Here is a 56,422-nt window from a genome sequence, read left to right as displayed (position 1 = left end):
AGCGCCAGCAGCACCTGCACCAGCGCCACACCGAGCAGCGCCGTACCGAGCTGCGACTTCAGCCGCAGCGCGTCCTCGCCGGACTGCCCGAACAGGCTGCGACCCGGGTCGGGCGTGTGGGCCCGCCCGAACCACAGCAGGCCCGCCACGACCACGAGCGGCGCGAGCACCGCCAGGGCGGTCAGGGCGGTCTGCCTGGACATCGTCGGGCGCGGCACCTCAGTTGTCCTGGGTGCCGTTGTCGATGGCGGCCTGGCCGCCTTGGTTGCTCTGGCTGCCCGTGCCGGGGTCGGTGCCGGGGTCAGTGTCGGTGCCGGTGTCGGTGCCGGTGATGTTGTCGGTGCTGGTGCTGGTGCTGGTGCTGGTGCTGGTGCTGGTGCCGGTGCCGGTGCCCGCGTCTGTGTACGTGCCGGTGCCGGTGCCCGGATTCGTTCCGGTACCCGTGTCCGCGTCTGTGTACGTGCCCGTGCTGGTGCCCGCGTCCGTGCCCGCGTCCGCGTCCGTGCCCGCGCCCGTGTCCGTGCTGGTGGCCGCGCCCGGGCCGGTGCCTGTGCTGGTGTCCGTGTACGTGCTCGTGGCCGCGCCCGTGTCGGTGCCCGAGCTCGTGGCCGCGCCCGTGTCGGTGCCCGTGCCCGAGTCGGTACCTGCGTCCGTGCCCGGATTCGTTCCGGAGGTGCCTGGCGGCTGCACCACCGCGGGCGCGGACGGCTCGACGGGCACGTAGGGGTCTGCGGGGTTGGCGGGCGCCACCGTGGCGGTGGCCCCGGCGGTGGGTTCGGCGGTCGCACCCGCGGTCGCCCCGGCGGTGGGATCGGCAGTCGCCGTGGCGCCCGCGCTCGCCGTGGCGCCCGCGCTCGCCGTCGCCGCCCCCGACGGCACGGTCCCGGCCCCGTGCAGCGTCGAGACGTCCACGCCAACCGGGTCACCCAGCGAGGTCACCGCGTAGAACTTGCCGCGCGGGTCCGCCACGGTGTGCCCGGTGGCCTCGCCCGGCCCGTGGTCGCCCGTGTACCGGTACAGCGGGTGGCCCTTGTACAGCACCTGCGCCGACCCGTCCGGGAGCGCCGCCGCGCCCAGCAGCCCGTCGTCCACGCCCGGATCGGCCATCGGGAAGCCCGGCGTGGTCACCGGCGGCCAGGACTTCGCGCACTCGTCCACGCAGGTGCCGTGCACCGAGGTGTCCGCGCCGTACAGGTACAGCGTGCGGCCCTGCGCGTCCACCAGGATCGGGCCGAGGCTGCCCACGCTCGCCAGCGCCACCCGGGTGCCCGCCGAGGTCGCGAACGTCGACCCCGACGGATTCTCCTCGGCGGCAGGCGTCGGTACCGGGGACCCGGATCCGGCCGGTGGGGCACTCGGGGCGAGATCCGCGCCGCAGCCCGCGGCCGCGAGCACGGACAGGGACAGCACCGCGGCGGCGGCGAGACAACGGGAACGGGGCATCACGACTCCTGGCGACGGAGCGGGGGCTGGTCTGCGGGGGCTGGTCACCATCCACCCCCGCCACCGGCCACCCGGCCACTCCAGAGCGGGCCCGGTCCGCACCAGGAGGTACCCCATTGCCCTGGACGGCCCACCCGCCGCGGCTGGCGGCCCGTCAGCCCCGACCGTCGAACGGCCGTCCTGCGCGCCCCACCCGGACGGGCGGACACTGGAGAGGTACGACCTCGCCCGAGGGGGCGCCCATGACCACCCAAAACAGCACCACACCCGCGATCCGGGTCCAAGGGCTCGGCAAGCGCTTCGGAGACCTCGTCGCACTCGACGACGTCGATTTCGAGGTGCCACCCGGCAGCGTGTTCGGACTGCTCGGGCCGAACGGGGCGGGCAAGACCACCGCCATCCGGATCCTCACCACCATCATCCGACCCACCAGCGGCCACGCCGAAGTGCTCGGCACCGACGTGGTCGCCCACCCGGGCACCGTGCGCCGACTGATCGGCCTGGCCGGCCAGTACGCCGCCGTCGACCCCAACCTGACGGCCCGTGAGAACCTCCGCCTGATCGGCAGGCTCACCCAGCTGCCGCGCCACCGAAGGTCCCCGCGCGCCGCCGACCTGCTGGCCCAATTCGATCTCACCCAGGCCGCCGACCGGCCCGTCCGCACCTTCTCCGGCGGCATGCGCCGCCGGCTCGACGTGGCCGCCGCGCTGGTCCCCGAACCACCCGTGCTGTTCCTCGACGAACCCACCACCGGACTCGACCCGCAGAGCCGCACCGCCCTGTGGGAGCTGATCCGGGAACTCGTCGCCGGAGGCACCACCGTCCTGCTCACCACCCAGTACCTGGAGGAGGCCGACCGGCTTGCCCAGCGCATCGCCGTCCTCGCCGAGGGCCGGGTGGTCGCCGACGACAGCCCGCACGCCCTCAAGACCCGCCTCGGCACCACCGTGCTGGAACTCGGCATGGGCGAGGACCCGCGCGCCGTCCGCGCCGCCGCCCTGCTCGCCGACCGCCTCGAACGCGCCCCCGAGCGCGAGGGCGCCCTGCTGCGCCTGCCCAGCCCGGACGGGTCGCTGCTGCTGACGGACGTCCTGCACGCGCTGGAGGCCGAACAGCTCACCCCGCACACCATCGCCGTCCGCGAATCCAGCCTCGACGACGTCTACCTCGCTCTCACCGGCCACCGCACCTCCGGAGGCACGTCATGACCGCTGCTGCCCCAGCCATCGACCTCGCCCCCACGCCCGGCCTGTCCGGACGCCTGCTGGCCCCCGTCCGGGACGGCCTGGCCGTCTGCGGACGCAACCTGATCGCGCTGAGACGGGTGCCCCGGCTGCTGATCTTCTCCACCGTGCAGCCGGTCGTGTTCGTGCTGATGTTCCGCTACGTGTTCGGCGGGGTGGTCGGCGCGGCCCTGCACGGGGTGAGCTACGTCGACTACCTGATGCCGGGCGTGTTCGTGCAGGTGGTCGTCTTCGGCGCGGTCAACACCGCGATCGGCCTGGCCACCGACCTGCAGACCGGCCTGATGGAGCGGTTCAGGTCGCTGCCGATGGCCCGCTCCGCGGTGCTCTCCGGGCGGACGGCCGCCGACCTGGTCCGGAACGTGTTCGTGGTGGCGCTGATCAGCGGCGTCGGCTTCCTGGTCGGCTTCCGGGTGCACAGCAACGCCTGGGGATTCCTGGCCGGGGCGCTGCTGGTGGTGGCGTTCGGCTTCGCGATGTCCTGGGTGTTCGCCGTGGTCGGCCTGGCCGTCGGCGACCCGGAGACCGCGACCGCTGCCGCGTTCCCGGTGCTGGCACCACTGGTGTTCGCGTCCTCCGCGTTCGTGCCGACCGTGACCATGCCCGGGTGGCTCCAGGTGTTCGCCAACCACCAGCCCGTGACCATCACCGCCAATGCGGTCCGCGCACTGATGCTCGGCACGCCGGTCGGCTCGCAGGTCTGGCAGGCGCTCGCGTGGGACGTCGGCATCGTCGCGGCGTTCGCGCCGCTCGGGGTCTGGCTCTACCGCAGGGCGGTGTGAACCCGGCTAGGACGGCGCGTCCTCGGGCCGCTCGGGCTTCTGCGGAGGCTCGGGCGGTTCGGGCCGTTCGGGCTGTTGCGCCTGTTCGGGCTGCTCGGGCGGTTCGGGCTGTTGCGCCTGTTCGGGCTGCTCGGGCTGTGCGGGCTGTGCGGGCTGTTCGGGTTGGGACCACACGGTGTGGTCGCCGCCGCGCCAGGCGACCAGCTCGGGGTCGTCCAGGTCGGGTTCGTCCACGCCCGCGCGGCGGATGAACTCCGCCACGTCCTCGGCCGAGGTGGCCCGCCCCACCGTCCGCCCGTAGATCTCCACCCGCCGGTACGGTCGCGCCCCGCGGGTCGGTGGGCGGACCACGACCGGCGGGTGGAATATGTCTCCGGACTGGCTCATACCCCCAGTGTCGCGCGCCCTGGACGGACCGGCATCGGCGCAGGTCGGCGGGCTTGTGCGGAGCGTGGTCGGACGGTCGCGGTGCGCGCCCGGGGCGGCGGTTCAGACCGTGATCAGCCGGCGCAGGACGGGCACCCCGTCCGGCACCAGCGGCAGGCGGTGGCCGGCCAGCAGTTCGGCGGGCGGGACGAAGCCGCACCAGTCGATCTCGGCGTCGTCCGGGCCCGGCACCGGCGGGCGGTCGGTCAGCACCCGGCGCACCACCAGGAAGCCACCGCCGGCCAGCAACTGCCCTTCCGGTGGCCTCCGTTGCATCAGCAGGTCGTAGTGCCCGGGGTAGTGCGGCGCCTCGGCCGTGCGCCGGTACAGCAGCACCCGCCCGGCCGGATCCACGTGCACCGTGGCGACGAGGCGCCGCAGCAATGGCGGCTGCGGGACGGGCAGTTCGGCGGTGCGGGCATCCGTCGGTGCGGGATTTGAGGGCACGGTCGTCCCGTCTGTCGGTGGACCGGGGCCGGGCCGGCCGCCGGGCCGGAGGCGACGGCCGCGCCTGACGCATCATCACCACCCGGATGCGGCACGATTGTTGCACATTGTGCGCGCGTGGTGACGTATCGTGGCGCTCGCGTGTGCCATCCGCGTCCCGTCACCGAATCGAGGGCCCATGCACCCCGCCACCGTCCCCGGCGGCCTCCCGCTGCTGGGCCACCTGCCGGCCATGATCAGTCGCCCGCTCGCCTTCCTCGACTCCCTGCCCGGGTACGGCGAAGTGGTCCGCGTCCGGGTCGGTCCGCGCGAGCTGTACATGGTCGGCGCACCGGAGTTGATCCGGCAAGTGCTCACCGACCGGGCCGACTTCGACCGCACCGGGCCGCTCTACGCGAAGATCCGCACCTTCCTCGGCAACGGCCTCGCCTCCTGCCCGCACTCCGACCACCAGCGGCTCCGCCGCATCGTTCAACCGGCCTTCCAGCGCGCCCTGTTGCCGCGCTACGCCGAGGTGATGACCGCCGAAGTGGCTGCTCTCACCGCCCGTTGGCAGGCCGGGCGGACCATCGACGTCACCCGCGAGGCATTCACCCTCACCACCGCCGTCGCCGTCCGCACCCTGTTCTCGGCCGGCCTGGCCACTGATGCCGCCGAACAGCTGCGCCACGCCCTGGACGTACTTCTGCGCGGCCTCTACCTGCGCGTCGTACTGCCCGCCGCCGACCTGCTGCCCACCCCCGCCCGCCGCGAGTACCGCCGGGCGCTGCGCACCTGGCACGCCGGAGTGGCCGCCATCATCGCCGACTACCGGGCCCGCGGCACCGACCACGGCGACGTGCTGTCGCTGCTGCTGGCCGCCCGCGACGAGGACGGCCGGCCGCTGGCGGAACGCGAACTCGCCGACCAGGTCGCCACCTTGGTGCTGGCCGGGGCCGAGACCACCTCCTCCGCGCTGGCCTGGTCGCTCCGCCTGATCGCCGAACACCCCGAGGTGGAACGGAAGCTGCACGCCGAGCTGGACGCCGGACCGGCCGGCACCCCCGCCGGCTGGCCGCACCTCGCCCAACTCCCGTACACCGCCCAGGTGGTGAGCGAGGCACTGCGGCTCTACCCGCCCGCCTGGGCGATCAGCCGCACCACCACCCGCCCGCTCGAACTCGGCGGCGTCCGACTGCCCGCCGGTGCGCTGGTGATCTGCTGCCTCTACCTGCTCCAGCGCCGCCCCGAACTGTTCCCCGACCCCACCCGCTTCGACCCCGACCGGTTCGCCCCCGGCGCCGTCCACCGGGACGCCTACCTGCCGTTCGGCCTCGGCGCCACCCGCTGCCCCGGCGACCGCTTCGGCACCGTCGAAGCCACCCTCGCGCTGGCCACCATCGCCGGCCGCTGGCAACTGCGCCCGGCCGTCGCCGGACCGGTGCGGCCACTGCCCCGGCTGGTGCTCTCGCCCGGGCCGCAGCCGATGCGGCTGACGGAGCGGCTCAGCGGGCCAGCGAGTTGACGGCGGCGCGGAACAACGGCGATGCTGCGGCGGACAGTTGGACGATCCGGGGGCCGGTCAGCGGGTGGTGCCGGGCGGCCAGCAGGGCGGTGGTGAGCAGTCGGTAGGGCCGGGTGGCGCGGTGCCAGGCGCGTTCGTACCCGGCCGGGCGGTCGGTGGTCAGGCAGTGGACGGCGGCCTCGGCGGAGGCCAGGGCGATTGCGATGCCCTCGCCGGTGAGGGCGTCCAGGTACCCGGCGGCGTCCCCGACCAGCAGCACCCGCCCGTGCACCCGCGCCGCCGCGTGCTGGCGCAGCGGCCCCGCGCCCCGGACCGGGCCCGCCTCCGCTCCGGCCAGGCGCTTCAACAGAGCGGGGAAAGCGGCGAGTTGGTGGTCGAACGGCAGGCGCTGCGAGCCCAGAATCGCCACCCCGACCGCCCGGTCGGACACCGGAGTGACGTACGCTTCCGCGTGCCGCGACCAGTACACCTCCACCAGGTCGCTCCACGGCCGCACCGCGAAGTGGCGCCGCTGCCCGTACCGCGCCGGCCGGCGGGGATCGGCCGGCCGGTGCAGGCCGAGCGCGCGGCGGACGGGGGAGTGCAGGCCGTCGGCGGCGACCACGTGCCCGGCGGTCAAGTCGCCCACCGTCACGGCCTGTTCGGTGACTTGCAGATTCTCCGCGCGGCCGGTGGCGCGTCGGACGCCCAGCCGGTCCGCGCGGTCCGCGAGGGCGGCGTGCAGCACGGTGCGGCGTACGCCCAGGCCGTGGCCGGTGCGGAAGCGGGCCTCGGCGGTGCGCGGGCCGTCGGCCTCCAGGTAGCGGATGCCGTGGAACGGATGCCCCTCGACGGTGACGCCGAGCCGGGCCAACGCCCGTACGGCGCCCGGCATCAGGCCCTCGCCGCAGGCCTTGTCGACCGGCGTCGGACGCGGCTCCAGCACGGTGGTGGACAGCCCGGCGCGGGCGGCGTGGATCGCGGTGGCCAGCCCGGCCGGGCCGCCGCCGATCACCAGCAGGTCGATCACGCGGCGGCCCGGCAGAGCGTCAGCGCGGCGTCCTCGCAGCGCAAACGGGTGGCCAGCAGGAGGGAGTTGAGCACGGTGAACGTCAGCGCCGTCAGCCACGCCGTGTGCACCAGCGGCAGTGCGAAGCCTTCCACCACCACCGCCAGGTAGTTGGGGTGCCGCAGCCACCGGTACGGCCCGCCGGCGACCAGTTGCAGGCCCGGCACCACGATCACCCGGGTGTTCCAGCGCGGCCCGAGCGTCGCGATGCACCACCAGCGCAGCCCTTGTGCGCCGAGTGCCAGCGCCAGCATCGGCCACCCCAGCACCGGCAGGAACGGCCGCCCCGCCCAACGGACTTCCAGCAGACAGCCCACCAGTAGCCCCGTGTGCAGGGCCACCATCGGCGGATAGTGCCGCCGCCCGTACTCCACCCCGCCCCGGGCCAGGCTCCAGGCGGCGTTCCGGCGGGCGACCAGCAGCTCCGCCAGCCGCTCCACGGCGACCAACGCGACCAGCACGGTGTAGGCGATCATCATCAACTACCAGCGCAGCAGGACGAGTTCGGAGGAGAAGCCAGGGCCGAGCGCCAGCATCAACCCGAACGAGCCCGGTGGCGGCGGGCCTTGGTCGATCACGTCGCGCAGAATGTGCAGCACCGACGCCGAGGACAGGTTGCCGCAGCGCGCCAGTGACTCCCGGCTCGGCGCCAACGCGGCATCCGGCAGGCAGAGTTCCTCACCCAGCACGTCCAGCACCCGGGGCCCGCCCGGATGGCACACCCAACTGCCCACGTCCCCCGGCTTCAAGTCGTGCGCGGCCAGGAATGACGCCACCTCCTCGCCGACGTGCAGCCGCACCAGCTCCGGCAGGTCGGGCCCCAGCAGGATCCCGAACCCGGAGTCGCCGACCTGCCAGCCGAGCAGCCGCTCCGTCCCCGGGTACAGCCGGCTCCGGGTCGCCACCACCGTCGGCCCACCGCCTGCCGCCGGGTGCTCCTCGCCGACCGCGAGCAGCGCACCCGCGCCGTCCCCGAACAGCGCGGTGGCCAGCAGGTTCGGCGGCGAGACGTCCGTCCGTTGCAGCGTCAGCGAGCACAACTCGGTGGCCAGCAACAGCGCCACCCCGTTCGGACGCCCCGCCAGCACCTCGTCCACCACGGCCAACCCGCCCGCCCCGCCGGCGCACCCCAGGCCGAACAGCGGTACCCGCCGCACGTCCTGGCGCAGACCGAGCCGGGACGCGATCCGCGCCTCCAGCGAGGGAACGGCGATTCCGGTGACGGTGGTGGAGACCACCACGTCGACCTGCTCCGCGTCCATCCCGGCCGATCTCAGTGCCAACTCGGCTGATCTGTGGGCGAGTTCGGATGCAGCCTCCAACCAGGCATCATTGGCCTGCCCGAACCCGTCGAACTCGCCGTACCGCTCCAACGGGAACATCAGGTGCCGGAACTCCACCCCCGCCCCCGCGAAGAACCGCTCCGCCAGCGCCAGTTCGTCCCCCGCCCCACCCCGCAGCGCCGCCAGCCCAGCGCCCAACTCGCCCTGCCGGTACCGATGGGGCGGAAGGACCCCGCCCACTCCCGCGATCCGCGTCACCGACCCAGGATAGGGACCGAACCCACCCGAACCGGGCAAATCCCGCACGCCGGGCGCGTCCTGCAGGTGGTCGGAGACCTCGGTTGTCAGAGGCGGAGCGTGCTCCAGCCGCGGGTGATCTCGTCGCGGACGTCCGTGGTGCCGTCCGCTTGCGGGGACGCCAGCAGCGCGAGCAGCGCGGTGCCGTCGGCCGGGCGGGCGGCCGGGTCGGGGGTGAGAGCACGCGCGACCACCGCGGCGAGCGCCGGGTCCAGGGCGCGGACAGCGGCGAGGGCGGCCTGGTCCGGGCCGGTGTCGATGATGCGGCGGATCACCCCGCCGGTACTGGTCGCCGCGAACGGGCTGGCCCCATGGGCGGCGCACACCACGCAGCACGCCCACGCCCAGATGTCGGCGGCCGTGCCCACCCGCTCCTCGCCGAACTGCTCCGGAGCCATGTACGTGAGCGTGCCCGGCCCCGCGCCCGTCATGGTCAGCCGGGTGCCGTCCACCAGTGCCGCGATACCGAAGTCGAGCAGCCGGGGCCCCGCCGAGGTCAGCATGATGTTCGCCGGCTTGAGGTCGCGGTGCACCAGGCCGAGCCGGTGAACGCCCGACAGCGCCACCGCCAACGCCAGGCCGAGCGCGCGCAGCGCCTCCGGCGAACGCACCGGACCGTTCTCCCGCAGGTGGGAGTCGAGCGGCCGCCCGTCCAGCAACTCCATCGCGAGGAACGGACGCCCCGCGTCCACCCCCGTGTCCAGCACCCGCGCCGTGTACGCCCCCGGCACCATCGCCAGCACCTCGGACTCGCGCTGGAACCGGCGCAACAGGTCCGGATCGTCCAGCAGTTCGAGGTTGATCGTCTTCAACGCGACCTGAGTGGCCGCGCCCTCGCGCCGCGCCAGGTACACCGTCCCCATGCCGCCCGCCCCGATCCGGCCGAGCAACTGGTACCCGCCGATGCTGCGCGGCTCGTGGCCGCTCAACGGCTGGTGCGGCACCTGGGCGGGCGCCGGGGCCTGCACCGGGGGAACGGCGGGCGGAGGCGGGGCGGCAAGGGCGGTCGCCGGGGCGGTGAACGCGGTGGCGGGCGGGACAAAGGGTTGGGCGTAGGGCTGGGCGTAGGGCTGGCCGGGCTGCTGGGGCTGCTGGGGCTGCTGGGCGTAAGGCTGGGCATAGGGCTGGCCGTACGCCTGACCGATCGGTGCGGCGGGCGACGGTGCGGGGTGGCGGCGGGCGGTGATCAGCGCCACCGTCTGGAACACCAGCGCACCGATCACCACGCCCAGCGGCAGCACCAGCACCGCCAGCACCGCCAGCACCCAGAGCGCGATCCGCTCCCGCCGGCGAAGCCGCCCGTCCACGGCCACCCCGGGCGGCATGCCGACCGTCAGCAGCGCTCGCCCGACCCGGTGGGTGAGCAGCAGCAACGTACCCACCAGCAGCGCCGAGACGCCCCACAGCCAGAACCGCACGCTGACGCTGTGCACATGGAGCGTCATCGCGAGCGGGTGCTCGTCGGCGAACGCCGCCGGGCTGTGCAGCACCAGGAAGCCGTAGTTCGGGACGAGGATCATCCCGATCTCGAGCGCGGCCGCGACTGCCACGCACACCACCAGCTCGCCCACCACCGCCCCGACACCGGGCGACACGGCCCCGGCCACGGTGGCCACGGCCCGCGCCCGGAGCGTGCGCTGGGAGCGCCGCAGCAGCGGCAGGGACAGCATGCGCGTGACCAGCGCCAGCAACAGCACGAGCGGCAGGTCAACGGCGAGATCGGAGTCCAGCACCGTCGGATTCCCCCTGATCGGCCGGTGAACGGGCACCGGGAGTATATGTGCGACGCACTGCTCCCGACACGACAACTCTTCTACTCCACAGCATTCTTGACACTCCTCCGCATCTCGTCGCGGTGCGCGGTCGGCGCGGTGATCCCACGCCGCCGCTTCCCGGACGGTTAGCGTGGCGGGCATGAGCAGCGGCGCGACGGTGGTGTCCCGGGGGCTGGTCGGGGGCCTGGTGCGGGCCTGCCATCCGGTACCGGCCGCGGCCGTGACCGGACTTGCCGGGGCGATGGCCGTCGGTGCCGGACGCGGGCTGGCCGGGACGCTGCTCACCGGCGGCGCGGTCGCCGCCGGGCAACTGTCGATCGGTTGGAGCAACGACCTGATCGACCGGCAGCGGGACGGGGCCGCCGGGCGCACCGACAAGCCGCTCGCCGCCTCTGAACTGCCCGTGCATCAGGCCGTGACGGCCACCGGCTGGGCCGTCGCCTGCTGCGTGCTGCTGTCGGCGGCGTGCGGGGTCGCGGCGGCGACGGTGCACCTGCTGGCGGTGGCCGCCGGCTGGGCGTACAACCTCCGGCTGAAGGCCACCTGGTGGTCCTGGCTGCCGTACGCGGTCGCGTTCGCCCTCCTCCCCGCCTTCGTCACTCTCGCCCTCCCCGGCCGCCCCTGGCCCGCCGCACCCGTCCTCGGCGCGGGCGCACTGCTCGGCATCGCCGCCCACTTCACCAACGTCCTACCGGACTTGGCCGCCGACCGCGCCGCCGGCATCCGAGGCCTCCCCCAACGCGCCGGCGCCCGCACCTCGGCCCTCACCGCCGTCCTCGCCGCAACCGCCGCCGCCCTCCTCCTCGCCCCCGGCTGGCCCGTCCTCGCCATCACCACCCCACCCGCCCTCGCCACCCTGCTCGCCCCCCGCGGCCGCCTCCCCTTCCTGTCGGTCATCGCGGCGACGGCGGTGGCGGTGGCCCTCCTGCTGCTCAACGGGGGTCTGCGCGGCGGTTTTTAGTGTCACGCAGCAGGGCTCAGGTCGTGCGGACGGCCTGAGCCCCTACGGGATCAGGGGGTGACTCCGGCGTGCTGAATGACGGTGGAGGTCGGAGATGGGCTGCTGGTACCGGCACTGTCGCCGCCGCCGGAGGTGATGCCGATCAGGAACAGCAGCGCCAACAGCAGCCCGCCACCCCCTGCAGCCGCCTTCCCGCCGCCGGACCCGCCGCTGTAACTGGTGTAGCTGGAGCTGCGGGTGACGCTGTTCGGGCTGTTGATCACCCGATCGTGGGGCCCGACGTAGGTCCCGTCCTTTCGGTAGTAGCCGCGAACCCGGACGGTCTTGGTCATCGACACTCCAGAGAGGGTTGTGGACATGCTCCCCGCACGCGGCGATTCCACCACCCGGCACTGACAATTCCGCACCCTGCCACGTGAGTTAACCGATAGTCTGCGGAAGTCAGAGCGTTCCTCCTGCCGCTCGGCTCAGATCGGACGGTCAGGCTCGTCGAGCCAGGCATACCAACCGGCCGGGCTGACGGCGAGTCCGAACCGTTCGACGCCGGGCTCGCCCGCCCGCTGCCACCAGCCGAGGGCCCGTTCGAAGGCGTCCCACAGACGGCGGTCGCCGTACTGGCGGATGTAGTGGACGTCCTCGCCGTCGCGGAAGGTCGCGGCCGCCCACGCCGGGACGGTGAAGGAGTACAGCCACAGGGTGTGGGCACCGTTGTCGTGGACCTGGACGGTATGGGTCACGTCCCGCAGGCGAAGGCCGGCGACGAACGGGAACGGGTCGAACTCGCCGTGCGCAGGAAGCACTTGATTGGTGATGCGCTCGGCGACGGCGCCGCCGGCGGGCGGGGGTGCGGGCCAAGTCAGGCGCTGGGAATGCATCTTCATGAAATCGACGGGCTGGAGAAACGGGCCGGTGGCGGTGCCGTCCGCGCGCATGGCGAGGCGGAACAGCAAGCGCGGGACGGCGTCGAAGGCCGCTGCCCAGTCGGCGGAGACGGGGAAGGACCGCCCCGCTTACGTCACTTGCGTCCTCCCCCGTCTCCGGGCGGCGTCCATGGCGTGTCGGGGCGGCGGTCGCCCCCGTCGTCTGTGCCGACGCCCATGTCGGCCTCCTCGCCGTCGTTGCCGATCCCCGTCCGCATCAGGTGAGGAGCGGGTGAGCTGTCAGGCGTGTGCCCGCTCGATCGCCTCGAAGATGTCCGCATCGGTTTCCTGCTGCCACAGCGGCAGCTCATTCCAGTCGGCGATGTATCCCGGCTTCGGGTTCTCGATGTGCTTGTGGATCTGGGCGATCCAGCACAGTGCCACGAACCGCCCCTTCTGCTCCCGGGTGAGTTTCGCGGCATTTCCTCCACTCACGAGAAGGAATTCGCGGACCTGGCCGAACACTGCGGCGGCGCACTTGCGTTCCCAGTCCGGCGTCTCGGCCCACGGGGCAACGTATCCGGGTTTCGGATCACCCGGGTAATGCTTCGAGACGCCAGCAATCCACGCCTCGCGAAAAATCTGGCCGTCAGTTGACGTATACGACACGTATTGCTCCTCGGTCAGACGGCGCTGTCGAGCGCCGAGATCTGCTGATGCAATTCCAGGGCCCGACCATCGGGCATGAGCGGCACAAGGCGATCCTTGACGGCTTCCAGCTTTCTTCCGACATAGCCGGAGCCGGTCTGTTCGGCCAGCTCCAGAGCAGCACGGACGTAGTGGCTCGCCTGATCAAGGTCGCTGCGCTCGGCCTCGAGGGCGGCCAATTCCGCGAGCACTGCTCCCCGGCGGCGTGGTGATAGCTGCTGGGAGAGCGCCGAGGTCAGTGCTTGTTCTGCTAAGTCCGGGCGTCCGAGGGTGAGATAGCAGGTCCCTCGCTCCTCCGAGAGACGTGATCCGTCGAAACGAAGCCAGCCACCGTTGTGTGGTCGGCCCGACAGGTCATGTACCTTCTCGGCTGTGTCGAGGGCCCGGCCGACGGCCTCGAAGTCGCCGAGCCCGGCATACGCCTGGGCCTGGACCGCCGCCACCCAATGGCGAGTCGACAACTGACCGTCTCCCCGATCGGCCACCCGGGAAGCCGCCGACAATATCGGGGCGGCAACGGTGAACCGCCGCTCGTACAGCTCCACAAAGGCATGCCGGGTCAATGCGCAGGCCCACATGTCGAAAGCTTCCGCCTCTTTGCAGGCGCTGGCGGCCAGCGTATAGCAGTGGGCCGCATCGGCGTATCTGTTGGCATCGAAGAAGATCTCCCCGGCCAGCTGGTAGAGATCACCAACCAGAAGGCACAGCCGTTTGTGCAAGTAATCGGTTCGACTCTCTTCCAGGCCTTTGGCCAACAACCCCAACTGGTGTCGTACCATCGGATAGACGGCCTTCTTGGAATCGGTAAGGGAAAATACTCGCCAGAGATTCGAATTAAGCTCGGGCCCGGTCTCCGCCAAACCTTCGGCCACTCCACACCGATGTGGCGAGTTGCCGATTCCGGGCAGGGTGACGAGTGCGCCTGTTGTGGCAAGCAGACTCAGGACATCACGGCGTTTCATGTCGTCTGTGTCCCCGGCAGGAGGGCCGGCGGCGGAAGCTGCCGGAAGGGTCGGGAGGGCCGCTTCTGGAGTCAGCAGGTCGGCAAGCTCCTCGGGACTGACCTTCAGCGCCAGGGCCAGCTTGGGGAGCACCCACCCGTGCGGGTCGGTGCCGGCCTCCCAGCGGGCAACGGTGGAGGTCGCCACCCCCAGCAGTTCGGCCAGACGTTCCTGGCTGTGGCCCAGCGCCTTGCGGCGGGCGGCAAGGCGCTTCCTTCTCGCCGTCACATGCTTCTCCCCACTCGCGTTGAGAGGCCCAGCTCATGACCGACAACGCACCGATTATGCCTGACGAATGCTCAGATTCTGCTCTGGTTCCGGGCAATGTGTTGACCGTTCACTGGGTGCAGCGACATCAACAGCCCGGCAGTGGGGCCAGCGTGGCCGGAAGGCCGACCAGGAGTGCGCGGGGTAACGGCACTCACCACATCCGGCCGCACTCCCGCACCCCGGGGCGTCCATGAACTTCCCGGCCCTGTGGGGAAGGACCTACCGGGCCGGGACGCCACTGAACCACTGCCCGTCCGTCACGGGCGGTCAGAACCAACCCGATTGGAGCGCTACGTGATCTCCGACATCACCGAATCCGACACTGTCCTGGACGAGTTGGGCAAGTTCTTCGTGGTCGCCGGCCAGTTCTTGGACGCCGGTCTCCCCGCGCCGCAGATGTTCTCCAAGGCCGTGGATCTGGCGTGGCACCGGCTCGTCGAGGACCCCCGCGAGCACGACGCCTTCACGGCCAAGTACGCCGGCCGCAGGCTCTTGCACACGGAGAGCAGCGGTGCGGGCTTCATCGACTGGGTGGACGCCTACGAGCGGGCGTACGGTCCGCTGCCGGACCTCTGGTTCACCGATGCCGAAGGCGAGTTGGACGTCGAAGCCCTCGGTCGGTACCGCGCCACCGGTACGGTCTGGGCGGAGTGGGACTGCTCGCCCGCGCCCGGCGACGGCGACGAGCTGACCCCGGCGTCGTCGTAGCTGTGATCGCCGCACCGCCCGACGGAGCGTCCCGGCCGACCGCCGGGGCGCTCCGCCTCGTCGAACCCCGGACCGAGCACCCCGTCAGAGCGGACGTGAACGGATACCTCGCCGAGTTGTACGAGCACTGCCCGTTCCTGCGTCCGTCCGTCCGGCGCGGTATGACTGGGTGGACCGTCTACGAGATCACCCCGGGCGCTCACCAGTACGCTGTGGAGGCCGAGTTGTTCCACGCCGGGGTCCAGGCCGCCGAGTGGGTCCGCCCGCTGATGCGGCGGCCGTACGGGACGCTCGTCTGCGAGAACATCGTGCTGCTCGGGCACTGCGACGGCGCGGACCACCGGGAGTTGATGGCCTGGCCGCACTGGGCGCTCAAGCACCTGTACGCCCCCATCGGAATCATGTTCGGCAAGTTCCTCCAGGGCGCGGCCGAGACCGGCCGGTACGGGCAGCGCATCCCGCCGCCGCCGTTCTCGTTCCTCCCGGTGCGGGTGGGTGTGCGGCCGTTGGACCCGAGGTTTCTCACGAAGACGCCCGACCTCGCCACGGCCCTGGCCGTTTCGGTGGACGACGGCCGGGACGTCTTCGAACACATCCCCTGCGAGTGGAAGGCAGTTCGAGAATGGGCGAGTTCCCTGCCGCGGCCCACGGAGCACTGAAGGCGGCCGAGGCCCTGTGCGGGCCCGTCACGCTGACGGCGGTCAGCGATCGGCGCGGCTCGGCGGTGTGGAAGGCCACCGGCCCGGACGGTGCGGCGAGCATCAAGTTCGGCACCGGCGAGGTCGCCGAGGTCATCGTCCGCGAAGCTTCCGTAATCGACCAACTCCCCGGCTGCACCGTGGCCGTGGGCCGGATCGATGGCGGCGGGATCTGGTTCGTCACCCGCTGGGAGCACGGGCCGAGCACCTGGCAGCAGTACAAGGCCGTCCGCGCGGGACGGCCCGACGGCAGGCCGGTCGCACTGACGTCCGCCGTCGAACTGGCCAGGGCCGTCGCCGGTTTGCACGCCATGGGCTGGATCCACGGCGACCTCCAGCCCGCGCACGCCATCCACACCGCGAACGGGGTGCGGATGATCGACTTCGCGTGGTCCCGCCAACTTGGCGAAACGCCCTGGATTGCGTTCCGGGGAGCGATGGTGCACCTCACCGCACCCGAGCTGGCCGCCGGGATCACGGCAGGGCGGCAGCCCGTCCTCACCACGTTCCCATCCGATGTGTACGCCCTCGCCGCCACCCTGTGGACCTGCGCCACCGGAGACTGGCCGCTGGACTACGAGGCCGCCGGCATCGACCGCAAGGCCGCCGGTCCGGCCGCCCTGCTCAAAGCCATCGGCGAGCGGGCCGTACCGCTCGTCAGCACCGAGGTCTGGCCCGAACTCCAGCACGTGCTGAGGCCCGTGCTGCTCGGCGACGCCACGGCCCGCCCGACGGCCACCGAACTTGCCGACCAGCTCGGCACGTTGAACGAACCAGCGCGCCGTTGATCGCCCTCCGGGAGCTGGTGCCCGGCGACGCCCATGCCCTGCCCGACATCTACACCGCCGAAGCAGTCCGCCACCTCGGCCGACCACCGATGAACCTTCCGGAAGCGCTCGACCGTGTCCAGCGGGCTCGCACTCAACCGGCAGAACCGCCACGGGACTTCGTGCGGGGCATCACCGCGGACGGCGAACTCGTCGGCATCGCCAAACTCCACCAGCGCACCGCCGCCGACGCCGCCGTCAGCTACCTCCTGCGGCCCGACACCTGGAACCGGGGATACGCCACCGCCGCCGTGCACCACCTGCTCAACCTGGCGCGCCTCCTCGGGATACCCCACGTCTCCGCCCGACACCACCCGGCCAACCCGGCCTCCGGTCGTGTCCTCCGCAAAGCGGGATTCGTCCCGACCGGCGAGCATGCCGGGTTCCTGACGTACTCGGCCCAGTTGTCACGGGAAGGCGTACGTCCCGATGCGAGGAATTCCGATCGACAGGTGCCCCAGAAGGGCGCTGTGATGGCCCCGACCGCCCGCCGCAAGGAGCGGGCCCGGATCGGGAGTTGAACGTGGTGGGCGTGGAGTTCCGGCCGGTGATCGACGGCGCGTTGGCCAGGCGGCTGGTTGATGCGCAGTTTCCGCAGTGGGCGAGGCTGCCGCTCCGACCGGTGGAGCCGGGCGGGTCGGATCACGTGATCTTCAGGTTGGGTGGCGGGTTGACAGTTTCACCCGAACGTGGCGATCGCAGCCGTGATCAGTTGACGGGTTCCTGCGCGGCCCAGGGTGGTCGTGACCGGACGTCACAACCACCCTGCGGCCCGGATCAGGAACGGATCAGTTGTGGCGGCCCTTGCGGCGGCTGAGGGCGCCGGTGAGGCCGCCGATCAGCAGCAGGGCGCCGCCGGTCGCGGCGGTGCTGAGGACGGTGGTGCCGGTGCTGGCGAGGACGCCAGAGGTCTGCGACGACGTGGTGGCCGACGGGGTCTGGGTGTCGGGCGAGGCCGGCGGGGTGGAGGAGGTCGACGGGTCGGGGGTGCCGGGGGTCTCGCTGCCGCCGGTGGGTGTCGGTGTCGGCGACGGGGTGGGCGACGGGGTGGTGGCGTCCTTGACCGTGAGGTCGGTGGTGCAGGCCGTCTCGTTGTCGCAGTCGCCGCGCGGGTCGTCCGGTGCGATGGCGGAGGTGGACAGCTTGCGGTCGCCCTTGCCGTTGACGGTCACGGAGTAGGTGATCGTCGCGCTGCCTTCGACCGGGAGGTCGCCGGTCCAGAGCAGCCTGCCGTCCTTGACCTCGGCGGTGCCGAGGTCGGCGGTGACGTCGCCGTTGTAGTCGGCGTCGTCCAGCACCTGCGACAGGTCGTCGAGGATCCGGGCGGTCTTGACCGCGCCGTCGCCGTGCTGGGCGACCTTCACGGTGTAGGTCACCTTGTCGCCGGGGTGCACGATCGAGCCGGACTTCGGGTCGGAGTTCTCCGTGAAGGTGTACGTCCCGACCGGGGCCGGGTCGTAGGTGTACTGGCCGGTGCTGGTGCCGGCGGGGGTGGTGACCACGACGGCGACGGGTCCGGGGAACTCGGCGGCGGGGACGGTGGCGGTGATCCGGCTGTCGCTGTCGACGGTGAAGTCGGTGGCCGGGGTGGAGCCGAAGGAGACCCCGGTCGCCCCGGTGAAGTGGCTGCCGGTGATGGAGACGGTGGTGCCGCCGGCCAGCGGGCCGTGACCGGGCTCGAGGCCGTTCACCACGGGGGCCGGGGCCGCGACCTGCGTGTCGAGGGTGGCGCTTCCCAACGGACGGTTGCGGGTGTCGGTGGCGGAGGTGGTAGTGGTGACGGTTCCGCCAGCGGTCGACTTGACAGTGAGGGTGATCGACACCGGGGTGCCCATGCCGGCGAGGTTCCGGCACGAGACGGACGATCCCGACTCGACTTTGCACGACCAGTCCAAGACCGAGGTGAGTGCGCTCGTCACGCTGGCGGCGGCACCGGACAGCTTGACGTTGACCATCGGTGCGCCGGTGCGCTGGTCGGTGTTGGGGAGGTTGATGGTGAGGGTGTAGGGAGTGTTCGTCGGCACGGGCGCGGCCGGGCCGTTGATCTGCACGACGGAGTCGGCGTGCGCGGGTGCGGCCAGGGTCAGCAGGCCGAAGGTGGTGGTCGCCGTGGCGAGCAGCGCCGCGGTGCGCCGGGCCGGCGTCGCGGCGAGTATGGAACGGGACATGAACACCCTTCATGAGGGGTCGGGCCGCGCCATGACGGGCGATGCCGGTCCGGCGAGGCCGAGCGGGGGCGCGTGAGCGCGGCCGCCCGCTGAACGGCAGTTGATCGGTGGGCGCTCGCCGCACTCGGCCGCCGATGGTGACACCAGGGCGTCGGCGATGTGGGCGCAGTGCCGACGGAGATCCTTCCACACCTTTCACAATCGGACTGCGCATTCATCAAATTGCGATCCGACAATCTGATGAGTCGTCAAGTACTGGAACTCTCGGCGAGGTTCGAGCGGTCTCGATGGACAGGGCGGCAGGGGTGCGATGTGATGGCTTCGACTGCCCGCCGCACGGAGCGGGTCGGGCTTGGGGGTTGCTGTTGGTGGCCCGGGTGCTGATCGATGCCGCGTTGGCCAGGCGGCTGGTTGACGTGCAGTTTCCGCAGTGGGCGGGGCTGCCGCTCACGCCCCTGGAGGCCGCCGGATCGGATCACGCGATCTTCAGGCTGGGCGGCGAGTTGGCCGTACGCCTGCCCCGGCACGCGGATGCTGTGGGGCAGGCGCAGAAGGAACTGGAGTGGCTGCCGCGGCTCGCGCCACGGTTGCCGTTGGCGGTGCCCGTGCCGGTGGCCGTCGGCCGGCCCGGGTTCGGGTACCCGTGGCCGTGGGGGGTGAGCCGGTGGCTGGACGGGGAGGTGGCCACCGTCGAGGTGCTGGGGGAGTCGGCGGGGGCGGCCGTCCAACTGGCCGGGTTTCTCAGGGCACTTCAGGGGTGCGCGGTCGGGGGAGGTGAGCGCACCGGCGAGGAACTGGCCGAGCGGGACGAGGACACCCGGGCCGCCATCGCCGCGCTTGGCGGTGTGTTCGACGGCGCGGCGATGACGGAACTGTGGGACGCGGCACTGGCCGCGCCGGGGTGGGGGCGGCCGCCGGTCTGGTGCCACGGCGACTTCCACACCGGCAACCTGCTGACGAGCGGCGGGCGGCTCAGAGCTGTCATCGACTTCGGCGGCCTCGGCCTCGGTGACCCGGCCTGCGACCTGACCATCGCCTTCACCTTGATGTCGCCCGCGAGCCGGGCCGCCTTTCGCGACGCGCTCGGCGTGGACGAGGCGACCTGGACCAGGGGTCGCGGCTGGGCGCTGACCACCGGCCTGAACGCCTACACCCACTACGCCGCCGCCAACCCGCGCGTCGCGGCCCAGACCACCCGTCAGATCACCGAGGCACTGCGCGGCTGACCGGAGAAGCACCTCAGGTGGCCGCGCCGCACAGCGCGCAGTCGACCAGGTCGTCGAGGCGCTGCGCGGCCGGCCGGAAGCGACGTCAGGCGGAGAGCCCGCCGTCCACGGAGATCACCGCGCCGGTGACGTAGCGCGCGTGGGGGCTCGCCAGGTGGGCGACGGTGGCGGTGATCTCGATGCTTGTCCGAGCGCGAGGCCGTCGCTGGCGGCATTCGGACTGCGCGTCCCGGGTCGTCAGGCGTACGCGCGGGCCTCCGCCAGGATCGCTTCGGCGCCCTGGTCGAGCAGCAGCCCGGCCACCGCGATGCCGAGCTTCTCAGGCCCGGCCGGGGTGCCGGACAGTCGGGCCTCCACCTGCCGGGTGCCGTCCACCGAGGTGACTTGGCCGTGCAGGGTGAGGATGCCGTCCACGGTTCGGGCGAACGCGCCGACCGGGACGGAGCAGCCGCCGTGCAGTTCGGCGAGCATCGCGCGTTCCGCCCGCACCTCGGCGTCGGTGTCCAAGTCACCTGTACCGTCCAGGAGTTCGCGGGCCAGGGCGTTGTCGGCGCGGACCTGGATGCCGAGCGCACCCTGCCCGGGGCTGGGCGGGAACAGTTCGACGGGGAGGAGTTCGGCGATCTCCTCGGCCCGGCCGAGGCGGCGCAGGCCGGCGGCGGCCAGCACCACCGCGTCCAGGGTCTTCAGCCGGGCGAGTCTGGTCGGCACGTTGCCGCGGATCCGCTCGGGCTGCAAGTCCGGTCGGACGTGCAGGAGTTGGGCGATCCGGCGGGCGGCGGAGGTGCCCACTCGGGCGCTCGGCGGTAGTGCGGTCAGCCGGGATCCGCACAGTGCGTCGCGGACGTCCGCGCGGGGCGGCGGTGGGAGCAGGATCAGGCCGTCCGGGTTTTCGGTGGGCAGGTCCTTGAGCGAGTGCACGATCACGTCCACCTCGCCGTTCACCAGCGCCGAGACCTGGTTGGTGGAGAACGCCGAGCCGCCGCCGCGCTCCGACACCTCCCGCAGCGCGGCCTTCCGGTCCAGGTCGCCGTCCTCCAGGATGATCCGGTGGCGGATCACCAGCTCGGGGAAGCGCTCCCGGACCGGGGCGAGGAACTCCCGGACCTGGGCCCGCGCCAGCTGGCTGGCCCGTGACCCCACCACCAGTTCGACCATCGTCAACTCCCGCTAATCTCCGTCACCCTGACGGCATGCTAGACCCTGGCGAGCGTTCCGTTTTCCGACGGAATGTCGGGAACCGTGTTAGTGGGGCGTTCCAGCCGGAGCAGGGCGGGGACGGCAGCCAGCGAGGCGGCCAGCAGAAACAGCCAGGGCCAGGCCGGGCCGTGGACGAACAGCAAGGTCAGCAGGCCCGGAGCGAGCGCCTGACCGATGCTCCAGGAGAGCTGGTTGACCGCCAGGTACCGGCCGCGGCGCGCCGGATGGGCGAGCGCCACGCTCAACTCCTCGCGGCCCGGCGTGGCGACCGTCTCGGCCAGGTTGTACACCACCATCGCGGCGACCAGCCCGGCGCCGACCGCCCACCCGGGCGCGCCGGGCAGCAGCGCGAAGACGGCGAAGGCGAACGCGTTCAGCACCGCGCCGGCGGCCACCGCCCGGGTCGGCCGGACGCCCTCCATCAGCCGCGACACCGGGCTCTGGGTGGCCACCACCTGCAGGCCGTTGAGCACCAGCAGCGCACCGGCCACCGAGGCATCCAGGTGCAGCGCCTCCGTGACGTGCAGGGCGATCAGCACACTGAGCGCCATCGAGGCCAGCACGAAGGACAGGTTCGCCGTCACCATCAGCAGGTACCGCCGGTCCGCCAGGACGGCCCGGTAACCGCCCTGCGCGGACGGCGGCTCCGGGGCGGCGGGCGGTTCCGGCATGGCGGGCGACGACGGCGTGCCGGGCGACGACGGGGTGCCGGGCGGTTCCGGCGTGGCGGGCGGTTCCGGCATGGCGGGCGACGACGGCGTGCCGGGCGACGACGGGGTGCCGGGCGCCGATGGGGTGCCGGGCGTCGACGGGGTGCCGGGCACCGGCTGGCCGCCGGGCACCGCCGGGACGTCCGGCCGCCACGCCGCCAGCAGCGCGCCCGCCGCCAGGTACGAGGCCGCGTTCAGCACCACCAGCAGCCGCAGCCCGCCCGCCCCGCCGTCGCCCACCAGCAGCGCGCCCAGCGCACCGCCGTATCGACGACGCCTGGCTCATCGGCAAACCCCACGCCCGCACCCGCACCAGCCCCTGACAGCACTTCGCCCCGCCGCACAAGCAACGAGGCGAAGCAGTTAGGCCCGAATTGACCTACAGCGTCGAGTCCTCGGCCGGGCCCGCGCCCAGCTGCTCGCCGAACTCGACGCCCCCGCCACCACCACCGAACTCGCCGCCCGCACCGGCCTGTCCGCCCCACCGTCTCGCACCACCTGCACGCCCTGCACGACGCCGGCCTCGCCGCCCGCCACCGCACCGGCCGCACCGTGCTCTACCTGCGCACGGCGGCGGCCGAACTGCTCTGCGGCGAACGCTAGTTGGATCAGAGCCCGAACACGCCGTACGAGAACCCGTCCGCGTGCAGCACCGAGTGCGTCAGCGACACTCCCCGCCCGAACAGCAACCGGCCCGGCAGCTCCCGCTCCACCGGCAGGTGCGCGGGCGTGCGGCGCGGATTGACCACCACCAGGTAGCGGCCGTCGCGCAGGTACGCCAACGGGTAGCCGGTGTGCAGCAGTTCGACCGACCCGTCCGGCCCGAGGCCGGGGTGCGCGCGGCGCAGCGCGATCAACTGCCGTACCTGGTGCAGCAGCGAGGCCTGGTCGGCGCGCTGGGACGCCACGTCCGGACGGCCCGGCGCCGGGTCCAGCGGCAGGTAGAAGCGCTCGGCGGGCGCCGTGGAGAACCCGGCGTCCGGCGTCGCGTCCCACTGCATGGGGGTGCGGCAGCCGGCCCGGTTGTAGTGCGGGCCGAGCGCGCTGCCCTCGGTGTCCGGCAGGCCCGGCACGAAGCGCATGCCGATCTCGTCGCCGTAGTAGATCGCCGGGACGGTCGGCCAGGTCAGCTGGAAGGTGAACGCCGCCGCCAACTGCTCGCGGGTGCGCGGGCCGCAGGCCAGTCGCGAGTAGTCGTGGTTCGCGGTCGGCAGCGAGGCGAAGCCCCGGCCGTCCATGGCCTGCGCGGTGCGCTCCCACTCGGCGACGAACGGCTGCATCGAGCCCTGGCCCTCGGCGTCGAAGTAGCAGTCCTGCCGCGGCCAGTGCTCGTGCACGGTGCCCGCGCCGTTGTCCCACAGCGAACGCAGCGCGGCTCCGTCGTCCGGGCCGCCGAACTGGAGGAAGAAGTCGCCGTGGAAGCCCATCGGCACCGAACGCGCCGGGTCGCCCCACTCGGCGAGGATCACCTGGTCGGGGTGGTGGGCGTCCATCCAGGCCCGGGTCTCCCGCCACAGCCTGCCGGTCTCGACGAACCCGGGGTCGTCCTTCACCAGCGAGGACGCCATGTCCACCCGGAAGCCCGACACGCCCAGGCCGAACCAGTGCGTCATGATCTCCCGCAGCGCAGCCCGGTTCGCCCGCGGGCCCTCCGCGTCCACCGGCTGCCGCCAAGGCTCCGTCGAATCCCGTTGCGCGTAGCCGAAGTTGAGGGCGGGCTGGAAGTCGAAGAAGTTCGGCTTGTACCAGCCCGGACGGCTCCCGGGCGAGGCCACGAACCCGGGCGCGGGCCGGTCCGCCCAGATGTACCGGTGGTCGTCCGGGTCGCCGGCCGACCGCGCGAACCACGGGTGCTGGTCCGAGGTGTGGCCCGCCACCAGGTCCAGCAGTACCCGGATCCCCGCTCGGCGGGCCGCGTCCGTGAACTTCGCCAGATCCTCCGGCGCGCCGTACCGCGGCGCGGTGGTCAGGAAGTCCGCGACGTCGTACCCGGCGTCCCCGAACGGTGAGGCGAAGCACGGGTTCAGCCACACCGCGTCCACGCCGAGCCACTGCAGGTACTCCAGCCGCTCCGTCAGCCCCGCGAAGTCCCCGATCCCGTCGCCGTTCCCGTCCGCGAAACTCTGCGGATAGATCTGGTACAGCACCGCACCGCGCACCCAGTCCGTCCCCACACCCGTCCCCTTCCGTCCCGACCGCCACAGTGCTGCCGTTCTCCTCTGCCATGCCCGGCGTGGGGCCGGGAAAACGGTGGACGGCGGTGCCCGGCCTTCGTGTGTCGGGTCGGCGGGCCGTTCCGGAAATTCCCCCGCGGGCGGGAACGCGGCCCTACCTGGTGGGAATGCGGGCTCCCTAGGTTTCTCGGCGCGACAACCGGCCCTGGAGAACACCGAGTTCACGTAGGGGAGAGCATGGCTGACCTGGAAGTGGGCGTACTGGCGATCGGCGCCGGCCCGGCGAATCTGGCCCTCGCGGCCGCGATCGAGGAGAGCGGTTCGGCCGAACTGGCCGAAGGCACCCTGCTGTTGGAGCAGGCCCCGGACATCAAGTGGCAGCGCGACCTGCTGATGCCGTGGGCCCGCAGCCAGGTTTCCTTCCTCAAGGACCTGGTGACGCTGCGCGACCCGCGCAGCCGGTTCTCGTTCCTCAACTTCCTGCACCAGCACGACCGGTTGGACCAGTTCATCAACCTGGGCACCTTCCACCCGCACCGCTGGGAGTTCTCCGACTACCTCCAGTGGGTGGCCCGTTCGCTGGAGAAGGTACGGATCCGCTACGACGCCAGGGCCACCGCCACCGAGCCGCGCTACGACGCGGACGGAAAGCTGATCGGCTGGCAGGTCACCCTCGCCGACGGCGACACCATCCGCTGCCGCGACCTGGTGGTCGGCGCCGGCCGCGACATGCACATCCCGCCGGTCTTCGCCGACCTGCCCGCCGAACGGGTCATCCACAGCGCCCGGTTCCGCAGCCGGATCAACGCCGTCGACAAGGACGCTCCGCTGCGCGCCGTGGTGATCGGCGGGGCGCAGTCCGCCGCCGAGATGTTCATGGCGCTGTACGAGAACCTGCCGAACTCCACCGTCACCATGCTGGTCCGCTCGATCGGCCTGCAGAACTACCAGACCAGCAAGTTCGTCAACGAGCTGTTCTACCCGTCCTTCGTGGACGAGTTCTACGACGCCCCGGCCGAGATGCGCGCCCAGGTGCTCGACGAGATGCGGCTGACCAACTACGCGGGCCTCGCCCCGCCGTTCCTGGACGAGCTGTACATGATGCTGTACCGGGAGAAGATGATCGGGACCGGCCGCGCCGAGGTCCGGTCGATGACCGAGGTGGTCGCCGCCCGCGAGGAGGACGGCGAGGTGGTGCTCGACCTGCGCGACCGGCGCACCGGGAAGGTCGCCGAGCACCGCTGCGACCTGGTGCTGCTCGGTACCGGCTACGACGGCCGGATGCCCGCCCTGGTGCGGGAGTTGACCGAGAAGGCCGGGCTGCCCGAGGTGTCCGTCAGCCGCGACTACCGGGTCGACCTGGGCGCCGGCACCGAGGCCGCGCTGTACCTCCAGGGCGTCAACGAGGCCACCCACGGCATCGCCGACTCACTGATCAGCGTGCTCGCCCACCGGGCCCGCGACATCACCGGCGACCTGCTGGCCCGCCACGGCCTCGACTCCGCCGCGGCGGCGCGCTGATGGCCGCGCTGCTGGTGATCGCCCCCGGCCCCACCGCCAACGGGGACCTGCACCTGGGCCACCTCGCCGGGCCGTTCCTCTCCGCCGACGTGTGCGCCCGCTACGCCCGCGCCACCGGCCGGGACGCCCTGTTCGGCACCGGCGTGCACTTCACCCAGAACTACATCGTCACCACCGCCCGCCGCCTCGGCGAACAGCCCGAGGAGCTGCGGCTGCGCGCCGCCGAGCAGGTCGAGGCCACCCTCGCCGCCGCCGGCATCGTCCCCGACGGCTTCGTCCGGTTCGACGAGCGGTACCTGAAGACCGTCCGCACCTTCTTCGAACGGCTGCACGGCGAAGGCCACTTGAGGCTCCGCAAGGTGAGGTTCCCGTACCTGCCGGAGACCGGCGAGTACCTCACCGACGCGTACGTGCGCGGCGGCTGCCCGGTCTGCCTGGCCGAGGGCTGCGCCGGGCTGTGCGAGAACTGCGGCCACTGGATCGCCTCCGGCGAACTGCTCGACCCGCGCTCCACCCGGCACCCCGAACTCCCGGTCGAACTACGGGAGAAGGACGTCCTGGTGCTGCCGCTGGAGGAGCACCGGGCCGCCCTGGCCTCCTACTTCGCCCGGCTCGCCCCCACCATGCGGCCCCGACTCGCCCAACTCGTCGAGGAGTTGATGGCCCGCCGGCTGCCCGACTACCCGATCACCCTGCCGATCGACTGGGGCATCCCCGCCCCGTTCCCGGAGACCCCCGACCAGGTCCTGTACTCCGACACCGAGACGGTCGCCTGGAGCCTGCACGCCATCGCGCTGGCCGCCGAGGCCCGCGGCGAAGTCCCCGGCGACGAGGAACGGCACTGGGCCGCCGAGGCCGGACCCGAAGTGGTGTACTTCTTCGGCTCCGACGCCAGCTTCGCGTTCGCGCTGGCCGGCACCGCCATGCTGCTGGCACTCGGCGGACTCGCCCTGCCCGCGCACTTCGTCACCAACGAGTTCTACGAACTCGACAGCGACAAGTTCTCCACCAGCCGCGGCCACGTGGTCACCGGACGGCAGCTGACCGCCGAAGTGCCGCGCGACCTGGCCCGCTACTACCTGGCCGCCACCGGACCCGACTTCCAGCGCACCAACTTCACCCGAGCCGCCATGGACCGGGTCTGCGGACAGCGCCTGGTCGAACCGTGGAACCGGGTCGCCGCCAAGGCCGAGGCGTACCTCGACCGCGGCCCGCTGCCCGTCAGCGCCCGCTCCAGGCACGCCGCCGCGCTGATCGCCGAACGCTTCGCCGCCGCGCTGCGCCCGCGCCGCTTCAGCCTCAGCGCCGCCGCCTTCACCCTCACCGAACAGCTCGGACGGCTCGACCGCTGGGAGGTCACCGACCAGGACGCCGGCGACTTCTGGCACGAACTCGACCTGTTCCTGCGCTGCGCCGCCCCGCTGCTGGTCGACCTCGCCGCCGAAGGGCTGCCGGACAGCGCCATCCCCGCCGAGCCGACCGCCACCACCGTCCTGCCCCGCCCGCTGCCCAGGCTGGCGACCCGCGTCCGGCCCCGGCCGCACGGCGGCGGACGGTGAGCACCGACAGCGCCGCCGCGCACGTGGTGGTGGTCGGCGCGGGCGTCACCGGCCTGCTCGCCGCCGTCGCGTGCGCCCGGGCCGGGCACCGGGTCACCGTGCTGGAGCGTGGCCCGCTGCCCAACCCGGACGCCACCTCGCACGACCAGCACCGAGCCATCCGCACCCTGCTGCCCGGCGACCCCGACGGCACCGCCCGCCGGCTCGCCGCGCACCGCCACTGGGAAGACCTGGAGGCGCTGTTCGGCACCCCGCTGTACCGCCGGGTCGGCACGCTCACCGCCCACCCCGAAGGCCGCCTCGACGAGCTGCTCGCCGAGGCCGACAAGGCCGGCGTCCCCGTCGACCTGCCGGCCGAGCACGAACTCCCGCCGCTCGGACTGCCGCCCGGCACCGTGGCACTGCGCGAGCGCACCGGCGGCGTGCTGCTCGCCGACCGGGTGCTGCACGCCGCCGCCCGCTGGCTGGCCGCCCGGCCGGGGGTGGTGCTGCGCCCGCACACCACCGTCCGCTCGGTGTTCACCGGCTCCGGACGGATCGTGCTGGACAGCGGCGAAGTGGTCCGCGGCGACCTGGCGCTGCTGGCCGGCGGGCCGTGGACCCGGAAGCTGACGGCCACCCGGGTCGTGCTGCACCGGCAGACCATGGTCTACCTCGGCCGGCCCGCCGGCGGCGACCGCTGGGACGACGCGCCCGCCGCGGGCGGCCTCGGCCGCGAGGGCCGCGGCTGGGTGCTGCCGCCCGGCGCCGGAACCCTGCTCAAACTCAGCTCCGACTCGGTGTGCCGCCCCGTCGCGGACACCGACAGCGCCGGCGAGGACCAGCGGCCCTACCTGGACCGGCTCGCCGAGGAGGGCATCCTGCCCGACCTGGACCGCTACCGGGTGGCCGGCGTCCGGGTCTGCCACTACACCGCGGACGCCGCCACCGGCGGCCCGCAGCTCACCCGGGTCTCCCCGGGCCTGTGGACCCGCACCGCCTGCGGCGGCAGCGGGTTCTCCACCGCTCCGCTGGTCGCGGAACGCATCGCCACGGCAGTGAAGGAGGCGGCATGACCGACGACAAGCCACCGATCGGCGTCCTCGACACGCTCAGGGCCACCCCGACCACCGTCCGGTACCTGCTCGGTGGCGTCCTGGTCAACCAGCTCGGCGCGTTCGTCCAGACCTTCCTGGTGCTCTACCTGACACACAAGGGAATGTCCGGTGGCACCGCGGGCTTCGCGCTCGGCGCGTACAGCCTGGGCACGGTGTTCGGGACCGTCCTCGGCGGGGAGATCACCCAGCGGCTCGGGGCCCGCACCACCATCGTCGCGGCGATGGCCGTCTCCGCGCCGCTGGTCGCCGTGCTGCCGCTGCTGGCCCGGCCCGGACTGGTCCCGGCGCTGCTGGTGGCGATCGCGCTGGCCGGCCTGTCCGCCCAGGCGTACCGGCCCGCCGCCTCGGTGCTGCTCAGCGACCTGATGCCGGAGCGCTACCACGTGATGGCGTTCTCCATGATGCGCATCGCGCTGAACACCGGAGCGGCGCTCGCCCCGCTGATCGCCGCCGGGGTGATCCTGCTCGACTGGGACCTGCTGTTCTGGGTGGACGGCTTCACCACCCTGCTCTACGCGGCGCTCGCCTACCGGCTGCTGTCCCGGCACGCGGTGCCGGAGGCCGCCCCGCAGGAGACCGCCGAGCGGCGCTCCACCGGCCGGGCGGCGTACGCGGCGATGCTGCGGGACCGGGCGTACCTGGCGTACCTGGCCGCAGTGGTGCTGGGGACGGTCGCCTACGTGCAGTCCTCCATCTCGCTGCCGCTGGAGATCGTCCACGACGGCTACCCGACCTGGCTCTACAGCGCGGTGCTCACCGCCTCCTCGCTGGTGCTGATCACCTGCGAGTTGAAGATCACCGCCTACATCACCCGGATCCCGACCCACCTGGCGGTCGGCGTCGGCCACCTGGTCAACTCGATCGGGCTCGCCGCGTACGGCCTGGCCGTGCACTCCGGGGCGTTCGTGCTGTTCGGCGCGGTGCTCGCGGTCAGCGGCCTGATGATCGCCGGGCCCAGCATGTTCGCCCACCCGGCGACCTTCCCGGACGCCTCGAAGGCCCGCTACCTGGCCACCATGCAGGCCGCGGCCGGGCTCGCCTCGGCGGTCGGACCGCTGTTCGGCGTGTGGGCCTGGACGCACCTGCACGCCGGGTTCTGGGTGCTGATGGCCCTGGTCAACGGCCTGGCCGGAGTGCTCGCGGTGACCGGCATCAAGCAACGGGCCCAGCATCGGGCCGCCGAGCGGACCACCGACCCGGACCCCGTGGGAGAGACCGTATGAACAGCGGAGAGACCGTATGAACAGCAAGGCGGCCGGCCCGCGCCCGGTGCTGATCGTCGGCTACGTCGCCTTCGCGGTGCCCGCCATCGCCGCCTTCCAGGCCGCCGACTCGGTGGTCTACGTCGAGGAACCGGACGTCGCCCGCAAGCGCAACCTCGCCGAGGCCGTCCAACACATCGGCTACGCCCGCGAATTGATCGAATGGGAGTACCACCTGCCGGGCCGGGCGGACGCCTTCTTCGCCGCCCACCGCGATCTCGACCCGGTTGCGGTGATCCCCGCCGTGGAGTACGCGGTGCCGTTCGCGGCCCGCCTGGCCGAGCGCTACGGACTACCGGGCGCGAGCCTCGGAGCCGCGCAACTGCTTCGCGACAAGCACCAGTTGCGCACCGTCGCGGCCGCCGCCGGGATCGCCAACCCGGCCTCCGAGCCGGTCGCCGACGCCGCCGAACTGGCCGACTTCATGGCCCGGCACCCCGGACCGGCGGTGCTCAAGCCCGCGGGCCGGCAGGCCTCGGTCGGCACCCGGGTGCTCCGCACGCCCGACGAGGCCGAGGAGGCCTGGGCGTTCGGGCAGGCGCAGGACGAGGGCGCCTTCGTCCCGGACCGGCCGATCGCGTCCGTGATGCTCGCCGAAGAGTACGTCGACGGACCGGAGTTCAGCGTCGAGATGCTGGTGTCCGACGGCCGCCCGGTGTTCGCCAACACCACCGGCAAGGTGCTCTACCCCGGCCCCTGCCCGATCGAGGCCGGGCACACCGTCCCCGCCGAACTCGACGACCGGCAGCGGAAGTCACTGGTCGCCGAGACCGAACGGCTGGCCGCCGCGATCGGCTTCGGCGACGGGGTGCTGCACTGCGAGTGGATCGTGGCGGACGGCGTGCCGGTGCTGGTGGAGTGCGCCGGGCGGCTGCCCGGCGACTCGATCCCCGACCTGATCGAGGCCGCCTACCCCGTCGAGCTCACCCGCGCCTACTTCGCCCTGATGAGCGGCGCGCCCCTCGGCCCGCTGCCCGACCGGGCCGAACGGGCCACCGCCGCCCGCTTCCTGGCCCCCGACCGGCCCGGCACCGTCACCGCCGTGCACGGCCTGGACGCGGCCGCCGCCGCCGGAGGCGTGCAACTCGCGGTGGTCGGCATCGCCCCCGGCCACCGAGCCGCCGGACTGCGCAGCTCCTGGGACCGGGTCGGCATCGTCACCACCCTCGCCGACACCCCCGCCGAGGCCCGCCGGCTCGCCGACGCGGCCGCCGCCCTGGTCCGGTTCGAGATAGACCCCAACGCAAGGACGGAGGACCGCACATGACGGACAGTCACGACAAAGAGCCGGTGCCCGCCACCGGCACGCTGCTGGTGATCGGCAGCGGACTGAAGGAGTACCGCGAGTACCTGGTCGGCCCGATGAGCCGCCGCGCCCGCGCCGCCGGGCTGGAACTGCTGCTGGTCAACAACCTGCGGCCCACCTGGCAGCGCGACCACTTCGACGAGATCGTGGTCGCCGACGTCTTCGACACCGCCACCATGAACGCCACCGTCCGGGAGATCGCCGCCCGCAAGCACATCGTCGGCCTGCTCTGCTGGGACGAGCCGCTGGTGCTGGACGCCGGCCTGCTGGCCGCCGAACTCGGCGTCCCGGGCCTGTCCGAGCGCGGCGTGCGCGGCGTGCGCGACAAGGAGCGCACCCGCGCCGTGCTCACCGCCGCCGGCCTGCGCCAGCCCGGCTTCGCGCTCACCGCCGACCTCGCCGAGGCCCGCGCCGCCGCCGGACGGATCGGCTACCCGGTCGTCCTCAAGCCGCGCGCGATGGGCGCCAGCATCGGCGTGGTGTTCGCCGCCGGCGAAGGCGAGCTGGACGGGGCGTTCGCGACCGCGCTGTCCGCCAGCGAGGTCGACCCCGGGCCGTACCGGGCCGGCGTGATCGTCGAGGAGTACGCGGGCGGCCCGGAGATCAGCGTCGACGGCGCCGTGCACAAGGGCGAGTACCTGCCGCTGTTCCTGGCCCGCAAGTACAGCAGCGACGAGCCGTACTTCGAGGAGGTCGGCCACATCGTCGACGCCGCCGACCCGCTGCTCGCCGACCCGCAGCTGCTGGCCGTGCTCGCCGACGCGCACCGGGCGCTCGGCGTCGAGGACGGCATCACCCACACCGAGCTGCGACTCACCCCGCGCGGCCCGCTGATCGTCGAGGTGAACGGCCGGCTCGGCGGCGACCTGATCCCGCTGCTCGGCCGGATCGCCACCGGACTGGAGCCCGGCGAGGTGCTGTTCGACGTCGCCGTCGGCCGCCGACCGGAGATCGCCCCGACCCGGGCCGCGGTCGCCGGGATCCGCTTCGGCTGCCCCGAACAGGACTGCCGGCTCGACGAGTTGACCCTCCCGCAACCCGGCGACGCGCCCGGCCTGCTGCACGCCGCCCCGATGGCCCCGCCCGGCACCGTGCTGCGGCTGCCCCCCGGCGGCTACCTGGCCCGGCACTCCTTCGTCATCTGCGAGGCCGACAGCGTCACCGGGTGCGAACAGCGCCTGGACGCCGCCGCCGCGCTGGTCGGCACGGTCACCTCCGACGTCGAACCCGCCGACCCGCAGGCCCCGTTCGCGATGCCCGCCGGACTGCTGGACGTGGACCGGTGAGCGCCGCGCGCTGGGACGCCCCGCCCCAGGACGCCGCCGAGGTGCTGCGCCGGGCCAAGGAGATCGCCCCCGTGCTGCGGGAGAAGTCCCCGCAGATCGAGGCCAACCGCACGCTGCCCGCCGAGGTGGTCGAACTGCTGCGCGGCACCGGCGTGTTCCGGATGTGCTTCGCCCGCGAGTGGGGCGGCCCCGAACTCACCTCGGCCGAACAGCTGGCGGTCGTCGAGGCCCTGGCGTACGGCGACGCCTCCGCCGCCTGGTGCGGCGTGATCGGCGCCAACAGCGGGCTGCTCGCCAACTTCCTCCACCAGTCGGTGGTCAAGGACGTGTACCCGAGCCTGGACCTGATCACCGCCGGGGTGCTCGCCCCCGCCGGCCGGGCCGAGCGGGTGCCGGGCGGCTTCCGGCTCAGCGGCCGCTGGTCGTTCGGCTCCGGCATCAGGCACAGCGACTGGGTGACCTCCGGGGCCTTCCTGTTCCAGGACGGCGAGCCCTGGGCCGAGCCCGGCAGCCCGCACGCCCACGACTCCCGGCAGTTCCTGGTGCCCCGATCCGAGGTCGAGGTGGTCGACAACTGGGACACCACCGGCCTGTGCGGGACGGGCAGTTGCGACTACACGATGACCGACGTGTTCGTCCCCGACGAGCACACCTTCACCTTCTGGGAGGTCCGCGGCACCCCCAGTCCGCTCGCCCAGCCGGACTCCTTCATGCGCGCCCTGTGCGGCGTCCCGCTCGGCGTGGCCCGGGCCGCCCTCGACCACGCCCGCGAGGTCGCCACCGACCGCTACGACCGGATGGCCGGCCGCAGTTGGGCGGAGAGCTGGCGGGTGCAGACCGAACTCGCCCGCTGCGAAGCGGAGTTCAACGCCGCCCGGGAGGGCGTGTACGGGGCGGTGCGCCGCCAGTGGGAGGTGCTCGCGGCCGGCGGCACCCTGGACGACCTCACCCCGACCGAGCGCGCCGCCTCCCCGCTCGCCTGGCTGCACGCCTTCCGGGCCTCCCGGGCCGTCGTCACCCGGCTCTACGACCTGCTCCAGACCTGGTCGATCAACCGCTCCTCGCCGATGGACCGCTGGCTGCGCGACACCGCCGTGATGTGCCAGAACCTCACCGCCCAGGACGCCGTACTGGAGTCGGTCGGCGCCTACCTGCTCGGCCGGCCCCCGATGTTCCGGATCAGCCTCGGGCTGGACCGCTGACCCCCTGCTGGAAGGAGAAGTGACGCGATGACATCGGAGATCCTGCGCCGCGCCAGGGAGCTGGCGCCGACGCTGCGGGAGAAGTCCCCGGAGATCGAGGCCAACCGCACGCTGCCCGCCGAGGTGGTCGAACTGCTGCGCACCACCGGCGTGTTCGGCATGTGCTTCGGCCCCGAGTGGGGCGGCCCCGGACTCACCTCGATGGAACAGACCGAGGTGGTGGAGGCCCTGGCGTACGGCGACGCCTCCGCCGCCTGGTGCGCCGTGATCGGCGCCAACACCGGCATCTACGCCAACTTCCTGGACCAGCGGGTCGCCAAGGAGGTCTTCCCGCGCCTGGACCTGGTGGTGGCCGGCCTGCTCCAGCCCGCCGGCCGGGCCGAGCGCGTCCCCGGCGGCTTCCGGCTCAGCGGCCGCTGGTCGTTCGGCTCCGGCATCAAGCACGCCGACTGGGTGACCTCCGGCGCGTTCCTGTTCCAGGACGGCGAGCCCTGGTCGGCGCCCGGCAGCAAGCACCGGCACGACTCCCGGCAGTTCCTGGTGCGCCGCGAACAGGTCGAGGTGATCGACAACTGGGACACCACCGGCCTGTGCGGCAGCGGAAGTTGCGACTACACGATGACCGACGTGTTCGTCCCCGAGGAGCACACCTACACCTTCGCCGCCCCGCAGGGCCGCCCCGGCCCGCTCGCCCAGCCGGACTCCTTCACCCGCGCCATGTGCGGCGTCCCGCTCGGCGTGGCCCGCGCCGCGCTCGACCACGCCCGGGAGATCGCCACGTCCCGCTACGACCGGATGGCCGGCCGCAGTTGGGCCGACAGCTGGCGGGTGCAGACCGAAATCGCCCGCCTGGAAGCCGAGTTCAACGCCACCCGGGAGGGCGTGTACGGATCGATGCGTCGCCAGTGGGAGGTGCTCGCGGCCGGCGGGACGCTGGACGACCTCACGCCCGTCGAGCGCGCGGCCTCCCCGCTGTCCTGGCTGCACGCCTTCCGCAACTCACGGACCATCGTGGCCCGCACCTACGACCTGCTGCAGACCTGGGCGATCAACCGCAGTTCGCCGATGGACCGCTGGCTGCGCGACACCACCGTGATGGCCCAGCACCTGGTCGCCCAGGACCGCATCCTGCAGTCCGCCGGAGCGTACCTGCTGGGCGGCACACCCGAGTTCGGCATCAGCCTCGGCCTGGTCTGACCGGCCGCCACCCACCTCCCAGGGAAGAGGAACCCGATGAGCAGACCCGTCCTGCTGGTCAACCCGAACAAGGTGCACCCACCGATCGCACCGTACGCCCTCGACGTCCTCACCACCGCACTGGAGGACGCCGGCTTCGAGGTCGAGGTGCTCGACCTGACCTTCCGCCGCGACGACTGGAAGGCCTGCCTGCACGAGTACTTCGCGGAACGCAGCCCGCTGCTGGTCGGCGTGACCGTCCGCAACACCGACACCGTGTACGCCTTCGAGCAGCGCCCGTTCGTCGGCGAGCACCGGGAGATCATCACCGAGATCCGCCGGCTCAGCGACGCGCCGATCGTCGGCGGCGGCATCGGCTTCTCCACCATGCCGTTCGCGCTGGTCGAGTACTTCGGCATCGACTACGGGGTGAAGGGCCCCGGCGAGAAGATCCTCTGCGAACTCGCCGCAGCCGTCGCCGAGGGCCGCGACACCTCCGGCATCGCCGGCCTGATCCGCAACACCGAACGCGGCGCCGTCCGGGTCCCGCCCGCGGTGCTGACCGTCCGCCACGGCGAGCCCCAACCGGCCGACCCCACCGGCCGGTTCGAGCCCCGGGTGTGGCAGGTCGACCGGCTCTCGGTGTACCGGCGGCGCTCCGGCCTGCCGCACCGGGTGGACAATCTGGAGTACTACCGGCGCGGCGGACTCGGCTCGATCCTGACCAAGAACGGCTGCGCGTACCGCTGTTCGCACTGCGTCGAACCCGACGCCAAGGGCACCCGCTACGGACAGCGCGAACTCGCCTCCGTGGTGGACGAGATGGAGTCGCTGGCCGCGCAGGGCATCCTCGACCAGCACACCACCGACAGCGAGTTCAACCTGTCGGTCGCGCACGCCAAGAACCTGCTGCGGGAGATCGTCCGCCGCCGGCACGCCGACCCCGGCAACCCGCTGAACGACCTGCGGCTCTGGGTCTACTGCCAACCCAGCCCGTTCGACGAGGAGTTCGCCGACCTGCTGGCCGCGGCCGGCTGCCGGGGCGTCAACGTCGGCAGCGACCACATCCGGCCGGAGGTGCTCAGCGGCTGGAAGGTCACCGAGAAGGGCGGCACCTACTACACCTTCGCCGACACCGAGCGGCTGGTCCGGCTCTGCCACGAACGCGGCATCCTCACCATGGTCGAGGCGCTGTTCGGCATGCCCGGCGAGACCCCCGGGACGGTGCGCGCCTGCGTGGACGCCTTCATGGCGCTGGACGCCACCGTCACCGGCTTCTCGCTCGGCCTGCGGCTGTTCCCCCACACCCCGATGGGCATCGACCTGGCCGAACGGTGCGCGGGCGTGCGCACCGTCCCGGGCCTGCAGTCCAACACCGCCGACGGCCCGATCGTGCTCAAGCCGCTGCGGATGTGCGCCTCCCCGGCCGAGTACGAACGGCAGTTCATGTTCGACGAGCACGGCAACTTCCGCCTGGTCTGCTACTTCTCGCCCGACCTGCTGTCCGACCCGGCCCGCGCCGCCGACCCGGCGGAGCGCTGGCACAGCGCGGTCACCGACCTGTGGGCGCTGATCGACCCCGCCGACCACTACCGGGTGATGCTGCCGACCGTCGAGGGCATGAGCGAGCACGACAACAACTACGCCGACAACCCCTTCCTCACCAGCCTCGGCGGCCTCGGCCACACCGGCGCCTTCTGGTCGCACTGGCGCGGCCGCGAGGAGATCATGCGCAAAGCCCGGGAAGCGGCCTCTCAACCCTCACATCTGCCAACTCCTGCATGACATTGCGCACTTGAGACGGAGAAGTGATCGGCTCATGCTGGTGTGGCGGAGTCATCACTGCCGGTGATCACGGTCGGCAGCGCCGCACCACCGCCGCACCCCCACACGCCGCGAGGGAACGATGAACCAGCACGGGAGTACGGTGCCACCGACCGTGCTGCTCGCCGACGTGCAACCCGCCGTCCGGCAGGGCGTCCGCTCCATGGTCGAGGCCTCCGGGGGCGCGGCGGTGGTCGGCGAGGCCGGCACCACCGGCGAAGTACTCGCCGCCACCTCCCGGCACCGGCCCGACGTCCTGGTCCTCGACCCGCAGATGGACGAGAGCGCCGGCGTGCGGGTGATCAGCCAGGTCCTGCGACTCACCCCCGAGACCGGCGTCCTGGTCTTCAGCACCCTCGACGACGACAAGGCCGTCGCCGCCGCCTTCCACGCCGGCGCCCGCGGCTACCTGGTCAAACGCGCCACCGCCGACCAGATCGTCCGCGGCATCCTCGCCGTCGGTGCCGGCGAAGCCATCCTCGACCGCACCATCGCCGCCCGCCTCGGCACCCTGATCGGCACCGGCCAGCGCGCCCGCAGCTACCCGTTCCCGCAGCTCAGCCACCGCGAACGCGAAGTACTCGAACACCTCGCCGCGGGCCGCTCCAACACCGCCATCGCCCGGGAACTCGCCCTCGCCTCCAAAACCGTCAGCAACCGGATCTCCGGCATCCTCGGCAAACTCGGCGTCGCCGACCGCGCGCAGGCACTGGTGCTCGCCCGCGACGCCGGCCTCGGCCACGCGGTCGCCGCCGTTCGCTGACACCCCCTCCACCGTCCGCCCTTTCCGAACGGAGTCCGCCATGCCCGAAACCGGCCCACCGCCCGGCCTGGTGATCCGCCGCCAGGAACACCGGCAGCTCGAACGCGCCCACGGCCTCGACCTTCGACTCCTCCACCCCTGGGGCGGCCTCACCACCCCCTTCCACGGCGCCTGGTGCGTCCTGCGCCCCGGCGACCTCACCGACACCCACCAGCACGCCGAACGCGAACTGTTCATCTGCATGAGCGGCAGCGGCGAAGTCCGCACCCCCGACGGCGCGAGCCACCCCATCGCCGCCGGCGACCTCGTCCTGCTGCCCGCCGACACCGACCACGCCGTCGCCAACCCGCACGACACCGACTTCGCCTACTACGCGATCTGGTGGCAGGCATGAACACCCGCCACCTCGACTACGAAGGACGCCGCTTCCACGCCCCCGACGGCGACCACCGCACCGTCGCCGTCTACCACCAGCAGGGCGACCTGGTCTGGGGCGAGATCTCCGGCGGCGCGATCCGACGCGGCTGGACCGCCGGCACCCGCCGGCCCGACGGCACCCTCGCCATGGGTTACACCTTCGTCCTCACCGACGGCGAAGTCGTCTGCGGCCACACCCGCAACACCCCCTCGCTCACCCCCGACGGCCGTATCCGCCTGCACGAGACCTGGGAACGCTACGGCCCCCACCCCACCACCGGCACCTCCACCATCGAAGAGGTCGCCCCGTGACCCCCGACTGGGCGCTGCTGGACAAGCACACCGCCGGGCCGCTGCTGCACCCCGGGGACGGCGCGTTCCGGGAGTCGTCGGCGGCGTTCAACGAACGGTGGGCGGACCGGGCGCCCGCCGCCGTCCTGCGGGCGGCCGGTCCTGCGGACGTGCTGCGGGCCGTCGAATGGGCGGGGGAGAGCGGGGTGCCGATCGTCCCGCGCGGGGGCGGGCACTCGTACGCGGGGCACTCCGTCAACTCCGGCCTGGTGGTGGACCTGCGGGCGCTGGACGCGATCGACGTCGATCCCGCGACCGGGCGGGTCGTCGTCGGCGGGGGCGTCCTCACCGGCGCGCTGTACGCCGCGCTGCGGCCGCACGGGCTGGCCCTGCCGCTCGGCAACGGCGCGGGCGTCGGCATCGCCGGACTCGCCCTCGGCGGCGGATCCGCCGCCACCTCGCGCCGGCTCGGGCTGACCGCCGACACACTGCGCGCCACCACCCTGGCCACCGCGTCCGCCGCCGTGCTGAGCTGCGACGCGCAGGAGAACGAGGACCTGTACTGGGCCTGCCGGGGCGGCGGCGGAGGCAACTTCGGGATCAACCTCGACCTGACCTTCCAGGCCGTCGAGGCCCCGGCCGCGTCCACCTGCCTGCTGCTCTGGGAGGCCCCGCACGCGCCCGCCGTGTTCGAGGCCGTCCAGCGGGTGATGCGCACCGCCCCGGAGGAGACCTCGCTGCGGCTCGGCGTCGCGACGTCCGGCGGCCGCACCCTGGTCTCCACCGTCGGCCTGCACCTCGGCCCGGCCGCCGAACTGCGCGACCTGCTCGCCCCGGCGCTCGCCGCCGGCCGGCCGCTGCGCGCCGAGATCGCCGACCGGGACTTCTGGGACGCCATGGAGTACCTGCAGCACGAGACCGCCGGCGGGGCGTTCGCCGTCCGGACCCACTTCGCCACCGACCCGCTGCCGCCAGAGGCGGTCGCGGCGGCGCTCGACCTGCTCGCCGCCGCACCGCCGAGCGGCAACCCGGACGGCTGCGGCCTCGCCCTGTTCGGCTGGGGCGGCGCGATCAACCGGGTCGACCCGCAGGCCACCGCGTTCGTCCACCGCGACGCCCAGTACCTGGTCAGCCTGGACACCTCCTGGCTGCCCGGCGAGGACCCGGCCGGCCGGCTCGACTGGCTGGCCGGATTCGATCACCTGATCGCCGCGCACACGACGGACGGTGCCTACCTGAACTTCACCGATCCGGACCTGCGAGGCTGGCGGACCGCCTACTACGGTGCGAACTACCCTCGGCTGGTCGCCATCAAGCACCGTCACGACCCGAGCGGGCTGTTCGCCTTCCCGCAGTCCATCGGCAGCTGACCCTCCCCACCAGATCGCGCGCCGCTGACCCACCGTCAGCCGTCGCGTTCCGCCCGGAAGGAGACACCACCGTGTCGCCGCGAACCGCCCGCCCGCGCCACTACCTGATGTGCCGGCCCGCCCACTTCACCGTCGACTACTCCATCAACCCGTGGATGGACCCGGCCAAGCCCACCGACACCGGCGCCGCCCTCGCCCAGTGGGACGAGCTGTACGCGCTCTTCCAACGCCTCGGCCACACCGTCGAGTTGATCGAACCCCTGGCCGGCCTGCCGGACATGGTGTTCGCCGCCAACGGCGCCACCACGGTCGACGGCAAGGTGCTCGGCGCCCGCTTCCGGTACCCGGAGCGCACCGCCGAGGGCCCGGCGTACGCCGACTGGTTCCGCGAGCGCGGCGGCTGGCAGGTCCGGGACGCCGAGCACGTCAACGAGGGCGAGGGCGACCTGCTGGTGGCCGGCGGGCGCATCCTGGCCGGCACCGGCTTCCGCACCGAACCCGCCGCACACGCCGAGGCCGCGGCCTTCCTCGGCCGCGAGGTGGTCACCCTGCGGCTGGTCGATCCGCGCTACTACCACCTGGACACCGCGCTCGCCGTCCTCGACGACGACGAGATCATGTACTACCCGCCGGCCTTCGACGCCGCCTCCCGGGCCGTCCTGGAACGCCTCTACCCGGACGCGATCCTGGCCGGCGCCGAGGACGCCCGGGTGTTCGGCCTCAACGCCGTCTCGGACGGCGCGAACGTCGTCCTCCCCGAGGCCGCCACCGGCCTCGCCGGGCAGCTGCGCGCCCGCGGCTTCACCCCGATCGGCATCGACCTCACCGAACTGCTCCGGGCCGGCGGCGCCGTCAAGTGCTGCACCCTCGAACTCCGCCACTGACCCCGGACGCCCGAAGGCCCGGCTCCGCGAACGGAACCGGGCCTTCGGTCAACTCAGTGTCACACCAGGTCGTAGCGGTCCAGCTCCATCACCTTCGTCCACGCGGCGGCGAAGTCCTCGACGAACTTCCGCGCGGCGTCGTCCGAGGCGTACACCTCGGCCACCGCGCGCAGCTCCGAGTTGGAGCCGAACACCAGGTCGGCCCGGGTGCCGGTCCACTTGACCGCACCGGAGGCGTCCCGGCCCTCGTACACCGTGTTGTCGGAGGCGACCGGCGCCCAGGTGGTGTCCATGTCGAGCAGGTTGACGAAGAAGTCGTTGCTCAGGGTGCCCGGACGGTCGGTGAACACGCCGTGCTGCGAGCCGCCGTGGTTGGCGCCCAGCACCCGCAGGCCGCCGACCAGCACGGTCATCTCCGGGGCGGACAGGTTCAGCAGGTTCGCCCGGTCCACCAGCAGGTACTCGGCGGGCAGCCGGGTGGCCTTGCCGAGGTAGTTGCGGAAGCCGTCGGCCTTGGGCTCCAGGGCCGAGAACGACTCCACGTCGGTGGTCTCCTGGGTGGCGTCCACCCGGCCCGGGCGGAAGGCGACCTGGACGTCCACGCCACCGGCCTGCGCGGCCCGCTCGACCGCGGCGGAGCCCGCCAGCACGATCAGGTCGGCCAGCGAGACCTGGTGGCCGCCCTGCGCGTTGAACGCCGACCGGATGCCCTCCAGCGCCCGCAGCACCTGAGCCAGCTGCTCCGGGTCGTTGACGTCCCAGCCGCGCTGCGGCTCCAGGCGCACCCGGGCGCCGTTCGCGCCACCGCGCTTGTCGCTGCCGCGGAACGAGGACGCCGAGGCCCAGGCGGTGGAGATCAGCTGGGCGGTGGTCAGCCCGGAGGCCAGCACCCGCTCCTTCAGCACGGCGATGTCCGCCGCGTCGATCGGCTCGCCCTGCGCCTGCGGCAGCGGGTCCTGCCAGATCAGCTCCTCGCTGGGCACCTCGGGGCCGAGGTAGCGGACGACCGGGCCCATGTCGCGGTGCGTCAGCTTGAACCAGGCGCGGGCGAAGGCGTCCGCGAACGCCGCCGGGTCGTCGCGGAAGCGGCGGGAGATCGGCTCGTAGATCGGGTCGAAGCGCAGCGACAGGTCGGTGGTGAGCATCTGCGGGGCGTGCTTCTTCGCCGGGTCGAACGCGTCCGGCACGGTGCCCTCGCCGGCGCCGTCCTTCGGCTTCCACTGGTGCGCGCCGGCCGGGGACTCGGTCAGCTCCCACTCGTAGCCGAACAGGATCTCGAAGAAGGAGTTGTCCCAGGTGGTCGGCGTGTTGGTCCAGGTGACCTCCAGGCCGGAGGTGATCGCGTCACCGGCCTTGCCGGTGCCGTAGGTGCTCTTCCAGCCCAGGCCCATCTCCTCCAGGCCCGCGCCCTCGGGGGCCTCGCCGACCTTGTCCGCCGGGCCGGCGCCGTGGGTCTTGCCGAAGGTGTGGCCGCCGGCGATCAGCGCGACGGTCTCCTCGTCGTCCATCGCCATCCGGCGGAAGGTCTCGCGGATGTCGCGGGCCGCCGCGATCGGGTCCGGGTTGCCGTTGGGGCCCTCGGGGTTGACGTAGATCAGGCCCATCTGGACGGCGCCCAGCGGGTCCTCCAGGTCACGGTCGCCGGTGTAGCGCTCGTCGCCCAGCCAGGTGGTCTCGGGGCCCCAGTAGACGTCCTCGTCGGCCTCCCAGACGTCCGGCCGGCCGCCGCCGAAGCCGAAGGTGTCGAAGCCCATCGACTCCAGTGCCACGTTGCCCGACAGGATCAGCAGGTCGGCCCAGGACAGGCTCTTGCCGTACTTCTTCTTCACCGGCCACAGCACCCGGCGGGCCTTGTCCAGGTTGGCGTTGTCCGGCCACGAGTTCAGCGGGGCGAAGCGCTGCTGGCCGGCGCCCGCGCCGCCGCGGCCGTCGGAGATCCGGTAGGTGCCGGCGCTGTGCCAGGCCATCCGGATGATCAGCGGGCCGTAGTGACCGAAGTCGGCCGGCCACCAGTCCTGCGAGGTGGTGAGCGCCTGCTCGATGTCCCGCTTCACGGCGGGCAGGTCGAGGCTGTTGAACGCCTCGGCGTAGTCGAAGTCCGCGCCCAGCGGGTTCGCCACCGCCGGGTTCTTCGCGAGGATCTTCAGGTTCAGCCGGTTCGGCCACCACTGCTGGTTGCCGCCGCCCTGGGTGGGATGGGGCGCGCGGCCGTGCGCGACCGGGCAGCCGCCCGCACCCTCGGACTTGGGGTCGGTGACGATGGCGTCGTCGTTCTCGGGCATGGGAGTCCCTCCGGGTCGGGCAGATCGCACTCTTCTGACGGGCACCTTGGCTGTTCGCCGGAGTCGATCCTAAGATAGACACAGTCTAAGTCAAGAACTCCCTCAATCGGGTGGTGGTTCCCGCTCGAATCCGGTGCGCTGCCGCGCCCCCTGTACAGTTCGGGCGTCTGTTGAGCTGAATGGATGAACACATGAGTGACCTGCTGGAACGTCTGCGTGACCGCGGCTGGCGGCTGACCTCCCAGCGCCGGGTGGTGGCCGAAGTCCTCGACGGTGACCACGTCCATCTGACGGCGGACGAGGTCCACGCGCGCGCCGCCGAACGCCTCCCCGAGATCTCCCGCGCCACCGTGTACAACACCCTCGGCGAACTCGTCACCCTCGGTGAGATCCTCGAAGTCGCCACCGACGGCCGGGCCAAGCGCTACGACCCCAACGCGCACCGGCCGCACCAGCACCTGGTCTGCTTCGTCTGCGGCACCATCCGCGACGTCCACCCCACCGGCGACCCGCTGGCCTCCCTTCCCGCCGCCGAACGCTTCGGCTTCACCATCACCGCCGCCGAGGTCACCTACCGCGGACTCTGCGCCGACTGCGCCCGCGCCGCCGCCTGACGCCCACCCCCGGGCCCACCCCCGGGCCCACCCGACCGGCGGCCCGACCCCGCCGCGCCGAGCACCGCGATCACCACACCCGCCGCCACCAGCAGCCACCACACCCCGCGCGCCGCCGAGGTGAACGCCGCACCGCCCGCCGCCACCCCACCGGCCAGCACCGTGCCCGCCACCGCCACGCCCACCGCCGAACCCGTCTGCCGGGCCGCCGAAGCCAACGCCGATGCCAGCGCCGCCATCGACACCGGCAGCCCCGCCACCGCCGTCGTGGTGACCGGCGGATTCACCGTCCCCTGGAACACCCCCACCAGCGCGAAAGGCGCCAACAGCGCCGGCACCGGCGTTCCCGGGCCCACCAGCAGCAACAGGCCGCCCGCCGAGGCCAGCGCCACCCCCGACACCACCAGCGGCAGCCGCGTCCCCCGCCGCCCCACCACCCGGCCCGTCCACGGCGACAGCAGCACGATCAGCACCCCCACCGGCGCCACGCACAACCCCGCCCGCAGCGCCGACATCCCGCGCACCCCCTGCAGATAGAGCGTCACCGCGAACAGGAACGCCCCGAACGCGCACAGCGCCGCGAACGCCATCACCAGCGCCGACACCACCGGGACGCTGCGCAGCAGACCCACCTCCAGCAACGGATCCGCCCGCCGCCGCTCCCACCACCCCAGTACCGGCACCGCCACCGCCGCCACCGCCAGCGGCCCCCACACCACCGGCGCCGACCAGCCCTCCCGGCCCGCCCCGATCAGCCCGAACACCAGCCCGCCCAGCAGCACCACCACCAGCGACTGGCCCACCGGATCGAACCGCCGCACCCGCGCCGCCCGGGACTCCGGCACCCAGCGCGCCGCCCCCGCCAGGCCCGCCGCCACCACCGGCAGGTTCACCCAGAACACCGCCCGCCAGCCCAGCGCGTCCACCAGCGCCCCGCCCAGCACCGGCCCCAGCGCCAGCGACAGCCCCGACACCGACCCGAACACCCCGACCGCCCGGGCCCGCTCCTCCCGCCCCGGAAAGGTCGTCGCCACGATCGCCATCGCCACCGGGTTCAGCATCGTCCCGCCCGCCGCCTGCACCGCTCGCGCCCCCACCAGCGCCCCCGGCCCCGGCGCCAGCGCACACAGCGCCGACCCCAGCCCGAACAGCGCCAGCCCCACCATGAACACCCGCCGCCGCCCCCACCGGTCCGCCGCCGCCCCCGCCGGCAGCAGAAACGCCGCCAGCACCAGCGTGTACGCGTCCACCGTCCACTGCAGCGCCGCCACCGACGCCCCCAACTCCCTTCGGACGGACGGCAATGCGACGTTCACCACGGTGATGTCCAGCACCACCATCACCATGCTCACGCAGCACACCGCGAGCACCAACCGCTTCCGCCGGTCGCCGAGTTCGGACATCTGACACCCCTCCACCCCTGCCCGGAGCGGCAATTGACGCCCCGTCCGGTCCTCGGAGCCGACGCTACGATTTCGAGCGTGCTCGAAATCAATCCCCAACCCGCGCTCCCCGCCCAGGGGTTGACCATCGCCGAGGCCGCCGCGCGGACCGGCGTCAGCGTCCACACCCTGCGCTACTACGAACGCGCCGGCCTGGTCGTCACCCCCATCGACCGCACCCCCGGCGGCCGCCGCCGCTACCACCGCCGCGACCTCGAATGGATCGACCTCTGCACCCGCCTGCGCGCCACCGGCATGCCGATCCGCACCATCCGCCACTACGCCGAACTCGTCACCGCAGGCCCCGGCAACGAACCCGACCGCCTCGCCCTCCTCGAAGCCCACCGCACCGAGGTGGCTGCCCGGTTGACCGAACTCCAGTCCCACCTCACCCGCAGGGACCACAAGGTCGACACCTACCGATCCCGCCTCACCACCGGCCACGCCACCGGCCTCTGGGCCCCCGGCGAACCGTCCGCGTGAAGACCACATTCCGGTGAAGGCCACGGTCGGTCACGCGGCGGGGCCGTGCGATTCACGTACAGGGCCGGGAAAAGCAGAAAGACCCCAGATCAACTGGGGCCTTTCCGTTGGTGTCCGAGGGGGGACTTGAACCCCCACGCCCGATAAAGGGCACTAGCACCTCAAGCTAGCGCGTCTGCCATTCCGCCACCCGGACTAGGTGTCTTGCCGCCTTCAGGCTTCCTTTCGGCTGCCCCCTGGCGACAAAGAGAACATTACCAGGCTTCCGGAGTGCTTCTCACCTGCGTTTTCGTGCTGCGGGCCGGGATCGGTGGGCAATTCGGGCGGAAGGGGGGCAAGGCGGGCGGAGATCGGGGTGAAACAGCTGGTGGAGGGGGTTCGGGCGGGTGTTCTGGCGGCAGACCCGGCGGTGCGGGCGAGCAGGACGGGGCAGGTCGCGTGCCGAATCGGTCGGGAAGCTTCACGACACGCGTCAATCCGGTCCCGGTGCGACCCCCGACCACCCGCTCTCCTAGCCTCGGGTGACCAGGAGCCCCGCGCGGAACGCCCGATGTCCCGACAGCTGCCGCCGGCTCCCGTCACCGCGTGAAGGGCGGCGTGCAGTGGAAGAGACGCAGAAGGCGGTCGCGACCCGACGGCCCGGCCGGAAGCCCGGGCCGGGTCAGGGCGTGTGGCGGTTCGCCGCGGCCCCGCACGAGTCCTCGGTGCCGCGCACCAGACACGCGGTGCGGGACAGGCTGCTGGCGCAGGGCATGGCGGGGGAGCGCTACCAGGAGCTGGTGGACGATCTGCTGCTGATCGTCTCGGAGCTGGTGTCGAACGCCGTCACGCACGCCGCGGCGCTTTCCCCGGAGGTGCACTGCGAACTGGTGATCGGCCCGGACCGGGTGCGGATCTCGGTGGTCGACGGCCACCCGTACCGCCCGAGGGCGCAGGAGAACGACCCGGCCCGCCCGGGCGGTCGCGGGCTGCTGCTGGTCAAGAGCGTCACGCTGCAGGCGGGCGGCGAGTGCGACGTGGAGCGCACGGCGGACGGCGGCAAGGTGATCTGGGCCGACCTGCCACTGCCCGCACCGGGGCCCGCCGGGACGGGGGACGGCCCCGACGGGGACCCGGACTACTGAGGTGTCACCAGTCGTTGCCGGCGATCTCCCGGATCCCGGGCAGCGCGGCCTCGAAGACCGTCTCGAACCACACCGAGAACGGCTTCTCGGCCCGCAGCGCGCGCAGCTCGGCGGCGGTGACGAAGCGGGTGTCCTCGACCTCGTCCGGGTTGGGGTCCGCCTCGGCGGTGATCAGGCCGACGAACAGGTGGTTCCACTCCCGCTCGATCAGCCCGGTGGTCTCGTCCGGCAGGTCGTAGCGGACGGTGCCGGCCTCGCAGAGCAGCGCGGGGGCCGCGCCCAGTTCCTCGGTGGTGCGGCGGGCGGCCGCCACGAACGGCTGCTCGCCGGGGTAGGGGTGGCCGCAACAGGTGTTCGACCAGACACCCGGCGAGTGGTACTTGCTCAGCGCCCGACGCTGCAGCAGCATCCGGCCCTGCCGGTCGAACAGGAACACCGAGAAGGCGCGGTGGAGTCGGCCAGGCTGCTGGTGGGCCCAGTGCTTCTCGCCGGTCCCGATGGTCACGCCGTGGTCGTCGACCAGCTCCAGCATGATCTCGCCGGGTGCGGCCGGGGACTGGGCGGCGACCTCGGGGGAGAGGTCGTCGGTCGGGCTGACAGCAGGGCTCATGGGCACAATGCCCCTTTCGGCACGTGGACCGGGGGCGGCCTCCGGGCCGCCCACCCCGGTCCTTGAGGTCGGCTGCGCGCACGGCGGGACCGGATCGGACCGGCCCGGTCCGCCGACGGCGTCGGGGCCCAAGTCTGCCGCATGGCCAGGCGGGCCCGAGGCCGCGACGCACACCGCCGGGACGGTGGATCGGATGTTCGGCAGAACTGTTCGATCCGCGACAGCGGACCTTCGCCGAAGGTTCACGTCGTACCCTCAGCTGATCACCTGACCTGCCCGGGCCGCGTTCTGGCAGGTGGTCGGGGTCGCCTACCATCAGGTACACCGGGCGGTCCGCAAGGCGCGCCCGTACGGCGCGCCGCAGCCGCGGCCGCGCCCCGGCGCCCATGACCCGCACCGGTGCGCCGGACGGCACCCGAGACCCTGGAGTCCCGCATGATCGGCCTCGTCCTGGCCGCCGGCGCAGGCCGCCGGCTTCGTCCGTACACCGACACCCTGCCCAAGGCGCTGGTGCCGGTCGACGGGGAGCGGACGGTGCTCGACCTGACCCTGGGGAACTTCGCCGAGGTCGGCCTGCGGGAGGCCGCGATCGTCGTGGGCTACCGCAAGGAGGCGGTCCACGACCGCAAGCAGGCGCTGGAGCAGAAGTACGGCGTGAAGCTCACCCTGGTCGAGAACGACAAGGCCGAGGAGTGGAACAACGCCTACTCCCTGTGGTGCGCCCGCGACCTGTTCGGTGAGGGCCTGCTGCTCGCCAACGGCGACACCGTCCACCCGGCGTCGGTGCAGCGCACCATGCTGGACGGCAACGACCGGCGGATCAAGGAGGGCAAGGCCCCCGGCATCCTGCTGGCGCTGGACACCGTGAAGAAGCTCGCCGACGAGGAGATGAAGGTCGTCGTCGACCCGGAGCTCGGGGTGCGCCGGATCACCAAGCTGATGGACCCGCTGGACGCCACCGGCGAGTACATCGGCGTCACCGTGATCAACCCGTCCGCCGGCCCGGCCCTGGCCGACGCCCTCAAGGCGGTCTTCGAGCGCGACCCGCAGCTGTACTACGAGGACGGCTACCAGGAGATGGTCGACCGCGGTCTGATCATCGACGTGCAGCCGATCGGCGAGGTCTCCTGGGTCGAGGTCGACAACCACGACGACCTGGCCAAGGCTCGGGAGATCGCGTGCCGGTACTGACCCGACTGGTGCCCTCGCCGGTGTTCGTCGAGGTGCGGGCCGGCGCACTGGACGCGCTCGGCGGCATCCTCGCCGACCAGCGGCTGTCCTCGTCCGGCCGGATCGCGGTGGCGATCAGCGGCGGCTCGGGAGCGGTGCTGCGCGAACGCCTGGAGCCGGCGCTGCCCGGCGCCGACTGGTACCAGGTCGACGACGGCACCCTGGACAGCGCGGTCCGGCTGACCGACGAGATCCGCCGCGGCCACTACGACGCCCTGGTGGGCCTCGGCGGCGGCAAGATCATCGACGTGGCCAAGTACGCCGCGGCCCGGGTCGGCCTGCCGGTGGTCGCGGTCGCCACCAACCTCGCCCACGACGGCATCTGCTCCCCGGTCTCCACCCTCGACAACGACGCCGGCCGCGGCTCCTACGGAGTGCCCGGCCCGATCGGCATCGTGGTCGACCTCGACGTCATCTCCAAGGCGCCGAAGCGGTTCGTGGCCGCCGGGATCGGCGACGCGGTCTCCAACATCTCCGCCTGCGCGGACTGGGAGCTCTCGCACACCGTCACCGGCGAGCCGGTCGACGGCCTGGCCGTGGCGATGGCCCGGGCGGCCGGCGAGAACCTGCTGCGGCACCCGGGCACCCTGGAGGACCCGGACCTGCTGACCACGCTCGCGGAAGCACTGGTACTGTCCGGCATCGCGATGAACATCGCCGGCAGCACCCGGCCCAGCTCTGGTGCCTGCCACGAGATCTCGCACGCCCTGGACGTGCTCCACCCCAAGCGGTCCGCCCAGCACGGCGAGCAGGTCGGCCTCGGCGCGGCCTTCGCCTGCTTCCTGCGGGGCGAGCAGGACCTGTCCGGACTGATCGTGGAACGCCTGCGTTTCCACGGCCTGCCGGTGACGGCCGATCAGCTCGGCTTCACCGAGGCGGAGTTCACCGAAGCGGTGCACTACGCTCCGAACACCAGACCGGGGCGCTTCACCATCCTCGAACACCTCGACCTCTCCGCCACAGACATCAGGGACGCGTACGCCGACTATGTCCAAGCCGTCAACAGCTGAACGCCCGCCGGTTGACCTCACCCGCCGCCCGTCGATCGAGGAGCTCCGGGCGGTCATCCACCCCGAGGGCATGCTCCAGCGACGCAGCGCCGAGCACTGGGCCGGCCGCCTCTACATGCGGAAGATCTCGCTGCGGATCACCCGCATCCTGTCGACCGTCACCGCCATCACGCCCAACGGCCTGACCTACCTGATGATGCTCACCGGCATCCTGGCCGGCATAGCGCTGGTGGTCCCGGGCCTGGGCGGCGCGATCCTCGGCGCCCTGCTGATCCAGATCTACCTGCTGCTGGACTGCGTGGACGGCGAGGTCGCCCGCTGGCGCCGCCAGACCTCGCTCACCGGCGTCTACCTCGACCGGGTCGGCCACTACATGTCCGAGGCGGCGCTGCTCACCGGCCTCGGCCTGCGCGCCACCGACCTGCTGCACCGCGAGGGCTCGCACGCCGCCTGGCAGTGGGCCTTCCTCGGCACGCTGGCCGCGCTCGGCGCGATCCTGATCAAGTCCGAGACCGACCTGGTCGACGTCGCCCGGGCCCGCTCCGGCCTGACCGCCGTCCTGGACGAGGCCTCGGTGCCGCGTTCGAACGCCGTCGCCAAGGCCCGCCGGGCCGCCTCGCTGCTGAAGTTCCACCGCCTGGTCGGCGCCGTCGAGGCCTCGCTGTTCATCCTGGCCGCCGGCATCGCCGACCAGGTCCACGGCGGCCTGTACTTCACCCGCCTCGCCGTGGTGGTGCTGGCCGCCATCGCGATGCTGCAGACCGTCCTGCACCTGCTGTCCATCGTGCTCTCCAGCAGGCTCCGATGAGCGACGACTTCCGCCTCGGCGCGGTCATCATCACCATGGGCAACCGGCCCGCCGAACTGAACGCGCTGATCGAGTCGGTGCGCGCCCAGCAGGGCCCGCCGGTCGAACTCGCCGTGGTCGGCAACGGCGCCCCGCTGCCCCCGCTGCCGGCGGACGTCCGCACCGTCGAACTGCCCGAGAACCTGGGTATCCCCGGCGGCCGCAACGTCGGCATCGAGCTGTTCGGCCCGGACGGCCGGGACGTCGACGCGGTGCTGTTCCTGGACGACGACGGCTCGCTGCCGAAGACCGACTCCGCCGAGCTGCTCCGGAAGGCGTTCACCGCCGACCCGTCGCTGGGCATCGTCTCGTTCCGGATCGCCGACCCGGAGACCGGTACCACCCAGCGCCGGCACGTGCCCCGGCTGCGCGCCAGCGACCCGCTGCGCGCCTCCCGGGTCACCACCTTCCTCGGCGGCGCCAGCGCGGTGCGCAGCGCGGTCTTCCCGCAGGCCGGGCAGCTGCCCGCGGAGTTCTTCTACGCCCACGAGGAGACCGACCTGGCCTGGCGGGCGCTGGACGCCGGCTGGTCGATCGACTACCTCCCGGACGTGGTGCTCCACCACCCGGCGACCTCCCCGGCCCGGCACGCGGCGTACTTCCATAACGTGGCCCGCAACCGGGTGTGGCTGGCCCGACGGAACCTTCCGGCCCCCTTGGTGCCTCTCTATCTGGGGACCTGGTTCCTGCTGACGGTCGCCCGGCGGCCCTCCGGCTCGGCGCTCAAGGCGTGGCTCGGCGGGTTCCGGGCAGGCTGGAGCGAGCCCTGCGGCCCGCGTCGGCCGATGAAGTGGTCCACCGTCTGGCGCTTGACCAGGCTCGGCAGACCGCCAATCATCTGATCGCAACCGGTCGGCATTACCCCCGCCGCCCGCACGCAAACCTGAGCTCCTCGTGGTACGCCCCGGTTCCGCGCCCCGTCCCCCCGGGGCCGCGGAATTTCGACCCCCTGAAGGACGAATGTGTCGACACTGAGTGACCCGGTCAACCTCTCCGCACCGAGGGGCACCGACGCGGGTCTGACCCCGAAGCAACTGGCGGACAAGTACGGGCTGTCCGTCAGCGGCAAGCGGCCGAGTCTGCCGAAGTACATCGGCCAGCTGTGGGCCCGGCGCGCCTTCATCAGCTCGTTCGCGACCGCCCGCCTGGTCGCGCAGTACACCACCGCGAAGCTCGGCCAGCTCTGGCAGGTGCTCACCCCGCTGCTCAACTGCGCGGTGTTCTACCTGGTCTTCGGTGTGATCATGCAGAGCCGGGACGGCGTCCCGGTCTACATCGCCTGGCTGTGCGTCGGCGTCTTCGTGTTCCAGTTCTCGCAGAGCGCGATCCAGGCCGGCACCCGCTCGATCTCCGACAACCTCGGCCTGATCCGGGCACTGCACTTCCCGCGCGCCTCGCTGCCGATCGCGTTCACCGTGATCCAGCTCCAGCAGCTGCTGATCTCGATGGTGGTGCTGGTCGCCATCGTGCTGGCCAACGGCATCCGTCCGGCCATGACCTGGCTGCTGATCATCCCGGCGCTGGTGCTGCAGTCGCTGTTCAACACCGGCCTGGCCATGGTGATGGCCCGGATCGGCGCCAAGACCTCGGACATCTCGCAGCTGATGCCCTTCCTGCTGCGCACCTGGATGTACGTCTCCGGCGTGATGTACAGCGTCTCCGGCTACATCAAGAGCTGGCCGACGATCTGGCAGACGGTCTACTCCTGGAACCCGGCGACGGTCTACATGGACCTGATGCGCTACGCGTTCATGCCGGACAGCTTCGACAAGAGCAAGTACCCGGGCGGCTACGACGCGGCGGGCCACAAGCTCCCCGAGGCGCTGAACCTCCCGCACCACATCTGGATCATGGCCGGCACCTGGGCGGTCGTCGCCTTCGTCATCGGCTTCGTGTTCTTCTGGAAGTCCGAGGAGGAGTACGGCCGTGGCTGACGCAGCGATCGACACCCTGAAGGAGACCACCGCGGTGGACAACCAGGCCCGGGTCCCCACCGTCGTGGTGGACGACGTGCACATCATCTACAAGGTGCACGGTGCGGGCGCCGGCAAGGGCAGCGCCACCTCGGCGCTGAGCCGGATGATCACCCGCAAGAAGTCGCCCGCGATCCGCGAGGTGCACGCGGTCCGCGGCATCAGCTTCACCGCGTACAAGGGCGAGGCCGTCGGCCTGATCGGCTCGAACGGCTCCGGCAAGTCGACCATGCTGGCGGCCATCGCCGGCCTGCTGCCGACCGCGAAGGGCGCCATCTACACCAACGGCCAGCCCTCGCTGCTGGGCGTGAACGCGGCGCTGATGAACGACCTGACCGGCGAGCGCAACGTGGTGCTGGGCTGCCTGGCGATGGGCATGTCCCCGGCCCAGGTGCGCGAGCGCTACCAGAGCATCGTGGAGTTCTCGGGCATCAACGAGAAGGGCGACTTCATCTCGCTCCCGATGCGCACCTACTCCTCCGGCATGGGCGCCCGCCTGCGGTTCTCCATCGCCGCGGCGAAGACCCATGACGTGCTGCTGATCGACGAGGCCCTCGCCACCGGCGACCAGGGCTTCCAGCAGCGCTCCAAGGCCCGGATCAACGAGCTGCGCAAGGAGGCCGGCACGGTCTTCCTGGTCAGCCACGACAACAACGCGATCCGCGAGACCTGTGAGCGCACCATCTGGATCGAGCACGGCGAGCTGATCATGGACGGGCACACCGACGAGGTGGTCCGGCGGTACGAGAAGGGCGAGCGCCCCTGACGGGGCGCGGCCGACGGTCGCAGGGCCGGTGCGCGGGGAGCTCTCCCCGGCACCGGCCCTGCGCCGTGCGGCGGGTGAAGGCGTGGAGACGGAAGCGTGTCCGAGGCGCGATGGCGGCCGGGACCGGTGTAGAACGGGGGAGTGACGGCAGTGTCGGCTTCAACCAAATCTGATAACCAGACAGCGGCGGTGACGCTGGACAAGGCGGACCTGGAGAACTTCCCGGTCGCGCCCGCCTTCCTGCCCGCCGCCTGGCGCGGCGACCTGATGGCGGTCTACGGCTTCGCCCGGCTGATCGACGACGCCGGCGACGGCGACCTCGCCGACCCGGTCTCCGTCGCCCACCTGCTGGACGTCCCCGGCGCGCCGGAGGACGAAGGCTTCCGGCTGGCCCTGCTGGACGGCCTGGAGCGGGACCTCGACCGGGCCTTCGCCACCGCCCTCGGCGACGACCGCGCGCAGGGCGGCACCGTGCTCGGCACCGCCGCCGGCGAGCCCCGGCACCCGCTGGTCCGCCGTCTGGTCCCGCTGATCGAACAGCACGCCGTCACCCCCGAGCCGTTCCGCCGGCTGATCGAGGCCAACCGGGTCGACCAGACCGTCACCCGCTACCCGACCTACGACGACCTGCGGCACTACTGCACGCTCTCCGCCGACCCGGTCGGCCGCCTGGTGCTCGCGCTGGCCGGCCGCGCCACCCCCGAGCGGATCGAACTCTCCGACGCGATCTGCACCGCGCTGCAGATCGTCGAACACCTGCAGGACGTCGCCGAGGACCTCGACCGCGGCCGGATCTACCTCCCGCAGGAGGACCTCGCCACCTTCGGCGTCACCGAACAGGACCTCGCCGCCCCCGCCGCCTCGCGCGAGGTGCGGCAGCTGATCGCCTGGGAGGCGAGCCGGGCCCGGACCCTGCTCGATCGCGGCGCGCCGCTGGTAGGTACGGTTCACGGGAGGCTTCGACTGCTGCTGGCGGGATTCACCGCCGGCGGGTACGCGGCCCTGGACGCCATCGCGGCGGCCGGGTACGACGTGCTCGCGCACCGGGCGAAGCCGGACAAGCGCCGCCTGGCCGGCCGGGCGGCGGCACTTTTCGCGAAGGGAAGGTGAGCGCCCGCGTGGGGGCATCACCACTGGCGTCCGCGCCGGTCATGGCGGCCTACCGGTACTGCGAGGCGGTCACCGCCCTGCAGGCCCGCAACTTCAGCTACGGCATCCGGCTGCTGCCCGAGGCCAAGCGGCTGGCGATGTCCGCGCTGTACGCGCTGGCCCGCCGGGTCGACGACATCGGCGACGGCGAACTGCCCGCCGAGCAGAAGACCGAGGCGCTGGCCCGCACCCGCGTCCTGCTGGACGAGATCCGGGCGGGCGCGGTCGGCGAGGACGACACCGACCCGATCAAGGTCGCGCTGGCCGACGCCGCCCGCCGCTTCCCGATCCCGCTCGGCGGTTTCGACGAGCTGATCGACGGCGTCGAGATGGACCTCAAGGGCGTCGAGTACGAGACGTTCGACGAGCTCAAGGTGTACTGCCGCTGCGTGGCCGGCTCGATCGGCCGGCTCTCGCTCGGCGTGTACGGCTGCGAGGACTGGGAGCGCGGCGCCGCCTACGCCGACACCCTGGGGCTGGCGCTGCAAATCACCAACATCCTGCGCGACCTGCGCGAGGACGCCCTGAACGGCCGCACCTACCTGCCCGCCGAGGACCTCGCCCGGTTCGGCTGCCAGCAGGGCTTCGCCCTCCCGAAGCTCCCGCTCGGCGCCGACTTCACCGGCCTGGTCGCCTTCGAGGCCGACCGCGCCCAGCAGGCCTTCACCGAGGGCCTGCAACTGCTGCCGATGCTCGACCGCCGCAGCCGCGCCGCCACCGCCGCGATGGCCGGCATCTACCACCGCCTGCTCGGCCGGATCGCCGCCGACCCGCACTCGGTGCTCCGCGGCCGGGTCTCGCTGCCCGGCTGGGAGAAGGCGTACGTGGCACTGTCCGGGCTCGCCGGAGGGCGTTCTTGATTCTCACGCCAGTTATGTCACGCTGTGTCAACAGGGAGTCACGACGCATGCGCACGTTGTTGTGCCCTCAGTCCACTGCCGCCAGGGAGGACCGATGAGCACGCCGACGCCGCAGCGGCAGCGCACCGCCGTGGTGATCGGCGGCGGCCTGGCCGGCATCACCGCCGCACTCCGGCTGGCCGAGGCCGGTGTGCGCACCACCCTGGTCGAGGCCCGTCCCCGGCTCGGTGGCCTGGCCTTCTCCTTCAAGCGCGGCGACCTGACGGTCGACAACGGACAGCACGTCTACCTGCGCTGCTGCACCGCCTACCGCGGCCTGATCGACCGCCTCGGTGCGAACGCCCTGGTCGACCTCCAGGACCGGCTGGACGTCCCGGTGCTCGGCCTGGCCGCCGACGGGACCCGCAGCCTCGGCCGGCTGCGCCGCGCCGCCCTGCCCGTCCCGCTGCACCTGGCCGGCAGCCTCGCCACCTACCGTCACCTGAGCCCGGCCGACCGGCTGCGGGTGGTGCGCGGCGCGCTCGCCCTCAAGGGCCTCGACCAGGACGACCCGGCGCTCGACGAGATCTCCTTCGGCGAGTGGCTGCGCCGCCACGGCCAGACCCCGGCCGCCATCGAAGCGGTCTGGGACCTGGTGGGTGTCGCCACCCTGAACGCCACCGCCGACCGCACCTCGATGGCGCTGGCCGCCAAGGTGTTCCAGACCGGCCTGCTGTCCGACCCGGGCGCCGCCGACATCGGCATCGCCCGCGTCCCGCTCGGCGAGATCCACCACGACCGGGCCCGCGCCGAACTCGAACGCGCGGGCGTCCGGGTGCTGCTGCGCACCAAGGCCGCGGAACTCAAGGCCGCCGAGCCGAACGCCGTCCGGCTGGAGAGCGGCGAACTGCTCACCGCCGACACCGTGGTGCTGGCCGGCGCCCAGGACACCGCGGCGGCGCTGCTGCCGCCGGGCGCGATCCCCGGGCAGGAGCGGCTCGCCGAGTTCGGCACCGCGCCGATCCTCAACGTGCACGTGATCTACGACCGGCCGCTGATCCGCCGTCCGTTCTTCGCCGCGATCGGCTCCCCGGTGCAGTTCGTCTTCGACCGCACCCCGCACTCCGGCCTGGACGTCCCCGGCGCCCAGTACCTGGCGGTGTCGCAGTCCGCCGCCGAGGACGAGATCGACCTGCCGGTCGCCGAGCTGCGCGAGCGCTACCTGCCCGAGCTGGCCCGGCTGCTGCCCGCCGCCCGCGACGCGCGGGTGCTGGACTTCTTCGTCACCCGGGAGCGCACCGCCACCTTCGACCCGGCGCCCGGCACCGCCCGGCTGCGCCCCGGCGCGCGCACCGACCTGCCGGGCATCCTGCTGGCCGGCTCCTGGACGGCCACCGGCTGGCCCGCGACCATGGAGGGCGCGGTGCGCAGCGGGCACGCCGCGGCCGACGCCGCGCTGGCCGGCACCGGCCGGCTCCCGGTCGATCGCGCGGACGGGCGGTGGCCCCGATGACGGCGACCCGGCAGTCCCCGACCACCGACATCGCACCCGGCCGGCCGCCGTTCGCGGCCGGTCAGACGTACCGAGAGGGAACGCACGTGGAGGCACGCACCGGCTCGACGGTCGGGGACACCCTGACGGTCCTGGACCTGCTGGCGCGCGGGCGCACGCTCTGCACGCCGCCGATGCGCGAGGCCGTCGCCCGTCTGGCCGCGCCGATGGACACCGTCGCGGCGTACCACTTCGGCTGGATCGACCGCGACGGCAAGCCCGCCGCGGGCGACGGCGGCAAGGCGGTGCGCCCGGCGCTGGCGCTGCTGTCGGCCGAGGCGGTCGGCGCGGACGCGCAGGTGGGCGTACCGGGCGGCGTGTCGGTCGAGCTGGTGCACAATTTCTCCCTTCTTCATGATGATCTGATGGACGGTGACGAGACGCGTCGGCACCGGGCCACCGCCTGGACGGTGTTCGGCCCGGCGCAGGCCGTGCTGGTCGGCGACGCGCTGTCCACTCTCGGCACCGAGGTCCTGCTGGACGCCGCGGTGACCGGCGGGGCCACCCCGACCGACGCCGCCCGCGCGGTCCGTCTGATCACCACCGCGACCCGGCGGCTGATCGACGGTCAGGCGCTGGACGTCTCGTTCGAACAGCGGGACGTGGTGACGGTCGAGGAGTGCCTGACCATGGAGGGCGGCAAGACCGGCGCCCTGCTGGCGGCCTCCGCGGCGATCGGCGCGGTACTGGCCGGCGCCGACGACCGGATCTCCGACGCGCTCCAGCGGTACGGCTACCACCTGGGTCTGGCGTTCCAGGCGGTGGACGACCTGCTGGGCATCT

General features: G+C 72.7%; 56 protein-coding genes, 1 tRNA gene and 1 pseudogene (2 of these 58 running past the window's edge). 37 read left to right on the top strand and 21 right to left on the bottom strand.

From position 1 onward, the window contains the following. Positions 1-203, bottom strand: partial view of a DUF6529 family protein gene (locus ACIHEI_RS27765; protein ID WP_396608517.1) — the 5' end (the start) only. The gene continues 331 nt to the left of window position 1, outside the view; only the first 203 of its 534 coding nucleotides appear in the window; it begins with the start codon at positions 201-203; its stop codon lies off the left edge, out of view. A gap of 16 nt (positions 204-219) precedes the next feature. Then, the gene (locus tag ACIHEI_RS27760) at positions 220-1,443 is read right to left on the bottom strand and encodes a hypothetical protein (RefSeq protein ID WP_396608516.1); all 1,224 of its coding nucleotides are present in this window, start codon (positions 1,441-1,443) and stop codon (positions 220-222) included. 242 nt (positions 1,444-1,685) lie between these two features. Between ACIHEI_RS27760 and ACIHEI_RS27755 the strand changes: the two genes are divergently transcribed. Both ACIHEI_RS27755 and ACIHEI_RS27750 read left to right on the top strand, forming a co-directional pair. Continuing rightward, positions 1,686-2,651, top strand: coding sequence for an ATP-binding cassette domain-containing protein (locus ACIHEI_RS27755; protein WP_392948136.1), 966 nt, complete (start codon positions 1,686-1,688; stop codon positions 2,649-2,651). Next, positions 2,648-3,469, top strand: coding sequence for an ABC transporter permease (locus tag ACIHEI_RS27750; protein WP_392948134.1), 822 nt, complete (start codon positions 2,648-2,650; stop codon positions 3,467-3,469). The genes ACIHEI_RS27755 and ACIHEI_RS27750 overlap by 4 nt, the downstream gene beginning before the upstream one ends. Before the next feature lie 6 nt (positions 3,470-3,475). Here the strand turns inward: ACIHEI_RS27750 and ACIHEI_RS27745 are convergent, their stop codons facing one another. Together ACIHEI_RS27745 and ACIHEI_RS27740 are read right to left on the bottom strand one after the other, a co-directional pair. Further along, a complete protein-coding gene (locus ACIHEI_RS27745; RefSeq protein WP_396608515.1) occupies positions 3,476-3,856 on the bottom strand; it encodes a hypothetical protein in 381 nt (126 codons plus the stop codon). A 102-nt stretch (positions 3,857-3,958) separates the two neighbouring features. Next, on the bottom strand, positions 3,959-4,342 hold the full coding sequence (locus ACIHEI_RS27740; protein ID WP_396608514.1) for a hypothetical protein: 384 nt from the start codon (positions 4,340-4,342) through the stop codon (positions 3,959-3,961). 178 nt (positions 4,343-4,520) lie between these two features. Here ACIHEI_RS27740 and ACIHEI_RS27735 point away from each other — a divergent pair, with 178 nt between their 5' ends. After that, on the top strand, positions 4,521-5,846 hold the full coding sequence (locus ACIHEI_RS27735; protein WP_396608513.1) for a cytochrome P450: 1,326 nt from the start codon (positions 4,521-4,523) through the stop codon (positions 5,844-5,846). Here ACIHEI_RS27735 and ACIHEI_RS27730 read toward each other — a convergent pair. From ACIHEI_RS27730 to ACIHEI_RS27715, 4 genes are all read right to left on the bottom strand, one after another. Then, positions 5,827-6,855, bottom strand: coding sequence for an NAD(P)/FAD-dependent oxidoreductase (locus ACIHEI_RS27730; RefSeq protein ID WP_396608512.1), 1,029 nt, complete (start codon positions 6,853-6,855; stop codon positions 5,827-5,829). The genes ACIHEI_RS27735 and ACIHEI_RS27730 overlap by 20 nt on opposite strands. Beyond that, a complete protein-coding gene (locus ACIHEI_RS27725; protein ID WP_396608530.1) occupies positions 6,852-7,370 on the bottom strand; it encodes an isoprenylcysteine carboxyl methyltransferase family protein in 519 nt (172 codons plus the stop codon). Before ACIHEI_RS27725 ends, ACIHEI_RS27730 begins: the two co-directional genes overlap by 4 nt. 6 nt (positions 7,371-7,376) lie before the next feature. Next, complete coding sequence (locus tag ACIHEI_RS27720; protein ID WP_392948121.1) at positions 7,377-8,435, bottom strand: type III polyketide synthase; 1,059 nt, start codon at positions 8,433-8,435, stop codon at positions 7,377-7,379. 86 nt (positions 8,436-8,521) lie between these two features. After that, positions 8,522-10,207: a serine/threonine-protein kinase gene (locus tag ACIHEI_RS27715; protein WP_396608511.1), complete on the bottom strand. Its 1,686-nt coding sequence runs from the start codon at positions 10,205-10,207 to the stop codon at positions 8,522-8,524. Between the two features lie 181 nt (positions 10,208-10,388). On the opposite strand from ACIHEI_RS27715, the gene ACIHEI_RS27710 reads away from it, so the two are divergent. Then, the gene (locus ACIHEI_RS27710; protein WP_396608510.1) at positions 10,389-11,210 is read left to right on the top strand and encodes a UbiA family prenyltransferase; all 822 of its coding nucleotides are present in this window, start codon (positions 10,389-10,391) and stop codon (positions 11,208-11,210) included. Between the two features lie 50 nt (positions 11,211-11,260). Here ACIHEI_RS27710 and ACIHEI_RS27705 read toward each other — a convergent pair whose 3' ends face one another. From ACIHEI_RS27705 to ACIHEI_RS27690, 4 genes are all read right to left on the bottom strand, one after another. Then, positions 11,261-11,542 carry a hypothetical protein gene (locus ACIHEI_RS27705; protein WP_396608509.1) on the bottom strand — a complete coding sequence of 94 codons (282 nt, stop codon included), beginning with the start codon at positions 11,540-11,542 and terminating at the stop codon, positions 11,261-11,263. A 135-nt stretch (positions 11,543-11,677) separates the two neighbouring features. Next, a complete protein-coding gene (locus ACIHEI_RS27700) occupies positions 11,678-12,160 on the bottom strand; it encodes a hypothetical protein (protein ID WP_396608508.1) in 483 nt (160 codons plus the stop codon). Positions 12,161-12,370: 210 nt separating this feature from the next. Continuing rightward, the gene (locus tag ACIHEI_RS27695; RefSeq protein WP_396608507.1) at positions 12,371-12,739 is read right to left on the bottom strand and encodes a hypothetical protein; all 369 of its coding nucleotides are present in this window, start codon (positions 12,737-12,739) and stop codon (positions 12,371-12,373) included. 14 nt (positions 12,740-12,753) lie between these two features. Further along, positions 12,754-14,007: a helix-turn-helix transcriptional regulator gene (locus ACIHEI_RS27690; RefSeq protein WP_396608506.1), complete on the bottom strand. Its 1,254-nt coding sequence runs from the start codon at positions 14,005-14,007 to the stop codon at positions 12,754-12,756. Between the two features lie 336 nt (positions 14,008-14,343). Between ACIHEI_RS27690 and ACIHEI_RS27685 the strand changes: the two genes are divergently transcribed. The 5 genes and pseudogenes from ACIHEI_RS27685 to ACIHEI_RS27665 form a co-directional block, all read left to right on the top strand. Continuing rightward, positions 14,344-14,757, top strand: coding sequence for a hypothetical protein (locus ACIHEI_RS27685; protein ID WP_396608505.1), 414 nt, complete (start codon positions 14,344-14,346; stop codon positions 14,755-14,757). Positions 14,758-14,759: 2 nt separating this feature from the next. Continuing rightward, positions 14,760-15,416 carry a hypothetical protein gene (locus tag ACIHEI_RS27680; RefSeq protein WP_396608504.1) on the top strand — a complete coding sequence of 219 codons (657 nt, stop codon included), beginning with the start codon at positions 14,760-14,762 and terminating at the stop codon, positions 15,414-15,416. Next, entirely contained in the window at positions 15,380-16,243 is an 864-nt protein-coding gene (locus ACIHEI_RS27675) for a hypothetical protein (RefSeq protein WP_396608503.1), read from the top strand. Before ACIHEI_RS27680 ends, ACIHEI_RS27675 begins: the two co-directional genes overlap by 37 nt. Next, positions 16,240-16,803 carry a GNAT family N-acetyltransferase gene (locus ACIHEI_RS27670; RefSeq protein ID WP_396608502.1) on the top strand — a complete coding sequence of 188 codons (564 nt, stop codon included), beginning with the start codon at positions 16,240-16,242 and terminating at the stop codon, positions 16,801-16,803. Before ACIHEI_RS27675 ends, ACIHEI_RS27670 begins: the two co-directional genes overlap by 4 nt. A gap of 11 nt (positions 16,804-16,814) precedes the next feature. Then, positions 16,815-16,961, top strand: a pseudogene (locus ACIHEI_RS27665) (phosphotransferase); the annotation flags it as partial. Positions 16,962-17,070: 109 nt separating this feature from the next. Here ACIHEI_RS27665 and ACIHEI_RS27660 read toward each other — a convergent pair. After that, on the bottom strand, positions 17,071-18,450 hold the full coding sequence (locus ACIHEI_RS27660; protein ID WP_396608501.1) for an IPT/TIG domain-containing protein: 1,380 nt from the start codon (positions 18,448-18,450) through the stop codon (positions 17,071-17,073). A gap of 368 nt (positions 18,451-18,818) precedes the next feature. Here ACIHEI_RS27660 and ACIHEI_RS27655 point away from each other — a divergent pair, with 368 nt between their 5' ends. After that, on the top strand, positions 18,819-19,676 hold the full coding sequence (locus ACIHEI_RS27655; RefSeq protein ID WP_396608529.1) for an aminoglycoside phosphotransferase family protein: 858 nt from the start codon (positions 18,819-18,821) through the stop codon (positions 19,674-19,676). Between the two features lie 85 nt (positions 19,677-19,761). Here ACIHEI_RS27655 and ACIHEI_RS27650 read toward each other — a convergent pair whose 3' ends face one another. The 4 genes from ACIHEI_RS27650 to ACIHEI_RS27635 all read right to left on the bottom strand — a co-directional run bounded on the left by ACIHEI_RS27650 (position 19,762) and on the right by ACIHEI_RS27635 (position 23,760). After that, positions 19,762-19,917: an SDR family oxidoreductase gene (locus ACIHEI_RS27650; protein WP_396608528.1), complete on the bottom strand. Its 156-nt coding sequence runs from the start codon at positions 19,915-19,917 to the stop codon at positions 19,762-19,764. Then, positions 19,914-20,834: a hydroxymethylbilane synthase gene (hemC, locus tag ACIHEI_RS27645; protein WP_396608527.1), complete on the bottom strand. Its 921-nt coding sequence runs from the start codon at positions 20,832-20,834 to the stop codon at positions 19,914-19,916. The genes ACIHEI_RS27650 and hemC overlap by 4 nt, the downstream gene beginning before the upstream one ends. Before the next feature lie 38 nt (positions 20,835-20,872). Beyond that, positions 20,873-21,826 carry an MFS transporter gene (locus ACIHEI_RS27640; RefSeq protein WP_396608500.1) on the bottom strand — a complete coding sequence of 318 codons (954 nt, stop codon included), beginning with the start codon at positions 21,824-21,826 and terminating at the stop codon, positions 20,873-20,875. Positions 21,827-22,194: 368 nt separating this feature from the next. Continuing rightward, positions 22,195-23,760 (bottom strand): alpha-amylase family glycosyl hydrolase, encoded by a 1,566-nt coding sequence (locus ACIHEI_RS27635; RefSeq protein WP_396608499.1) that lies wholly within the window; start codon positions 23,758-23,760, stop codon positions 22,195-22,197. 237 nt (positions 23,761-23,997) lie between these two features. On the opposite strand from ACIHEI_RS27635, the gene ACIHEI_RS27630 reads away from it, so the two are divergent. The 14 genes from ACIHEI_RS27630 (at position 23,998) to ddaH (ending at position 39,718) form a co-directional block, all read left to right on the top strand. Continuing rightward, positions 23,998-25,281: a lysine N(6)-hydroxylase/L-ornithine N(5)-oxygenase family protein gene (locus ACIHEI_RS27630; RefSeq protein WP_392948098.1), complete on the top strand. Its 1,284-nt coding sequence runs from the start codon at positions 23,998-24,000 to the stop codon at positions 25,279-25,281. Next, on the top strand, positions 25,281-26,840 hold the full coding sequence (locus tag ACIHEI_RS27625) for a class I tRNA ligase family protein (protein WP_396608498.1): 1,560 nt from the start codon (positions 25,281-25,283) through the stop codon (positions 26,838-26,840). The genes ACIHEI_RS27630 and ACIHEI_RS27625 overlap by 1 nt, the downstream gene beginning before the upstream one ends. Then, on the top strand, positions 26,837-27,895 hold the full coding sequence (locus ACIHEI_RS27620; RefSeq protein WP_387868678.1) for an NAD(P)/FAD-dependent oxidoreductase: 1,059 nt from the start codon (positions 26,837-26,839) through the stop codon (positions 27,893-27,895). Before ACIHEI_RS27625 ends, ACIHEI_RS27620 begins: the two co-directional genes overlap by 4 nt. Further along, positions 27,892-29,160, top strand: a complete 1,269-nt coding sequence (locus ACIHEI_RS27615; protein WP_396608497.1) for an MFS transporter — start codon at positions 27,892-27,894, stop codon at positions 29,158-29,160. The genes ACIHEI_RS27620 and ACIHEI_RS27615 overlap by 4 nt, the downstream gene beginning before the upstream one ends. Positions 29,161-29,176: 16 nt before the next feature. Beyond that, entirely contained in the window at positions 29,177-30,466 is a 1,290-nt protein-coding gene (locus tag ACIHEI_RS27610; protein ID WP_396608496.1) for an ATP-grasp domain-containing protein, read from the top strand. Continuing rightward, a complete protein-coding gene (locus ACIHEI_RS27605; protein WP_396608495.1) occupies positions 30,463-31,791 on the top strand; it encodes an ATP-grasp domain-containing protein in 1,329 nt (442 codons plus the stop codon). Before ACIHEI_RS27610 ends, ACIHEI_RS27605 begins: the two co-directional genes overlap by 4 nt. After that, a complete protein-coding gene (locus ACIHEI_RS27600) occupies positions 31,788-32,993 on the top strand; it encodes an acyl-CoA dehydrogenase family protein (protein ID WP_387645218.1) in 1,206 nt (401 codons plus the stop codon). Before ACIHEI_RS27605 ends, ACIHEI_RS27600 begins: the two co-directional genes overlap by 4 nt. Before the next feature lie 27 nt (positions 32,994-33,020). Further along, positions 33,021-34,190: an acyl-CoA dehydrogenase family protein gene (locus ACIHEI_RS27595; protein WP_387645215.1), complete on the top strand. Its 1,170-nt coding sequence runs from the start codon at positions 33,021-33,023 to the stop codon at positions 34,188-34,190. 36 nt (positions 34,191-34,226) lie between these two features. Beyond that, the gene (gene tsrT, locus ACIHEI_RS27590; protein ID WP_396608494.1) at positions 34,227-35,954 is read left to right on the top strand and encodes a tryptophan 2-C-methyltransferase; all 1,728 of its coding nucleotides are present in this window, start codon (positions 34,227-34,229) and stop codon (positions 35,952-35,954) included. Positions 35,955-36,075: 121 nt separating this feature from the next. Continuing rightward, a complete protein-coding gene (locus ACIHEI_RS27585) occupies positions 36,076-36,756 on the top strand; it encodes a response regulator (RefSeq protein ID WP_392948078.1) in 681 nt (226 codons plus the stop codon). Positions 36,757-36,796: 40 nt separating this feature from the next. Beyond that, positions 36,797-37,150: a cupin domain-containing protein gene (locus ACIHEI_RS27580; protein WP_396608493.1), complete on the top strand. Its 354-nt coding sequence runs from the start codon at positions 36,797-36,799 to the stop codon at positions 37,148-37,150. Further along, on the top strand, positions 37,147-37,485 hold the full coding sequence (locus ACIHEI_RS27575) for a hypothetical protein (protein WP_392948074.1): 339 nt from the start codon (positions 37,147-37,149) through the stop codon (positions 37,483-37,485). The genes ACIHEI_RS27580 and ACIHEI_RS27575 overlap by 4 nt, the downstream gene beginning before the upstream one ends. Continuing rightward, a complete protein-coding gene (locus ACIHEI_RS27570) occupies positions 37,482-38,834 on the top strand; it encodes an FAD-binding oxidoreductase (protein ID WP_396608492.1) in 1,353 nt (450 codons plus the stop codon). Before ACIHEI_RS27575 ends, ACIHEI_RS27570 begins: the two co-directional genes overlap by 4 nt. Positions 38,835-38,905: 71 nt before the next feature. Further along, positions 38,906-39,718, top strand: coding sequence for a dimethylargininase (gene ddaH / locus ACIHEI_RS27565; RefSeq protein WP_396608491.1), 813 nt, complete (start codon positions 38,906-38,908; stop codon positions 39,716-39,718). A gap of 59 nt (positions 39,719-39,777) precedes the next feature. Here the strand turns inward: ddaH and katG are convergent, their stop codons facing one another. After that, positions 39,778-42,000, bottom strand: coding sequence for a catalase/peroxidase HPI (katG, locus tag ACIHEI_RS27560; RefSeq protein ID WP_396608490.1), 2,223 nt, complete (start codon positions 41,998-42,000; stop codon positions 39,778-39,780). Between the two features lie 191 nt (positions 42,001-42,191). Between katG and ACIHEI_RS27555 the strand changes: the two genes are divergently transcribed. Then, positions 42,192-42,614 (top strand): Fur family transcriptional regulator, encoded by a 423-nt coding sequence (locus tag ACIHEI_RS27555; RefSeq protein WP_387645194.1) that lies wholly within the window; start codon positions 42,192-42,194, stop codon positions 42,612-42,614. Here the strand turns inward: ACIHEI_RS27555 and ACIHEI_RS27550 are convergent. Next, the gene (locus ACIHEI_RS27550; protein WP_396608489.1) at positions 42,572-44,017 is read right to left on the bottom strand and encodes an MFS transporter; all 1,446 of its coding nucleotides are present in this window, start codon (positions 44,015-44,017) and stop codon (positions 42,572-42,574) included. The two genes, ACIHEI_RS27555 and ACIHEI_RS27550, sit on opposite strands and share 43 nt — an antisense overlap. 78 nt (positions 44,018-44,095) lie before the next feature. On the opposite strand from ACIHEI_RS27550, the gene ACIHEI_RS27545 reads away from it, so the two are divergent. Then, positions 44,096-44,539: a MerR family transcriptional regulator gene (locus tag ACIHEI_RS27545; protein ID WP_396608488.1), complete on the top strand. Its 444-nt coding sequence runs from the start codon at positions 44,096-44,098 to the stop codon at positions 44,537-44,539. A gap of 108 nt (positions 44,540-44,647) precedes the next feature. Here the strand turns inward: ACIHEI_RS27545 and ACIHEI_RS27540 are convergent. Further along, positions 44,648-44,735 (bottom strand) — tRNA-Leu (locus tag ACIHEI_RS27540). Positions 44,736-45,141: 406 nt separating this feature from the next. Between ACIHEI_RS27540 and ACIHEI_RS27535 the strand changes: the two genes are divergently transcribed. Continuing rightward, a complete protein-coding gene (locus ACIHEI_RS27535; RefSeq protein WP_387645185.1) occupies positions 45,142-45,663 on the top strand; it encodes an ATP-binding protein in 522 nt (173 codons plus the stop codon). 4 nt (positions 45,664-45,667) lie between these two features. Here ACIHEI_RS27535 and idi read toward each other — a convergent pair whose 3' ends face one another. After that, positions 45,668-46,279, bottom strand: a complete 612-nt coding sequence (gene idi / locus ACIHEI_RS27530) for an isopentenyl-diphosphate Delta-isomerase (protein ID WP_392948057.1) — start codon at positions 46,277-46,279, stop codon at positions 45,668-45,670. A gap of 429 nt (positions 46,280-46,708) precedes the next feature. Here idi and ACIHEI_RS27525 point away from each other — a divergent pair, with 429 nt between their 5' ends. From ACIHEI_RS27525 to ACIHEI_RS27480, 10 genes are all read left to right on the top strand, one after another. Beyond that, the gene (locus tag ACIHEI_RS27525; protein ID WP_392948054.1) at positions 46,709-47,464 is read left to right on the top strand and encodes a sugar phosphate nucleotidyltransferase; all 756 of its coding nucleotides are present in this window, start codon (positions 46,709-46,711) and stop codon (positions 47,462-47,464) included. After that, positions 47,452-48,513, top strand: a complete 1,062-nt coding sequence (locus ACIHEI_RS27520; protein ID WP_387645177.1) for an iron-containing alcohol dehydrogenase family protein — start codon at positions 47,452-47,454, stop codon at positions 48,511-48,513. The genes ACIHEI_RS27525 and ACIHEI_RS27520 overlap by 13 nt, the downstream gene beginning before the upstream one ends. Continuing rightward, positions 48,491-49,321 carry a CDP-alcohol phosphatidyltransferase family protein gene (locus tag ACIHEI_RS27515; protein WP_396608487.1) on the top strand — a complete coding sequence of 277 codons (831 nt, stop codon included), beginning with the start codon at positions 48,491-48,493 and terminating at the stop codon, positions 49,319-49,321. Before ACIHEI_RS27520 ends, ACIHEI_RS27515 begins: the two co-directional genes overlap by 23 nt. Beyond that, on the top strand, positions 49,318-50,202 hold the full coding sequence (locus ACIHEI_RS27510; RefSeq protein ID WP_396608486.1) for a glycosyltransferase family 2 protein: 885 nt from the start codon (positions 49,318-49,320) through the stop codon (positions 50,200-50,202). The genes ACIHEI_RS27515 and ACIHEI_RS27510 overlap by 4 nt, the downstream gene beginning before the upstream one ends. A gap of 120 nt (positions 50,203-50,322) precedes the next feature. Continuing rightward, positions 50,323-51,294 carry an ABC transporter permease gene (locus ACIHEI_RS27505; RefSeq protein ID WP_387868199.1) on the top strand — a complete coding sequence of 324 codons (972 nt, stop codon included), beginning with the start codon at positions 50,323-50,325 and terminating at the stop codon, positions 51,292-51,294. After that, entirely contained in the window at positions 51,287-52,099 is an 813-nt protein-coding gene (locus tag ACIHEI_RS27500; protein WP_392948047.1) for an ABC transporter ATP-binding protein, read from the top strand. Before ACIHEI_RS27505 ends, ACIHEI_RS27500 begins: the two co-directional genes overlap by 8 nt. A 189-nt stretch (positions 52,100-52,288) precedes the next feature. Then, positions 52,289-53,209, top strand: coding sequence for a squalene synthase HpnC (gene hpnC / locus ACIHEI_RS27495; RefSeq protein ID WP_392948045.1), 921 nt, complete (start codon positions 52,289-52,291; stop codon positions 53,207-53,209). Positions 53,210-53,250: 41 nt separating this feature from the next. Beyond that, complete coding sequence (gene hpnD / locus ACIHEI_RS27490) at positions 53,251-54,108, top strand: presqualene diphosphate synthase HpnD (RefSeq protein ID WP_387645953.1); 858 nt, start codon at positions 53,251-53,253, stop codon at positions 54,106-54,108. A gap of 94 nt (positions 54,109-54,202) precedes the next feature. After that, on the top strand, positions 54,203-55,600 hold the full coding sequence (hpnE, locus tag ACIHEI_RS27485; RefSeq protein WP_396608485.1) for a hydroxysqualene dehydroxylase HpnE: 1,398 nt from the start codon (positions 54,203-54,205) through the stop codon (positions 55,598-55,600). Positions 55,601-55,686: 86 nt separating this feature from the next. Further along, on the top strand, positions 55,687-56,422 hold the 5' portion of the coding sequence (locus ACIHEI_RS27480; protein ID WP_396608484.1) for a polyprenyl synthetase family protein. The gene runs 338 nt beyond the window's last position; 736 of the gene's 1,074 nt are visible here — the first part of the coding sequence; the start codon lies at positions 55,687-55,689; its stop codon lies off the right edge, out of view.

Origin of the sequence: Kitasatospora sp. NPDC051984, assembly GCF_044593455.1 — a bacterium.
Lineage (GTDB): Bacteria > Actinomycetota > Actinomycetes > Streptomycetales > Streptomycetaceae > Kitasatospora.
Note: the sequence above shows the minus strand (reverse complement) of the source record. Positions and strands in the feature narration are given on the sequence as shown.

Excerpts from the sequence above, each read along its gene's own strand:
- ACIHEI_RS27760 (WP_396608516.1), bottom strand. The coding sequence starts at position 1,443 with ATGCCCCGTTCCCGTTGTCTCGCCGCCGCCGCGGTGCTGTCCCTGTCC.
- ACIHEI_RS27755 (WP_392948136.1), top strand. The coding sequence starts at position 1,686 with ATGACCACCCAAAACAGCACCACACCCGCGATCCGGGTCCAAGGGCTC.
- ACIHEI_RS27750 (WP_392948134.1), top strand. The coding sequence starts at position 2,648 with ATGACCGCTGCTGCCCCAGCCATCGACCTCGCCCCCACGCCCGGCCTG.
- ACIHEI_RS27745 (WP_396608515.1), bottom strand. The coding sequence starts at position 3,856 with ATGAGCCAGTCCGGAGACATATTCCACCCGCCGGTCGTGGTCCGCCCA.
- ACIHEI_RS27735 (WP_396608513.1), top strand. The coding sequence starts at position 4,521 with ATGCACCCCGCCACCGTCCCCGGCGGCCTCCCGCTGCTGGGCCACCTG.
- ACIHEI_RS27725 (WP_396608530.1), bottom strand. The coding sequence starts at position 7,370 with ATGATCGCCTACACCGTGCTGGTCGCGTTGGTCGCCGTGGAGCGGCTG.
- ACIHEI_RS27710 (WP_396608510.1), top strand. The coding sequence starts at position 10,389 with ATGAGCAGCGGCGCGACGGTGGTGTCCCGGGGGCTGGTCGGGGGCCTG.
- ACIHEI_RS27705 (WP_396608509.1), bottom strand. The coding sequence starts at position 11,542 with ATGACCAAGACCGTCCGGGTTCGCGGCTACTACCGAAAGGACGGGACC.
- ACIHEI_RS27675 (WP_396608503.1), top strand. The coding sequence starts at position 15,380 with ATGGGCGAGTTCCCTGCCGCGGCCCACGGAGCACTGAAGGCGGCCGAG.
- ACIHEI_RS27660 (WP_396608501.1), bottom strand. The coding sequence starts at position 18,450 with ATGTCCCGTTCCATACTCGCCGCGACGCCGGCCCGGCGCACCGCGGCG.
- hemC (WP_396608527.1), bottom strand. The coding sequence starts at position 20,834 with ATGGTCGAACTGGTGGTGGGGTCACGGGCCAGCCAGCTGGCGCGGGCC.
- ACIHEI_RS27630 (WP_392948098.1), top strand. The coding sequence starts at position 23,998 with ATGGCTGACCTGGAAGTGGGCGTACTGGCGATCGGCGCCGGCCCGGCG.
- ACIHEI_RS27625 (WP_396608498.1), top strand. The coding sequence starts at position 25,281 with ATGGCCGCGCTGCTGGTGATCGCCCCCGGCCCCACCGCCAACGGGGAC.
- ACIHEI_RS27615 (WP_396608497.1), top strand. The coding sequence starts at position 27,892 with ATGACCGACGACAAGCCACCGATCGGCGTCCTCGACACGCTCAGGGCC.
- ACIHEI_RS27610 (WP_396608496.1), top strand. The coding sequence starts at position 29,177 with ATGAACAGCAAGGCGGCCGGCCCGCGCCCGGTGCTGATCGTCGGCTAC.
- ACIHEI_RS27605 (WP_396608495.1), top strand. The coding sequence starts at position 30,463 with ATGACGGACAGTCACGACAAAGAGCCGGTGCCCGCCACCGGCACGCTG.
- ACIHEI_RS27595 (WP_387645215.1), top strand. The coding sequence starts at position 33,021 with ATGACATCGGAGATCCTGCGCCGCGCCAGGGAGCTGGCGCCGACGCTG.
- tsrT (WP_396608494.1), top strand. The coding sequence starts at position 34,227 with ATGAGCAGACCCGTCCTGCTGGTCAACCCGAACAAGGTGCACCCACCG.
- ACIHEI_RS27585 (WP_392948078.1), top strand. The coding sequence starts at position 36,076 with ATGAACCAGCACGGGAGTACGGTGCCACCGACCGTGCTGCTCGCCGAC.
- ACIHEI_RS27580 (WP_396608493.1), top strand. The coding sequence starts at position 36,797 with ATGCCCGAAACCGGCCCACCGCCCGGCCTGGTGATCCGCCGCCAGGAA.
- ACIHEI_RS27575 (WP_392948074.1), top strand. The coding sequence starts at position 37,147 with ATGAACACCCGCCACCTCGACTACGAAGGACGCCGCTTCCACGCCCCC.
- katG (WP_396608490.1), bottom strand. The coding sequence starts at position 42,000 with ATGCCCGAGAACGACGACGCCATCGTCACCGACCCCAAGTCCGAGGGT.
- ACIHEI_RS27555 (WP_387645194.1), top strand. The coding sequence starts at position 42,192 with ATGAGTGACCTGCTGGAACGTCTGCGTGACCGCGGCTGGCGGCTGACC.
- ACIHEI_RS27550 (WP_396608489.1), bottom strand. The coding sequence starts at position 44,017 with ATGTCCGAACTCGGCGACCGGCGGAAGCGGTTGGTGCTCGCGGTGTGC.
- ACIHEI_RS27525 (WP_392948054.1), top strand. The coding sequence starts at position 46,709 with ATGATCGGCCTCGTCCTGGCCGCCGGCGCAGGCCGCCGGCTTCGTCCG.
- ACIHEI_RS27515 (WP_396608487.1), top strand. The coding sequence starts at position 48,491 with ATGTCCAAGCCGTCAACAGCTGAACGCCCGCCGGTTGACCTCACCCGC.
- ACIHEI_RS27510 (WP_396608486.1), top strand. The coding sequence starts at position 49,318 with ATGAGCGACGACTTCCGCCTCGGCGCGGTCATCATCACCATGGGCAAC.
- hpnD (WP_387645953.1), top strand. The coding sequence starts at position 53,251 with ATGGCGGCCTACCGGTACTGCGAGGCGGTCACCGCCCTGCAGGCCCGC.
- hpnE (WP_396608485.1), top strand. The coding sequence starts at position 54,203 with ATGAGCACGCCGACGCCGCAGCGGCAGCGCACCGCCGTGGTGATCGGC.